48 protein-coding genes (2 of these 48 only partly in view) are annotated in these 57,671 nt (G+C 66.1%); 19 read left to right on the top strand and 29 right to left on the bottom strand.

Translation table 11 applies throughout. The annotated features are described in order from the left end of the window. On the bottom strand, positions 1-197 hold the 5' end (the start) of the coding sequence (locus AB0L82_RS09850; RefSeq protein WP_364633406.1) for an SDR family oxidoreductase. 607 nt of this gene lie to the left of the window's left edge; only the first 197 of its 804 coding nucleotides appear in the window; the start codon lies at positions 195-197; its stop codon lies beyond the left edge, outside the window. Between the two features lie 128 nt (positions 198-325). On the opposite strand from AB0L82_RS09850, the gene AB0L82_RS09845 reads away from it, so the two are divergent. Further along, entirely contained in the window at positions 326-1,168 is an 843-nt protein-coding gene (locus AB0L82_RS09845; RefSeq protein WP_364633404.1) for a Sir2 family NAD-dependent protein deacetylase, read from the top strand. On the opposite strand, the gene AB0L82_RS09840 is transcribed toward AB0L82_RS09845, so the two are convergent. Continuing rightward, complete coding sequence (locus AB0L82_RS09840; RefSeq protein ID WP_364633402.1) at positions 1,165-1,752, bottom strand: TetR family transcriptional regulator; 588 nt, start codon at positions 1,750-1,752, stop codon at positions 1,165-1,167. The genes AB0L82_RS09845 and AB0L82_RS09840 overlap by 4 nt on opposite strands. Positions 1,753-1,860: 108 nt before the next feature. Here AB0L82_RS09840 and ilvD point away from each other — a divergent pair, with 108 nt between their 5' ends. Both ilvD and AB0L82_RS09830 read left to right on the top strand, forming a co-directional pair. Continuing rightward, positions 1,861-3,729, top strand: coding sequence for a dihydroxy-acid dehydratase (gene ilvD / locus AB0L82_RS09835; protein WP_364633400.1), 1,869 nt, complete (start codon positions 1,861-1,863; stop codon positions 3,727-3,729). A gap of 85 nt (positions 3,730-3,814) precedes the next feature. Next, entirely contained in the window at positions 3,815-5,329 is a 1,515-nt protein-coding gene (locus tag AB0L82_RS09830) for a DUF222 domain-containing protein (protein ID WP_364633398.1), read from the top strand. A gap of 162 nt (positions 5,330-5,491) precedes the next feature. Here AB0L82_RS09830 and AB0L82_RS09825 read toward each other — a convergent pair whose 3' ends face one another. From AB0L82_RS09825 to AB0L82_RS09750, 16 genes are all read right to left on the bottom strand, one after another. Beyond that, complete coding sequence (locus AB0L82_RS09825; protein WP_364635941.1) at positions 5,492-6,718, bottom strand: acetyl-CoA acetyltransferase; 1,227 nt, start codon at positions 6,716-6,718, stop codon at positions 5,492-5,494. Between the two features lie 25 nt (positions 6,719-6,743). Next, a complete protein-coding gene (locus tag AB0L82_RS09820) occupies positions 6,744-8,489 on the bottom strand; it encodes a class I adenylate-forming enzyme family protein (RefSeq protein WP_364633396.1) in 1,746 nt (581 codons plus the stop codon). Between the two features lie 28 nt (positions 8,490-8,517). Continuing rightward, positions 8,518-9,702 (bottom strand): acetyl-CoA C-acyltransferase, encoded by a 1,185-nt coding sequence (locus tag AB0L82_RS09815; RefSeq protein ID WP_364633394.1) that lies wholly within the window; start codon positions 9,700-9,702, stop codon positions 8,518-8,520. A gap of 152 nt (positions 9,703-9,854) precedes the next feature. After that, positions 9,855-10,841, bottom strand: coding sequence for an LLM class F420-dependent oxidoreductase (locus tag AB0L82_RS09810; RefSeq protein ID WP_364633392.1), 987 nt, complete (start codon positions 10,839-10,841; stop codon positions 9,855-9,857). Positions 10,842-10,855: 14 nt separating this feature from the next. Further along, positions 10,856-12,316 carry a carotenoid oxygenase family protein gene (locus AB0L82_RS09805; protein WP_364633390.1) on the bottom strand — a complete coding sequence of 487 codons (1,461 nt, stop codon included), beginning with the start codon at positions 12,314-12,316 and terminating at the stop codon, positions 10,856-10,858. Between the two features lie 105 nt (positions 12,317-12,421). Next, on the bottom strand, positions 12,422-13,306 hold the full coding sequence (locus AB0L82_RS09800; protein ID WP_364633388.1) for a winged helix-turn-helix transcriptional regulator: 885 nt from the start codon (positions 13,304-13,306) through the stop codon (positions 12,422-12,424). 18 nt (positions 13,307-13,324) lie between these two features. Further along, on the bottom strand, positions 13,325-15,268 hold the full coding sequence (locus AB0L82_RS09795) for an MFS transporter (protein ID WP_364633386.1): 1,944 nt from the start codon (positions 15,266-15,268) through the stop codon (positions 13,325-13,327). Between the two features lie 130 nt (positions 15,269-15,398). After that, positions 15,399-16,874 (bottom strand): hypothetical protein, encoded by a 1,476-nt coding sequence (locus AB0L82_RS09790; protein ID WP_364633384.1) that lies wholly within the window; start codon positions 16,872-16,874, stop codon positions 15,399-15,401. A 181-nt stretch (positions 16,875-17,055) separates the two neighbouring features. After that, on the bottom strand, positions 17,056-18,897 hold the full coding sequence (gene iolD, locus AB0L82_RS09785; protein WP_364633382.1) for a 3D-(3,5/4)-trihydroxycyclohexane-1,2-dione acylhydrolase (decyclizing): 1,842 nt from the start codon (positions 18,895-18,897) through the stop codon (positions 17,056-17,058). Further along, positions 18,894-19,784, bottom strand: a complete 891-nt coding sequence (gene iolB, locus AB0L82_RS09780; RefSeq protein WP_364633380.1) for a 5-deoxy-glucuronate isomerase — start codon at positions 19,782-19,784, stop codon at positions 18,894-18,896. Before iolB ends, iolD begins: the two co-directional genes overlap by 4 nt. Continuing rightward, on the bottom strand, positions 19,781-20,674 hold the full coding sequence (locus AB0L82_RS09775) for an aldolase (RefSeq protein WP_364633378.1): 894 nt from the start codon (positions 20,672-20,674) through the stop codon (positions 19,781-19,783). The genes iolB and AB0L82_RS09775 overlap by 4 nt, the downstream gene beginning before the upstream one ends. Continuing rightward, positions 20,665-21,603 (bottom strand): 5-dehydro-2-deoxygluconokinase, encoded by a 939-nt coding sequence (gene iolC / locus AB0L82_RS09770; RefSeq protein ID WP_364633376.1) that lies wholly within the window; start codon positions 21,601-21,603, stop codon positions 20,665-20,667. The genes AB0L82_RS09775 and iolC overlap by 10 nt, the downstream gene beginning before the upstream one ends. Then, positions 21,600-22,391 carry an ATP-binding cassette domain-containing protein gene (locus AB0L82_RS09765; protein WP_364633374.1) on the bottom strand — a complete coding sequence of 264 codons (792 nt, stop codon included), beginning with the start codon at positions 22,389-22,391 and terminating at the stop codon, positions 21,600-21,602. Before AB0L82_RS09765 ends, iolC begins: the two co-directional genes overlap by 4 nt. Further along, a complete protein-coding gene (locus tag AB0L82_RS09760; protein WP_364633372.1) occupies positions 22,388-23,431 on the bottom strand; it encodes an ABC transporter permease in 1,044 nt (347 codons plus the stop codon). Before AB0L82_RS09760 ends, AB0L82_RS09765 begins: the two co-directional genes overlap by 4 nt. 19 nt (positions 23,432-23,450) lie before the next feature. Further along, positions 23,451-24,467 (bottom strand): sugar ABC transporter substrate-binding protein, encoded by a 1,017-nt coding sequence (locus AB0L82_RS09755; RefSeq protein WP_364633370.1) that lies wholly within the window; start codon positions 24,465-24,467, stop codon positions 23,451-23,453. A gap of 17 nt (positions 24,468-24,484) precedes the next feature. Then, entirely contained in the window at positions 24,485-25,375 is an 891-nt protein-coding gene (locus AB0L82_RS09750; protein ID WP_364633369.1) for a TIM barrel protein, read from the bottom strand. A gap of 235 nt (positions 25,376-25,610) precedes the next feature. Here AB0L82_RS09750 and AB0L82_RS09745 point away from each other — a divergent pair, with 235 nt between their 5' ends. Genes AB0L82_RS09745 through AB0L82_RS09735 form a run of 3 tightly spaced genes read left to right on the top strand, consistent with a single transcriptional unit; the run spans position 25,611 to position 28,082 of the window. Continuing rightward, on the top strand, positions 25,611-26,615 hold the full coding sequence (locus AB0L82_RS09745; protein ID WP_364633367.1) for a LacI family DNA-binding transcriptional regulator: 1,005 nt from the start codon (positions 25,611-25,613) through the stop codon (positions 26,613-26,615). Positions 26,616-26,647: 32 nt separating this feature from the next. After that, a complete protein-coding gene (locus AB0L82_RS09740; RefSeq protein WP_364633365.1) occupies positions 26,648-27,658 on the top strand; it encodes a Gfo/Idh/MocA family oxidoreductase in 1,011 nt (336 codons plus the stop codon). Positions 27,659-27,680: 22 nt separating this feature from the next. After that, positions 27,681-28,082, top strand: a complete 402-nt coding sequence (locus AB0L82_RS09735; protein ID WP_364633363.1) for a VOC family protein — start codon at positions 27,681-27,683, stop codon at positions 28,080-28,082. 73 nt (positions 28,083-28,155) lie between these two features. On the opposite strand, the gene AB0L82_RS09730 is transcribed toward AB0L82_RS09735, so the two are convergent. The 5 genes from AB0L82_RS09730 to AB0L82_RS09710 are packed head-to-tail and all read right to left on the bottom strand — an operon-like array spanning position 28,156 to position 35,604. Then, positions 28,156-28,584, bottom strand: a complete 429-nt coding sequence (locus tag AB0L82_RS09730; protein ID WP_364633361.1) for a hypothetical protein — start codon at positions 28,582-28,584, stop codon at positions 28,156-28,158. A 23-nt stretch (positions 28,585-28,607) separates the two neighbouring features. Then, positions 28,608-34,085 (bottom strand): DUF6531 domain-containing protein, encoded by a 5,478-nt coding sequence (locus tag AB0L82_RS09725; RefSeq protein WP_364633359.1) that lies wholly within the window; start codon positions 34,083-34,085, stop codon positions 28,608-28,610. 27 nt (positions 34,086-34,112) lie between these two features. Then, a complete protein-coding gene (locus AB0L82_RS09720; RefSeq protein WP_364633357.1) occupies positions 34,113-34,622 on the bottom strand; it encodes a YbaB/EbfC family nucleoid-associated protein in 510 nt (169 codons plus the stop codon). After that, complete coding sequence (locus tag AB0L82_RS09715) at positions 34,622-34,933, bottom strand: hypothetical protein (protein ID WP_364633355.1); 312 nt, start codon at positions 34,931-34,933, stop codon at positions 34,622-34,624. The genes AB0L82_RS09720 and AB0L82_RS09715 overlap by 1 nt, the downstream gene beginning before the upstream one ends. Positions 34,934-34,986: 53 nt before the next feature. Beyond that, positions 34,987-35,604 (bottom strand): LysE/ArgO family amino acid transporter, encoded by a 618-nt coding sequence (locus AB0L82_RS09710; RefSeq protein ID WP_364633353.1) that lies wholly within the window; start codon positions 35,602-35,604, stop codon positions 34,987-34,989. A gap of 72 nt (positions 35,605-35,676) precedes the next feature. On the opposite strand from AB0L82_RS09710, the gene AB0L82_RS09705 reads away from it, so the two are divergent. The 4 genes from AB0L82_RS09705 (at position 35,677) to AB0L82_RS09690 (ending at position 39,009) form a co-directional block, all read left to right on the top strand. After that, positions 35,677-36,555 carry a LysR family transcriptional regulator ArgP gene (locus tag AB0L82_RS09705; protein WP_364633351.1) on the top strand — a complete coding sequence of 293 codons (879 nt, stop codon included), beginning with the start codon at positions 35,677-35,679 and terminating at the stop codon, positions 36,553-36,555. 70 nt (positions 36,556-36,625) lie between these two features. After that, entirely contained in the window at positions 36,626-37,711 is a 1,086-nt protein-coding gene (locus tag AB0L82_RS09700) for an S-(hydroxymethyl)mycothiol dehydrogenase (RefSeq protein ID WP_364633349.1), read from the top strand. Beyond that, the gene (locus AB0L82_RS09695) at positions 37,711-38,337 is read left to right on the top strand and encodes an MBL fold metallo-hydrolase (RefSeq protein ID WP_364633347.1); all 627 of its coding nucleotides are present in this window, start codon (positions 37,711-37,713) and stop codon (positions 38,335-38,337) included. The genes AB0L82_RS09700 and AB0L82_RS09695 overlap by 1 nt, the downstream gene beginning before the upstream one ends. Positions 38,338-38,469: 132 nt before the next feature. Next, positions 38,470-39,009 (top strand): DUF4333 domain-containing protein, encoded by a 540-nt coding sequence (locus AB0L82_RS09690; protein ID WP_364633342.1) that lies wholly within the window; start codon positions 38,470-38,472, stop codon positions 39,007-39,009. A gap of 10 nt (positions 39,010-39,019) precedes the next feature. Here the strand turns inward: AB0L82_RS09690 and AB0L82_RS09685 are convergent, their stop codons facing one another. Continuing rightward, a complete protein-coding gene (locus tag AB0L82_RS09685; protein WP_364633341.1) occupies positions 39,020-40,111 on the bottom strand; it encodes a glutamate--cysteine ligase in 1,092 nt (363 codons plus the stop codon). Positions 40,112-40,214: 103 nt separating this feature from the next. On the opposite strand from AB0L82_RS09685, the gene AB0L82_RS09680 reads away from it, so the two are divergent. The 6 genes from AB0L82_RS09680 (at position 40,215) to AB0L82_RS09655 (ending at position 48,978) form a co-directional block, all read left to right on the top strand. After that, positions 40,215-40,559 carry a TfoX/Sxy family protein gene (locus AB0L82_RS09680; protein WP_364633339.1) on the top strand — a complete coding sequence of 115 codons (345 nt, stop codon included), beginning with the start codon at positions 40,215-40,217 and terminating at the stop codon, positions 40,557-40,559. Positions 40,560-40,700: 141 nt separating this feature from the next. Further along, complete coding sequence (locus AB0L82_RS09675) at positions 40,701-41,489, top strand: amino acid-binding protein (protein ID WP_364633337.1); 789 nt, start codon at positions 40,701-40,703, stop codon at positions 41,487-41,489. 173 nt (positions 41,490-41,662) lie between these two features. Next, a complete protein-coding gene (locus tag AB0L82_RS09670) occupies positions 41,663-43,102 on the top strand; it encodes an AarF/ABC1/UbiB kinase family protein (protein WP_364633335.1) in 1,440 nt (479 codons plus the stop codon). A gap of 86 nt (positions 43,103-43,188) precedes the next feature. After that, positions 43,189-44,805, top strand: a complete 1,617-nt coding sequence (locus AB0L82_RS09665; RefSeq protein ID WP_364633333.1) for an NAD(P)/FAD-dependent oxidoreductase — start codon at positions 43,189-43,191, stop codon at positions 44,803-44,805. 28 nt (positions 44,806-44,833) lie between these two features. Further along, positions 44,834-47,407, top strand: a complete 2,574-nt coding sequence (locus tag AB0L82_RS09660; protein ID WP_364633331.1) for an SDR family NAD(P)-dependent oxidoreductase — start codon at positions 44,834-44,836, stop codon at positions 47,405-47,407. Then, on the top strand, positions 47,404-48,978 hold the full coding sequence (locus tag AB0L82_RS09655; protein WP_364633329.1) for an NAD(P)/FAD-dependent oxidoreductase: 1,575 nt from the start codon (positions 47,404-47,406) through the stop codon (positions 48,976-48,978). Before AB0L82_RS09660 ends, AB0L82_RS09655 begins: the two co-directional genes overlap by 4 nt. A 13-nt stretch (positions 48,979-48,991) precedes the next feature. Here the strand turns inward: AB0L82_RS09655 and AB0L82_RS09650 are convergent, their stop codons facing one another. From AB0L82_RS09650 to AB0L82_RS09640, 3 genes are all read right to left on the bottom strand, one after another. Beyond that, positions 48,992-50,332, bottom strand: a complete 1,341-nt coding sequence (locus AB0L82_RS09650; protein ID WP_364633327.1) for an AarF/ABC1/UbiB kinase family protein — start codon at positions 50,330-50,332, stop codon at positions 48,992-48,994. Between the two features lie 78 nt (positions 50,333-50,410). Then, complete coding sequence (locus tag AB0L82_RS09645) at positions 50,411-51,382, bottom strand: endonuclease/exonuclease/phosphatase family protein (RefSeq protein WP_364633325.1); 972 nt, start codon at positions 51,380-51,382, stop codon at positions 50,411-50,413. Between the two features lie 14 nt (positions 51,383-51,396). Beyond that, complete coding sequence (locus AB0L82_RS09640; protein ID WP_364633323.1) at positions 51,397-53,346, bottom strand: glycoside hydrolase; 1,950 nt, start codon at positions 53,344-53,346, stop codon at positions 51,397-51,399. 76 nt (positions 53,347-53,422) lie between these two features. Here AB0L82_RS09640 and AB0L82_RS09635 point away from each other — a divergent pair, with 76 nt between their 5' ends. Together AB0L82_RS09635 and AB0L82_RS09630 are read left to right on the top strand one after the other, a co-directional pair. Then, positions 53,423-54,085: a response regulator transcription factor gene (locus AB0L82_RS09635; RefSeq protein ID WP_364633321.1), complete on the top strand. Its 663-nt coding sequence runs from the start codon at positions 53,423-53,425 to the stop codon at positions 54,083-54,085. Further along, positions 54,082-55,458 (top strand): HAMP domain-containing sensor histidine kinase, encoded by a 1,377-nt coding sequence (locus AB0L82_RS09630; RefSeq protein WP_364633319.1) that lies wholly within the window; start codon positions 54,082-54,084, stop codon positions 55,456-55,458. Before AB0L82_RS09635 ends, AB0L82_RS09630 begins: the two co-directional genes overlap by 4 nt. Here the strand turns inward: AB0L82_RS09630 and AB0L82_RS09625 are convergent. Both AB0L82_RS09625 and AB0L82_RS09620 read right to left on the bottom strand, forming a co-directional pair. Beyond that, positions 55,448-56,014, bottom strand: a complete 567-nt coding sequence (locus AB0L82_RS09625) for a DUF6817 domain-containing protein (protein WP_364633317.1) — start codon at positions 56,012-56,014, stop codon at positions 55,448-55,450. The genes AB0L82_RS09630 and AB0L82_RS09625 overlap by 11 nt on opposite strands. A 103-nt stretch (positions 56,015-56,117) precedes the next feature. Further along, positions 56,118-56,981 (bottom strand): AraC family transcriptional regulator ligand-binding domain-containing protein, encoded by an 864-nt coding sequence (locus AB0L82_RS09620; protein ID WP_364633315.1) that lies wholly within the window; start codon positions 56,979-56,981, stop codon positions 56,118-56,120. A gap of 380 nt (positions 56,982-57,361) precedes the next feature. Here AB0L82_RS09620 and AB0L82_RS09615 point away from each other — a divergent pair, with 380 nt between their 5' ends. Continuing rightward, positions 57,362-57,671 carry the start of an SDR family oxidoreductase gene (locus AB0L82_RS09615; protein WP_364633313.1) on the top strand. It continues 506 nt past the right edge of the window, so 310 of the gene's 816 nt are visible here — the first part of the coding sequence; its start codon is at positions 57,362-57,364; the stop codon falls past the right edge of the window.

Raw genomic sequence — 57,671 nt, 5'->3', positions numbered from 1 at the left:
GTGTCGACGCCCGCGACCGCCGCCGCGACGCCTTCGCCGGTCTGGAGATCGCCCGCCACGTATTCGATACCGTCCGTTCCGGTGCGGGCGGTGCGGCTCAGCACCCGCACCCGGACGCCCGCGCGCATCAGCAGCAGCGGGGTGACCAGCTTGCCCAGGGTGCCCGTACCACCGGTGACCAGAACCGTCTTCGTCATGACAACTCCTTCGTAGTCGTTCCGCGCCGCCCGTGGTGACGCCCATACCGATACGACGAAGCAGCCCGGGGCGGTGTGACACGGTGTGACCGGGCGCACGGCGGCCCTGGCCTCGTAGGCTGGTCGGCATGTCGGATACCTCGATCGAGCAGCTGTGCGATCTGCTCACCGGCCGCCGGGTCGCGGTGCTGACCGGTGCGGGCGTCTCCACCGACAGCGGTATTCCGGACTATCGCGGCCCCGATTCCCCGCCCCGCAATCCCATGACCTATCAGCAGTTCACCGGGGATCCCGTTTTCCGGCAACGGTATTGGGCACGCAATCACGTCGGCTGGCGGTTCATGGACGCGGCCCGCCCCAATCTCGGACATCGCGCGCTGGCGCGACTGGAACGCGCCGGAATCGTGCGCGGGGTGATCACCCAGAACGTGGATCTGCTGCACACCAAGGCCGGACAGCGCGCGGTCATCGACCTGCACGGGGTGTACGCACGGGTGCGCTGCCTGAACTGTTCCGCACTGCTGTCCCGCATGCGCCTGGCCGAATTGCTGGAGGAGGCCAATCCCGGCTTCGCCGAAACCCTCCCGCTCACCGGTCTGGAGGTCGCACCCGACGCCGACGCCGTGGTCGCCGACACCAGCGGCTTCCGCATGGTCGACTGCGCGGTATGCGGCGGCATGTTGAAACCGGACATCGTCTATTTCGGCGAATCCGTCCCGGCACCCCGGGTGGCCCAAGCCTTCTCGATGGTCGAGGACGCCGAGGTGCTCCTGGTCGCCGGATCATCACTGACCGTCATGTCCGGTCTCCGATTCGCCCGCCGCGCCGCCAAATCCGGCCGCGATGTGGTGATCGTGAACCGCGGCGAAACCCGCGCCGACGACCTGGCCAAGCTGAAGATCGAGGAGAGTTGCTCGACGGTGCTCGGCGCACTGGCGGACCGGCTCACGGCCGTTCCCGTACGGCGCTAGTCGCGAATCTCCAGTCGGCGCACCAGGTTCACCAGGCCCGCGCGCAGCGCCTCGGGGTCCTCGGCATCCGCCCCCAGCACCATGCGCACCACCTGCGGCACCGCGAACCACCACGCGGCGAGCGCGGCCACGGCGTACATGAGATATCCGGCCGGCACATCATCGGTGAGTTTGCCCTCGCGCTGGGCGGCGGCGACGGAGGCCACCTTCTCCGCGTAGTGCGAGGCGCGCGCGGATTCGGCGGGTAGCTCACCGCCCTGGGTCTGGAGTCCTTCCCAGTGCAGCAGGCGCAGGAACTGCGGATGGGTGCGGTGGTAGTCGAAGACGTGCCCCGCGTATTCGGCGAGGTCCCCGGCCTTATCGGCGGCCAGCGGGCTGGCGGCCGCGAGCTGTGCCAATTGATCGGTGAGCACGGCCTCGAAGAGCCCCTGCTTATCGCCGAAGTACTGGTAGATGCGCTCTTTGTTGATGCAGGCGCGGGCCGCGATGGCCGCCACCCGAGCGCCGTCCGGCCCGCGCTCGGCGAATTCGTACACGGCGGCCTCCAACAGCCGCCGCTTGGTTCCCTCGGTATCCCACGCCATGCCTGATATCCAACCATTTCCGCGATCTCCAACCGCACGGTTGCAGTTCGACCCTCCGATGTGCAAGACTCCAACCATACGGTTGCAGTTTCTGAAGGAGGTGGCATCGTGCCGAATCTGCGTTCACGCACGGTCACGCACGGCCGGAATATGGCGGGAGCCCGCGCGCTCATGCGAGCCAGCGGAGTCCCCTCCGCGGATATCGGCCGCAAGCCGGTCATCGCGATCGCCAATAGCTTCACCGAGTTCGTCCCCGGCCACACCCACCTCCAGCCCGTAGGACGCATCGTCTCCGAGGCGGTCAGCGCAGCCGGAGGAATCCCGCGCGAGTTCAACACCATCGCCGTCGACGACGGCATCGCCATGGGCCACGGCGGCATGCTGTACTCGCTGCCGTCCCGCGACCTGATCGCGGACTCGATCGAATACATGGTGAACGCGCACTGTGCCGACGCGCTCGTGTGCATCTCGAACTGCGACAAGATCACCCCCGGCATGCTCATGGCCGCCATGCGCCTGAACATCCCGACCGTCTTCGTCTCCGGCGGCCCGATGGAGGGCGGCAAAGCCGTCCTGGTCGACGGCACGGTCCGCAGCCGCCTGGACCTGATCGTCACCATGTCCGAGGCGGTGTCCCCCCTCGTCTCGGACGAGGACATGGCGCTGATCGAGGAAAACGCCTGTCCCACTTGCGGTTCCTGCGCGGGCATGTTCACCGCGAACTCGATGAACTGCCTCACCGAGGCCCTGGGGCTGGCACTGCCCGGAAACGGCACCGTCCTCGCGACCCACACCGCGCGGCGCGCCCTGTACGAAGCCGCCGGACACACCGTCATGGACATCACCCGGCGGTACTACGACGAAGACGATGACCGCGTGCTGCCCCGAAACCTGGCTTCGCACCGGGCATTCGACAATGCGGTGGCATTGGACCTGGCAATGGGCGGGTCCACCAACACCGTGCTGCATCTGCTGGCCGCCGCACAGGAGGCCGGACTGGACTACGGCCTCACCGACATCGAGAAGATGTCGTTGCAGGTGCCCTGCCTGTGCAAGGTCGCACCCAACGGGGACTACCTGATGGAGGATGTGCACCGGGCGGGCGGCATCCCCGCGATCCTCGGCGAACTGGACCGTGCCGGGTTGCTGCACCGCGATGTGATCGCGGTGCACTCGAATTCGCTGGACGACTGGCTCGGCGCATGGGATGTGCGCGGCGGCAAGGCTTCCCCCGAGGCGATGGAAATGTTCTACGCCGCGCCGGGCGGAAAGCGTTCCGCGACCGCATTCTCACAGTCGGAGCGCTGGGACTCCCTCGACACCGACGCCGCCGAAGGCTGCATTCGCGATCGCGCCCACGCCTATTCGCGCGACGGCGGACTGGCGGTGCTGCGCGGAAACCTCTCCCCCGATGGGGCAGTGGTGAAATCCGCCGGGGTGGCCGAACACATGCACACCTTCACCGGCCCCGCTGTCGTGGCGGAGTCCCAAGAAGACGCGGTCGACGCCATCCTGTCCGGACGCTTGCAGCCGGGCGACGTGCTCGTCATCCGATACGAGGGACCGCGCGGCGGACCGGGAATGCAGGAAATGCTCTATCCCACTTCGTATCTCAAGGGTCGCGGGTTGGCGGGCAAATGCGCCGTGATCACCGACGGGCGATTCTCCGGCGGATCCTCGGGGCTCTCCATCGGTCACATCTCACCCGAGGCGGCATCGGGTGGCGTTATCGCGCTGGTTCGGAACGGGGATGAAGTCACCATCGATATCCCCTCGCGGACAATGTCACTGCATGTCGGCGATGACGAGCTCGATGCGCGGCGAGGGGAGCTGGAAAGCCGTGGCGGGTATCGACCGGTCGCGCGGACGCGCGAGGTTTCGGTGGCCTTGCGCACCTATGCGTTGATGGCGACGTCGGCCGATCGTGGAGCAGTGCGGGATACGGCCCGGCTCGAAGCATTGGAAGGAATGCGCTAAAGATGAAAGGGAGATATTCTGAATAGCTTTGTATCACAATACAATTACGCTTTCAGAACCCACCCTTCCCGAGTAGAATAGAGGAATGAACGCGGGGGAGAAAATCGCAATCGCGGACAGTGTGAACACACTGTCCGCGGCGGTGGACTCCCTCGCCTCACTGCCGCTTATTCCGGTATCAGACAACGACATCGTCGAATTGATGCAGCAGATCGAAACCGCCACCCGCAAACTCGACGCGCTCAAACTCGACCTGGTCGTGCAGACCTGCTCCCGGTCACTGCCCAAGCGCGCAGGAGCGGGTTCCGTGGCGCTGTTTCTGCAAGACACACTGCGGATTTCGCACGGGGACGCGCTGAATCGCTGGCATTGCGCCGAGCAGGCTGCGATCTGGCCGCGCGTGGGCGATGCCGCCGAGATTCCCGCCGCACCCGTCATGCCCAATACCGCGCTCGCGCAAGAAGAAGGCGTGATCGGACTCGACCACGTCCGGGTTATCCGACAGGTCATGGACCGGCTGCCGAGCAAGGTATCTGTCGAAGACCGCGCTCTCGCCGAGGAACACCTGGCTCGCCACGCGCGGGCGTTGAATCCGAACCAACTGCCCAAGATCGGTGACCGGATCCTCGGACACCTCGATCCCGATGGCACCCTGACCAATGATGCAGACCGTGCACGTTTGCGCAGTATGCGGTTGAGCCCACAGGGTTTCGACTTGATGTCCACCATGACCGTGGTGTTGACCCCAGAAGCCCGCGCCGCGATGGATGCAGTGCTGGCCAAGCTCGCACGGCCCGGTCTGTGCAACCCGGCCGACCCCGAAAGCCCGTTCGTGGTCGATGAGAACCTCGACCCCGAGGTTGTGAAGGCTGCGGCCGAACGGGATACGCGCACGACCGTGCAGCGTCAGCACGATGCGCTGTTCGCGCTCCTGCATCCCGACTTCCACCCCGCACACCTCGGCTCACACCGGGGGCTCCCGGTGACCACGATCCTGACCATGTCCATCACCGATGTGGAACGCGCCGCCGGAGTCGCGACCACCGCCACCGGTGGGACGGTGCCGGTCGCGGTCGCGTTGGAAATGGCTGCCCGCAAGAGCAAGACGTTCTCTGTCGTGACCGACGGCAACGCGATGCCTTTGCACATCGGGGAAGCCCGCCTGGCGAACCCGGCACAGCGGATGGCGTTGATTGCCACCGAACGGGGTTGCACACGCCCCGGCTGCACCGCACCCGCGAGCATGGCGGCCGTGCATCACGTGACCGAGTACGCCAAAGGCGGCCCGACCGACATCGAGAACCTCACGCTGGCGTGCGATCACTGCCACGCCCTGGTCAATGACACCCCGACCGGGTGGACCACGATCAAGCTCGGTAAGGATTCGCCCTTCGCGGGACGCACGGCGTGGATCGCGCCCGCGCACATCGACCCGACCCGCACACCGAAGGTGAACCATCTCCATCACCCCGACGAGTTGATGGCCACCGCCCCGGCAGCACAACCGTTGCCCGCACGCCCCTCTCGGGCCTGTGTGCCGACGCGGATGCGTCAGCGACCCTGGGTATTGCCTCGCCCGGCGTGCCCAGCCCGGCAATAGCTTCCACCACTTGCCTCCACCGTCAGGACCCCCCTGCCGGTCCTACAGGCATGTCCCGCACGGCCTCCGCCAAGTCCGTACGGCTCCATGCCGGTATCTCGAGGCCCTTCGGGCCTTCTTTTCTTTTTGTCCAGGCGTCTTTTGTCCTTTTATCTTTTGTTCTTAAACCCCCCAAGCCTCGACAACAAACCCAGCCACGGTAGTGGCACTCCCCCCAATATTCAACGTAGCGATCCTCCGAGCCCCATCAACCTGATAGTCCCCCGCCTGATCAGTCACCTGCTTATAGGCATCAAACAACATCCGAGCCCCAGTAGCCCCCACCGGATGCCCGATCCCGATGAGCCCACCTCCGGGATTGACCGGAAGACTTCCGCCCCTACCGATCTCCCCCGACTCGATCGCCTTCCAACTCTCCCCCGGCGACGTGATCCCGAGATGATCGATCGCCATGTACTCGGACATCGAGAAACAGTCATGCACCTCCACCGCATCCACATCGGTGATATCGGCCAGCCCAGCCCGCCCGAGCGCATCCAGCATCGTCTGCCGCACATGCGGGAACACATACGGTTCCGCCACCGCGACCTCGAACTTCTGCGCAAGCGACAGCCCAGCCGTCCGATGCCCCCACCCGGTGATCACCGCATGCTTCGTAGCCCGTAAATCCCTGTGCTGCTCCAGGAATCGATCGGAGACGAGGATCAACGCCGCCGCCCCGTCGGTCATCTGACTGCAATCCTGACGCCGCAACGCCCCCGCAACCGTCGGATTCGCGGTGTCATCGGCGGTGAAACTATCCGGGGTGTATGACCATTCACGAGTCTGCGCCAGCGGATTCAACCGCGCATTGGCGATATTCAACTCGCTGATGGCGTGCAGATGCGCCGGATCCAATCCGTATCGCCGATCATATTCTTCGGCGACAGCGGCGAACATGGTGGGCCACACCAGATCCGTGTCCTGGGCTTCATGCCCCTTCCAAGCAGCCGCACCCATGTACGCGGCAGCCTGATTACCAGGGACGGTCTTCTCCAACTCGGCACCGATGACCAGGGCACAGTCGTACCGCCCGGATTCCAGGTCCGACATCGCGGCCAGCACCGCCATACTGCCGGAGGCGCAAGCGGCTTCGTGACGGCTCGCCGGAATCCCCCAGAGCTCCGGAAGCACGGTGGCGGGCATACCGCCCAACTGCCCCTGCCCCGTGAAGAGCTGCCCGAATGCGTTGCCGACGTGGATGACTTCGATATCCGCGGGATCGATCCCCGTCTCGGCCAACGTCGCTTCGGTCACCGAACGAACGAGCACGTCGAACCCGAGTCCGGCGCGATGCCAATTGACGGCGAAATCGGTTTGGCTGCCGCCGAGAATATGGACGGACACTATGACTCCTGGATTGTGGTGTACCGGTTCAGAGTTGGTCGCGGAGCTCGCGGCGGAGCAGCTTGCCGACGGGATTGCGCGGCAGCGATGCCACGACCTCCAGGCGTTCGGGCAGCTTGAACGAGGCGACCTCGCGGGAGCGCAGGTGCGCGACCAGATCGTCGAGCGTGACGGTGGCCCCGGGCGCCGGAACCACGAAGGCGCAACACTTCTCGCCGAGAACCTCATCCGGATAGCCGACGATCGCCACATCGGTGATGCCGGGATGATCCGACAGCAACCCTTCGATCTCCGCAGGGGCGATATTCATCCCGCCGCGAATGATGATCTCCTTCACCCGATCGACGAAGCGCAGGTAGCGTCCGTCCGGCCCACAGAGTTCGAAAACGTCTCCGCTGCACAGATATCCCTCGTCATCGAAGGGTTCAGTGCTCGCGGTTCCGGGCAGATATCCGCCGAATACCGCCGGGCCACGCAGACGAAGTTCACCTCGCCCACCCAGCTCGGTCACGGTCTCGCCGGTGACGACGTCGACGAGTTTCACGGCGGTGCGCGCCGCCAGCCGGGTGGACCATTCCACACCGGGCGCACCGTAGTGCGGTAAATGCTGCGCGCGCACAGTCGGATCCGGGATATCGGCCGGTGCGCCGAGCAGGCTCACGCCCTCATTGGATCCGAAGAAATTGAGCACGTGAATGCCCAGTTCCTCCTGCCAGCGCCGCACCACCGGCGGCGGCAGTGGCGCACCACCGGACCCCACGGTGCGCAATGACGACAGATCGGCGTGCGCGCGCAGGCTCTCGTTCTGCAACAGCATGGTCAACAGCGCGGGCGGCATACTGGTGTGCGTCACCCGATGTTCGGCGATCTGACCGAAGAATACCGGCAGATCCAGCGGATGATGCTGCACCAGATGCCCGCCCGCCAGCAGCCAGGGCAGGAACGCACCGGCGAAGCCCGCCATATTCACCATCGGAAATGGGTTGAGCACCACCGACTCCGGGGTGATTCCCAGACCGTCCTGAACACCCTGCGCCACCGCCAGCCAATCTCCGTGGCAGCGCGGGATGCCCTTGGGCGCCGCTTCGGTGCCGCTGGTCCAGCACACCGTGATGCGGTCGTTGACGGTGACCTGCAGTGCGGTTTCATAGTCCCGGAAGCGATCGCGCGACTGGGAATCAGCCGAATCACCCAGCGCTACAGCCTTATCCGGAACCGCAGGGCCGAACGCGAACACCGCCGCATTACCGTCCGCGACGGACAGCGCCTCCTCCGCGAGCTCGCGGCCGGACAGTGTTCCGGCGGTGATGATCGCATCGGCCGCCGTCGCCGCGACGATGCCGGATATCTCATGCCGTCGATAGGACGCGGGCATGGGTGTGGCGACCGCACCCAATCGCCACAGCGCCAGATAGGTGGCGGTGAGCGCGATGGAATTGGGCAGCAGTACGGCGACGGTGTCACCCTGGCGGATGCCCTGTGCGAAAAGCACTGCCGCGATGTCGACTACGTGATCATCGAGCCCCCGCCAGGTCAGACTGCGCGGCACAGCGCCGGTCAGCTCCGCGAGATTGGCCGGATCGGTCAGCGCGGGCGCATCCGGGGCTTCGGCGACGCGACGGCGGAAGACCGCGGGAATCGTCTCGTTCTCCCACCAGCCCTGTTCCAGGTAGTCGCGCACCGTGTCGTCCGGATGACACTGGCGCACCGGATGTCTGGTCCCGGTTGTCCGACGCGCGCCGGTCAGCGGTGCGGGAGCGGGTGATTCAGCCATGAAGTTCCCTAGTACTCGTAGTTCTTGCTCATGACAGTCGCCGCAGTACGACCGCGGACCCCAGCCCGAGCGCTGCGGGGATGGTCACCAGCGCGTATTCGCCGTCGCACCGATTCAGGGCGTCGAGGGCCTGAGCGATGAGGATGCCGCCGGTCGCGCCGAGCGGATGCCCGACGGCGACAGCGCCACCCGATGGATTGACCCGCGCCGGATCAAGATTCAGCTCGCGTGTCAGCACCAGCGGTGTGACAGCGAAGGATTCGTTCACCTCGACAACATCGAGGTCTCCGGCGGTAATACCCGCCCGCTCCAACGCCACCCGCGCAGCGGTCACGGGAGCGGTGAGCAGTGGTGAGCGCACCGCCGTCTGAGCGGTACCGACAATGGCGGCCAACGGTTTTCGCCCAAGAGTCCGCTCCGCCGCCGCATTGCCGATCAGCACCGCGGACGCGCCATCCGCGAGCTGCGGCGCGGTGGCGATGGTGTGCAATCCGACGACGGGACGCGGAGCATCCGGCAGTCGGCGCGCCACCCGCTCCCACGACGGGTCATCCCCGAACAACGCGGGCAGCTCGGCAAACGCTTCGACCGACGCATCCGCGCGAGCCCCTTCATCGGCGTCCAGCACCACCGTTCCGCCCTTGCGAGCCGGTATCACCGCTGACGAAACCTCCGCGCCGAGAGCCCTCCGATGCGATTGCACCGCATAGGAATCCAGCTCCGGTCGAGTGATCCCGTACGCGCCCGCCGTCAGATCCGCCGAGACCCCGATGGTGACGAACCCGGTCCGCTCCCCGAGGTCATTGTCCAGCGCGATGGCGGGCCGATCCGAAAGCATCGGCACCCGCGACATCGACTCCACCCCACCGGCGACAACAAGGTCCGCGTACCCGGCCGCCACCCGAGCCGCCCCGGCCTCCACAGCATCGAGCCCCGAACAACACAGCCGCGAAACCACCCCGCCCGGAACCGAATCCGGCCACCCCGCCCACAACGCGGCGGCCCGAGCGATATCCCCGCCCTGCTCTCCCGTCGCGGTACTGACCCCGATCACGATGTCGCCCACTGTCTCCGCCGGACACCCTCGCTCGCCCAGCGCTGAAAGCAGTTGCCCCAGAAGCTCGTACGGCGGCAACTCCGCCAGCGCCCCACCGCTGCGTCGCACCCTGCCCCGAGGCAACCGCACCGCGTCATAAATGAATGCTTCACCCACCGCAGCTCTCCCCGATCTCATTCGAATTCCAATGCTCGGCGGCTCGCCCCGTCGCGCATGATCCGTCCCCGCGATGGATTCCAGGCACGGCGACCCGATGGTCTGCGATCGATGTCCGCACCGGCCCACCCGAGGCGGCACGGATCCGCGCGTCAGCCATGCTCGATCCTCGCGAGGGTCTCGAGGGTGTGGTGCGCGGCCGGATCCTCCGCGGTGGACACCGGAACGATGACCACCTCGTCGGCCCCGGCGTCCCGGTACGCGGTGAGCCGGTTCGCGAGTGTGCCGGAGTCGCCGAACATCCCCACGGTGGCGGGCAATTCGTCGGGTACGGCTGCCAGTACCTCGCGCGGATGAGCACCGCTGTGTGCCAGCCGCACCACCTCCCCGAAGCCCGCCTCCGCGAACATGGCGTCATACCCGGGCGCGCGCAGATAGCCGACCACCCCGCGCCGAAGCGTATGCAGCATGTCGGGCGTCGGGTCCCCGGCCGCTGTCACCCACACCGATACGTTCGGGGTGGCGCGCCCGGCCTCAGCAGCGAATTCCCTTATGCGCGTATCGCATCGGGCAACCTGCGCAGGTGTCACCAGATTGAGGACTACACGATCGGCAGTGCGCGCCGCAGCCGCCAGCGCACGATCACCGAAGGCCGCCACGATCAGTTCCGGCCCGCCCGGAGCGGGCAATCGCAGCCGGTAGCCGCGGATACGTTCGATCTCGCCGTCGAAGTCGCCCTTCTCGCCGTCGAGCAACTGCCGCACGATGCGAGCCGACTCTTCCAAATGCACAGCGGTGCGGCGTCTTTCACGGCCGTGCCAGTCCTTCACCACGACCGTGCTCGAGGTGCCGAGGGCGATACTGACGGCCCGGCCGGTGAGGGCGGCGACACTGGCCACTCCGATGGCGATGGTCGCCGGAGTCCGAATATCGACCGCGAGCGGTCCAATGCACAGTGGGATTCGGCCTGGCGCTTGGCCGACCGCCGTGGCGAGGGCGAAGGCGTCGAAGGTCGCCATTTCGCCGAGCCAGAGGCGGTCGTAGCCGAGTTTGTCGGCGGCTTCGGCCACCAGTAGAGCGTCCATGGGGTCGCGGTCCTGCCAGTACGGCAGGCTCACGCTCAATCGTGGATCGGGCACGGGCGCAGACCTTTTCAGGCGATCGGCTGGGAAGCGGCGCGCATGCGATCACCACTGACCCAGGTGGCGTGGAAGCCGAGGGGTACGCGGGTGGGGATGCCCAACCGGCAGATCGGCCCCTTGCTCAGGTCGGCGGCATGGTAGATCCACACTTCGGACAGTCCGGTGTGATTGTTGTGGGCGAACATGGTCAGGTAGGCGTCGTCCTCGGATTGCGCGCCGGGGCGCGGCACCACGGTGAGTTCGCTGCCGTACATGCCGTCGCCGAAGGGCGCGGTTTCCTTTGTGCCGGTAAGCAAGTCGTATTTGATCACCGCGTCGAAGATCATGGTGCGATCCACCGACAGGCGCATCTGATACGAGTACCGCCCGCGCTGTCCGGTGATCCCCTGATCGATGGCCGGGAATTCGGTGTTCACATCATCCAGGGGCGTTTCGGTGGTGACGCCGGTGCGGAGGTTGAACCGGTACCGATGCAGTTTGGCCTCGGGCCGCAGGTACGCGAGCAACTGCGCCAGCGGATGCGCGCGATCGGACACCGGACTGGGTTCGGTGACCCGGCAGACGATGAGCACGATCTCATCGCCTTCCTCCCACGAGTTGACCGTGTGATAGATGTACCCGGGCGCGGCCTCGAACCATTTCGCTTCCGCCCCAACGCCATAGCGCGGCAGCACCGCGAAGCGGCTCGGCAGCTCGCGATCGAAGAAGATCTTGAATCGCCCGGCAGCGGCCGCGCGCGGATCGTTGTAGAGCGGCAGATCCATCAGAATGGAGTAGTTCTCGGTGATCGCCATATCGTGCGGCAGCCGCGGCCCGGGCAGTTCCAGCCCGGTGAAATGGGTGACCTTGCCGGTCGGATCGGCGACGCCGTAGCGCAGGTACGGGGCATTGATGCCGTAGTCGAAGAACAGGAATTCCTCGGTGCGCTCATCGACCTTGGCATGCGCCGAAACCTCGCCCGGCAGTGTGCCGTTGAAGTCGTCGACCCCGCGCGTCTCCAAGCTCACCGGATCGATCGAGTACGGCTTGCCCGCGCGATACCAGAGCGCGAGCAGATTCCCGTGGTGGTAGATGACATCGGTATTGGCCGAATTGCGTTCGCGGCGATCCCCGGCGGGATTCCCGTCCCAGGGCTCGATCACCCCGCGCCACAGCGCGGTTCCGGCCGAGCGCTCGGCATCGAATTCGGCGGTGCGAATGTACCGGTTGCGGTACGTGGCCCGGCCGTTCTCGAAGTGCACGGCGTGCAGCATGCCGTCCCCGTCGAACCAGTGATACCGGCCCAGCGGCGCGAACTGCGGGTTGGGGCCGTTGCGCACATACACCCCGTCGAGGTCGACGGGCAGTTCACCGGCCAGCACCGTGAGGTCGGTGGCGGTGATCTCGTCGGACTGCGCGGCGTACGGACCTTCCAGGTACGGATTGGTCAACGCCTCGGCGGCGGGAGCGATGAGTTCTTCATTGAGCGGCATGAGCGGCGCCTCCAGCAGCCGGGCTCGAACGGCCCGGCACATTTCACTACAGTTAATGAAGTGATACGCGTCTCAACGAGAGCTGTCAAGGCCCGGCGGCCGCCGTCAGCCCTGCGAAACCCGGCCGGCAGCCGCTTCGAATCGCACGTCGGTCCGGACCAATTCGGCCTCGCAACCACGGCAGCGCAGTGCCGGAATCAATACCGCACCGCACTCCCGATGGTGAATTCGCAGACCCGGCTCGGGCTCCGGATGCGCCTGATCGGCCCAGGCCAGCAGAAAAGCGAACACCCCGAACAGCGCCCGCCCGCGCGGGGTCAGCCGATACTCGCGCGCATCGGTTTCCGGTCGATGCAGGACGCCCGCCTCGACCAGGCGGGTCAATCGTTCGGTCAGCGTGGTCGGCGACATATGCAGTGCCGCACGGAATTCCGAGAAACGGCGCACCCCCGCGAGCGCGAGCCCGGTGACCGCGGCGCTCCAGCGATCGCCGATCGCCTCCATGATCTCGTCGAAGCGCGCATCGTCACCGGCGGGCGCGGCCGCGCGCGCCGAACGCCTGCGACCGGAGGTGATGTGCCACAGCGCATCCCGATCCAATTCGACATCGGTGTCATGCGGCGTCACGGTGCGCCCGCAGCTCTTGCACATGACCACCGGCGGCCCGCGATGCCCGCATTCGGTGTGCACGAACTCCGGTAGCAGCGCCCATTCGGCTGTCCACTCCCGTTGCCAGGACCATACGCACACCAGGATCTGCCAGGTGCCGAGCCCCAATTCGGTGAGCCGGTACTCCCCCCGATCCCGGTACAGCACCCCGGCATCGACGAGCGCCGCCAGTCGTGCGGTGAGCACGGCGGGCGGCGCGTTCGTCCTGTCACTCCAGTGATTGAACCGCCGGGCGTGCTCGACGAAGGCCAGACGCAGGATGGTGAGCGTCAGGCGGTCGCCGAGCAGGTCGAAAGTGGCGGCCACGGAGTTGGTTTGCACTTCAATAACTGTACTGGATTACCGTACGGATAGTGTTTCCAGCTCACGGGACACGGCCTCATCGTGCGCGGCCGCCGCTTCCGCAGCCTTCTTCGGGCTCCAGAAACCGGACATGAAGAAGACGAACGGCAGGAACGCGATCTGTGCGATCAGGCAGATCCACCACCAGGTCCGCCACTGCTTGGGCGAATCGATCGCCGCCTGCTGGGCATCCTTGGCATGGTCGGACAGGAAGGTCAGATCGTCGGCCGGAATAGCGCTGACCGCCTTGAGTTCATTACTGGCCGTGGTCAATTGCGGACCAACCTGCGAGGCGACGGCGAGATCGTTCACCGGAACCTTCTGTGCCGCTTGGATTCTGGCGATGGCCTGATCCGGCGGAATATTGAACTTCTGCGCGACCTGGCTGACCGCGGTGGCGGCACTGGCCTGGTCGGCCGGATTGATCAGCATCTTGGTCAGCACGGCCGGGTCGATGGCCTGGAGGGTGGCCAACTCCTGCGGATACTTGGCGTTGAGCGCGACCGTGGTCTGCACATCGGCCGCCGAAGCGCCGGTCAGTTTCACCAATGCGGTCACCTGTGCGGCAGCGTCATTCGGATTGGCTCCCAGCTGAGCCATGGTGTCCGTGCCGACCTTCTGAATGGTTGCCAGCTCATTATGGTATTTGGCCGAAATCGTTTGCAGCCGTGGACCGTAATTCACCAGTGTGCCCGCCGCCGTCACCGCCAGCAGCAACCCGAGCAGTACGAAGGTGACGACCGTGCGCAGAATGCCGCCCCATACCGCGAGCCCCGCGACCGTCGCCGCCGGATTCCGGTTCTCCACCGTCTCGGTGTAGCAGGCCATCCAGGTGGCGTAGCAGATACCGCTGCCCACCGCGATCAGACTGAGCACCGCGGCGAAGGTGTAGTAATCGGTACCGGGTTTATCGGTATAGCCGAGGAATATGAATACCCCGATGATGCTGATGACGGCACCGAAGAGCATGAACGGTTTCCGGACCTTCAAATAGTCCGAGATGATACCGGTCAGCACCAGCGATAGCGCATTGGCGATCCAATACCAGTTGCCCATCGCATTGGCCTGCTGTGCGGTGAACCCGAAGTTCGTCGCCATGTACACCGGCAGGAACGACACGATGGTGTAGAAGAACGCCAGGAATATCGAGATGGCGAAGGCCGATCCGACGATATTGAAGCGCATCATCTGTTTCCACTGATCGCGCTCGAGGCTCTCCACATCCAGGCCGCGGGCGCGCGCCTCGATGAGCGCCTTATCGCGCATGGACACCATGATCTGATCGCGCAGCGCCGGGCTGAGTTCGCGCAATCCGACCACACCGAGGATGGAGATGACCACGCAGATGGCCCCGCACAGCCGGTAGTGGAACTGCCAATCCGGATGCGCGGACAGCGTCTGGGTGGAGATCTCGGTGGTCACCAGCGCGCCGAGCACGGGTCCGAGCGTCCAGAAGCCCATGGCCGAGGCACGGCCCAGCTGCGGTGAGAAGTCGCGCACCAGGGCCGGGGTGGCCACCAGCACCGCGCCTTCCACGATGCCGATCACGCAGTAGACGATCAGGTACGCCTCTTTGGTGGTGCAGGCGGGTACCGCGACCAGGGTGAGTACCGAGCAGATGACCGTGCCGTAGGCGACGATATTGGCTCGCCCCCACCTGTCCAGCAGTCCGGCGATGACCGAGGCGACCGCGCCGAACGCCGCACCGGCGATGAAGATGCCGACGAAATACGCGAACGACAGGTGGAAATAGGCGATGAGCTCATTGCCCACCGCGCCCGAGACGAAGAGCTGGTAGTAGAGGGCGACCGAGACGATCACCACCAGGAAGAGATACCAGGACCGGGTACGGTTGTCCGGGTAGTGCGGAATCTTGCGCTGCCACAGCCCGGTCAACAGCGTCGGTGCTATCGGACCGGGGGCGGTCGAAGTCGAACTCATGATCGAAATGCCTTTCTGACCACGGCATTTCGTGTGACCGGAAGACCCATCAAGATGCGCCACGAGCTGCCGAGGTGATCACAGGGTAACGGCCACAAGTGATCGGCATCACTGTTATAGAAATACGTGTTTATTCGGTCCCGGAGCGGAAGTAGAGGGTGTTGGACCCGTGTTCGGCCAGCGGTCCGGCTTCGGCGGCCTGGCGGATACCGCTGCCGGGCAGGCTGGTGAGTTTGGTGAACATGGTGGTGTTGCCGAACGCGGACCGCACCTGGGTTTCGGAGGCGTAATCCGCGCCGTATTCGGCGAGTGCCTTGAAATCCAAGGGGGCGAGCGGCTTTTCGAGTGGAATCTGCCCCGCCGGGAGACCGAGCGCGGCGTACTGGATGGCGGAACCGCCCTCATACCAGCACAATTCGTAGGACATGTTCTCGGTGGTGGTGACGCTGACCACCGGCCATTCCTGGGAAAGCCGCAGGGCCAGTGGATGTTTCCCGACGGGGGCGATCTCCCAGTTCAGGCTCTTCACCGAAACCCAGTGCTCGGAAACCTTTTCGATGAGTACGACATCCTCACCGAGGCGTTCGGCGCGATTGGCCTCGGGGTCCGGTGTGCTCCAATGCTTTTCATCAACGCCGAGATACGCGGTGCTGGGCACGGCCTGCGCCCCGTCGGCCGAATACGCCGCGAGAATGGCGGCGCGCACCAGGGTGACGGCATTGCGCGAGGAACACCGCACGCCGAGCGCGCCGAACGAGGTGCTGATCTCCATCGGCTTGGACGGCTGATCCGGCATGGCGCCGGCGGCGAGCGGTTTGAGGCCGATCAGCGCGAGCTGCCAGTTGACCTCTTCGATGGTCGCCAGGTCACCGGAGGTTTGGTACAGGATCTGCTGCTGGGTCAGATATCCGGCGCGCTCCAGCGTGGCGACCTCGAGCTTGCGCAGCGCGGTGACGGTCTTGCTGGTGAACCCGATGTCCTCGACCCGGATCTCCCGCAGCCGCTGCGCCATGGCCGGTGAGGTGACCGCGGCATAGCGTTCGCGATACATGGCGATCGCCGGTTTGCGCTGACGCCCCACCATCAGGGTGCGCAGCAGGGTATTGAGACTGGAGAGATAGCGCGCGGCCTGTTCCGGATCGGCGGAGAAGAGCTGGGCGCGAATGGCGACCGCGTCCGAACTGGCCGCGACCGCGGCATTGGGATCCAGGCGCAGCAGCCACACACCGCATTTGGCGAGCGCGTCGGCGCAGACGGCGGCGGCATTGGGATAGTTGTGCGCCACCTGCCGATACGCATTGCACGCATTGCGAATGGTGGAGGTCGCCAGCTCACGGTGGCCGATGGTGCGGGCGGCCTCCTCGAATAGTCGCAGCGCGTCCTGTACCTGCCCCGCGAAGACGGCGTTCACATGTCCGGCGGTGAGCCAGCGCAGCCGCAGCAGTACGGCCTCCTGCGCGGGTTCGAGTGCCGAGGCGGACAGATCACGCTGTGCCGGATCGCTTTTGGTGGCAATGAGGCCGCGGGCCAATTCGCACAGGGTGGTGGCTAGGGCCAGTTCGGCTTCGGGCGAACGGTCGCGGGCGGCCGCTCTATCCGTAGCCACCTGGCGCTCAATGGCGCTGAGATCCATTGCGACCTTCAAACTCCCGCATCAACCGTGCGCGTGCGATCTCCTTGCCGACCGCCCTGCGCGTTTGCGCCGAGTCTGCCATAGATTGCCCGCGCGGGTCACGCGAGTGCCGGTATGACCGGATTGCTCGGGTGCGCCGCGCGCGGGGTCCGGATCAGTGGGCGCGGGTATAGCGGAGTTGGCCCGGTTTCTCCTGCTCATAGGCGGCACGACCCGAGAGATGCTCTGGCACACCGACTTCCCACCACGCCCCGGATTCGGTCCACGACGACGGCTGGGTGTGCACCACGAGCACGGCCGGACGCTTCTCCGCGACGGCGGTGGCCCGGGCGCGGGCGTACGCATCGCGGAATTCCGCGGGTTCGCCCGCGGTGAACACCGCACAGCCCAGCGCGCGAGCGTGCGCGGCGAAATCGACGCGCGGCGGCATATCGTGATTGCTGCGGCAATCGGCATAGAAGTTATTGAACGGCTCCGCGCCCTGCCCTTCCTGCAGCCGCGCGATCACCGCGTAGCCGTCGTTATCGCACACCACCGCCACCAGCGGATGACCCGCGAACGCCGCGGAGAACAGTTCGGAATTGAGCATCAGATAGGAGCCGTCGCCGAGCATGGTGGTGACCAGGCCGCGATGCGCGATGGCAGCGCCCCACGCGCCCGACAGTTCGTATCCCATACAGGAGAAACCGTATTCGACATCCATGGTGGGTGCGCCGCCGGTGGCGCGCCAGCCACCGATGAGTTCGCCGGGAAGGCCACCGGACGCCGTCATCACGTAATCATCGGGCCCGCTGAGGTCATTGACCATGCCGACGATCTGGGCATAGGTGGGCGCGCCGAGCGCGGGCGTGCGGAGTTTGTCGATATGGGCGTCCCATTCCGCGCGCACCGTCGCGGCGCGGGCGGTCCAGGCCGGATCGACGTGCCACTCCCCTGTTTCGAGCGCGAGTTCGGCCAGTGCGGCATCCGCGTCACCGACCACGGCGAGCGCACCGTGTTTGACGGCATCGAAGCGCGCGGCATTGATATGGATGAGTCGCACATCGTCGGCGAAGACGGTCCAGGAGGCGGTGGTGAAATCCTGGAGACGGGTGCCGACGGCCAGGACGACATCGGCTTCGGCGGCGAGGGTATTCGCCGAGGCCGCACCGGTAATACCCAGCGGGCCCGCGTAGAGCGGATGATCGTGCGGAACCAGTGTCCGTCCGGCGGTGGTCTCGGTGATCGGAATACCGTGCCGCTCAGCGAATTTCACGGCGCTGTCGGCCGCACCCGAGTAACGGACGCCGCCGCCGAGTATCAACAGCGGACGTTGCGCGGCCACCAGCCGGGCGGCCGCCTCCGAGACGCTGCGCCGATCCGGGCGCGGGCGCGGGATGCGATGCAGCATCGGTTCGAACAGCGCGTCCGGAAAATCGTAGGTCTCCACCTGAACGTCCTGCGGCAGCGCGAGCGTCACCGGTCCCGTCTCTGCCGGATCGGTCAGCACCCGCGCCACCTGCGGCAGCGTCGCGATCAGCTGCTCGGGGCGGGTGATGCGATCGAAATACCTGCTCACCGAACGGAACGCGTCATTCACGGTGACGGTGGGATCACCGAAGTTCTCGACCTGCTGGAGCACCGGATCGGGTGCGCGGCTGGTGAAGGTGTCACCCGGGAGCAGCAGTAGCGGCAGCCGATTGGCATGTGCCACACCGGCGGCGGTAACCATATTCAGAGCGCCCGGTCCGATGGACGAGGTGGCGATGCCGACCTGACGCCGATGCGTCGCCTTGGCCAAACCAACGGCGGCCAGTGCCATGCCCTGTTCGGTATGCCCGCGCCACACCGGGATATCGTCGCGGCGTTCCTGAAGCGCGGTGCCCAGCCCGAGTACATTGCCGTGCCCGAAGATGGCGAAAACATGTGGGAACAGTGGCACTTCGGTGCCGTCGAGCAGTTCCGAGCGCTGGGCGACCAGCCAGGCCACCAGGGCTTGTGCGGTCGTGAGTCTCATTCGCGGCGTCCTTCGTGCGAGGTGACCGGGCAGCGCGGGTCCAATGGTTCATCGGCCCAATGCGATCGGACCCAGGAGTAGTCCGGGTCGTCGCAGAAGGACATGGACCGGTCGAGGGCGGGACCTGCCAGGACATTGAGGTAGTACATGGCGTAGCCGGGGGCGGCGATGCACGGGCCGTGGTAGCCGTGCGGGACCAGGAAGACATCACCGTCGCGGACCGCGACATTCTCGTCGAGGGCGCCATCGGCGGTGTAGGTGCGGTGCATGCCGAAACCCCTCGGCGAGGGCGTGATTCCGTCGCGGTCGGCAATGCGGAAGTAGTAGATCTCCTCGTTGACGACCTCGCAGTCGCTCGCCTCGTCATGTTTGTGCGGCGGATAGGAGGACCAATTGCCGCCGGGGGTGATGAGTTCACAGGCATTGAGTTTGTCGGCGTGGTCCCATATTCCGGGGACGCCGAAGCCGGTGACTTGACGAGTCGCGACGCCCGCCCCGCGTACCTCCACCGGAACCTTGTCCGCCGGACCGTATTTGGGTTCGAGGCGGCGGGTGCAGCGCGCCATGGGCAGCGCGACCTCGATGCCGTGCGTCGTCGTCAGCTCGACCTCGGCATCGCGCGGGACATAGGCGAAATCGGTGACGCGGGTGAAAACCGTTTCCCGGCCTTCCAGTTCGAAGGTGAGACCGTCCACCCGGACGGTGCAGGATCCGGACAGGGGCAGGATGAACGCTTCGAACTCACCCGTGTGCACGGTGCGCGATTCGCCCGCCTCCAGGCGGAGTACGCGCAGCCCGGTGTAGGTCCAGCCCACGTCATCCGGCGTCAGCGCGACGGGATCGTTTCTGTCACCGAGGGTTCCGGCGCGGTGGTGCAGCTTGCTCATGACGCGGCCTCGAGCACCCTCGCGGCGGCATCCACCGCGCCCGCCACATCGCCATCGGGCGGATAGAGCAGGCTGCGGCCGACGACCAGGCCGCGCACCACATCGTGGGTGAGGGCCGAACCCCATGACGCCAGGTCCGCCGCCGGATCACCCGAGGGCGCGCCACCCAGCACCAGTACGGGCAGCGTGGTGGCATCGAGCGCCGAAATATCCTGCGGCGCGGGTATTTTGAGCCAGGTGTAGGCCGAGGTGACACCCAGGCCGGAAGCGATGGTGATAGCGCGTTGCAGCGAGGCGGCATCGCGATGCATGACCAGCGACCCGGACGGATCACGCCCGTACGGCAGCGGTTCCACCATGGCCATGAGTCCGTGCTCGGCGAGCTCGGAGACCGCCCGGGCGCAGGCTTCCAGCGTCGGAATGGTGCCCGCGTCCGAATCCACCATGCGCAACAGCATCTTTCCGCCGTCGAGGCGGTATTTCACCAGGGATTCGGCGTCGTATCCGGTGAAGCGGTCGTCGATCTCCCAGTCCGCTCCGGCGAGGCCGCCGCGGTTCATGGAGCCGATGACGATCTTGTCGTGCACGGCCTCGAGCAGCAGCAGCTCCTCGACGATGTCCGGGGAGCCGAGCACGCCGTCGACGGCGGGATTGTCGAGCGCGATGAGCAACCGCTCCAGCAGGGTGCGACGGTCCGCCATGGCGGTGTTGTCCGCACCGACGCCGAGCGCGCCGCGGGCCGGATGGTCGGCGGCGACCAGGAACAGGGTTCCCTTGTCCGACAGCAGGTTCGGGCGGCGAATGCGGTCGGCGTAGGCGCGCTGCACCGCTTCGGGTTCGGTGGCTCGGGCCCGCAGCAGCCGGTACCAGCGGTCATCGGTCAGGTGCACAGTAACTCCTCGATCTCGGCCTCGGTCGGCATGGCGTCGGCGCAGGCCAGGCGGGAGGCGACCAGCGCCCCGGCGGCATTGGCGAAGGTGCCCAGGCGGTGTGGATCCCAGCCCGCGAGCAGGCCGTGGATGAGCGCGCCGCCGAACCCGTCGCCCGCGCCGAGACCGCAGACGACCTCGACTCGGCAGGGCGGGACGGTCCAGCGTTCGGATTCGGTGGCGACCAGGACGCCTTCGGCGCCGCGTTTGATCACGGCCAGGCGGACGCCCCGGGCGAGCAGCCGGTCGGCGGCCTGGTCCGGATCGGCGGTGCCGACGGCGACCTGGACCTCGGTTCTATTGCCCACCACCACATTCACGTGATCGACCATCCAGCCGATCTCCGCGCGGGCGGTGTCGACATCGGGCCAGAACATGGGGCGGTAGTCCAGGTCCAGGACGGTGTGGCCGCGCCGGTCGCGGCGCTCCAGCATGGCGCGCTGGGTGGTGCGGCCGGGTTCGGCGCTGACGCCGGTTCCGGTGACCCACAGCAGGGGTACGGAATCGATTACATCCCAGGGGATCTCAGTGTCGACCAGGGTGAGGTCCGGTGCGATGGGCGCGCGATAGAACAGCAGCGGCGGATCGGCGGGCGGGTTCAGCTCGCAGAACACCACCGGTGTCTGGAGATTCGGCGCGGTGCCGACATAGCGGTTCTCGACGCCGAAGTCCGATAGCGCGTCTCGCACGAAATCGCCGAAGCCGTCCGGGCCGACCTTGGTGAGCAGCGCCGTGCGACGACCCAGCCGGGCGGCCGCCACCGCGACATTGGTGGCGGTGCCGCCCAGGAATTTGGCGAAGGTCTGCACCTTGGCCAGCGGCACCCCGCTCTGTTCGGGGTACAGGTCGACCCCGACCCGGCCGACGGTCAGCACTTCCAGTTCGGTCATTCCGACACCACTCGCCGCAATTCGTGTTGCAGCGCTTCGAGTTCCGCGCCGCCGGACATCTGTCGGGTCAATTCGGAGAGGTCGATCTCGGACTTCTCATAGGAGCCGAGCTGGCCACCGCGCTGCAACAGCAGGAAGCGGTCGCCGACCGGGTAGGCGTGATGCGGATTGTGGGTGATGAGTACAACGCCCAACCCGCGGTCGCGCGCCTGCACGACATAGCGGAGCACGATGCCCGCCTGCTTCACACCCAGTGCGGCCGTTGGCTCATCGAGAATCAACACCTTCGCGCCGTAATGCACCGCGCGGGCGATGGCCACGCATTGGCGCTGGCCGCCGGACAGCGTACCGACCGGCTGTTCGAGATCGCGGATCTCGATTCCCATGTCCTCCAAGGCTTTACGGGTGATGTCCTGAGACTGCCGTCGGTCCAGCAGCTGGATCGGACCCAGCTTCTTGGTGGGTTCGGAGCCGAGCACGAAATTGCGCCAGACGCTCATGAGCGGAACCACGGCCAGATCCTGGTACACGGTGGCGATGCCGAGATCCAAAGCCGCACGCGGGGAGGACAATCGGGTCGGCTTGGCTTCGATGCGGAGTTCGCCGGTGTCGTGCTGATGCACGCCCGCCAGAATCTTGATCAGGGTGGATTTACCCGCGCCATTGTCGCCCAGCACGCAGGTGACCTCGCCGGGATTGACCACCATGGTCACATCGTGCAGCGCCACCACGCCGCCGTAACTCTTTCCGATATCGACGGTTTCGATGAGGGGTGCCTGCGAAGTCATCGGCGTACCCTTTCCGCTCGCTTCTTGAACTCGTTGTTGACCAGTACGGCCGAGAGCAGCAGCACGCCGAGGAAGAGCATGAACCAGTCGCTGTTCCAGCCCGCGAAGACGATGCCCTGCCGCGCCATACCGAAGGTGAGCGCGCCCAGCGCCGCACCGACCACCGAACCGAAGCCGCCGGTGAGCAGGCAGCCGCCGACCACCGCCGCGATGATGTACTGGAACTCCAGTCCCACACCCTGATTGGCCTGCACGCTGGAGAAGCGCAGCAGATTGCACGCGCCCACCACCCAGCCCGCGAAGGCCGTGGTCATGAAGAGGATGATCTTGGTGCGGGCGGCCGGGACGCCGACCGCGCGGGCGCTGGGCAGTGCACCGCCCACCGCGAAGATCCAATTGCCGAATCTGGTGCGCATCAACACTATTGCCGCGATCGCGGTCAGCACGATCCACCAGACCACCGAGGCTTGAATGTGCGCGTCGCCGATATCGGTGGTGGAGGCGAAGACCCAGCCCGCGGACTGATAGCCGTCGGCCCCGCGAATGCCCGAGACCTGCACGGTGCCGGTAACCCACCGGGTCACACCGAGATTCAGGCCCTGCAACGCCAGGAAGGTGCCCAGGGTGACGATGAAGCTCGGCAGGCCGGTGCGCATCACCACCCAGCCGTTCAGCGCGCCGACCGCGAGGGCGAAGACCAGCGAGACCGCGAGGGCCAGCCAGATATTCCAGCCCGCGTTCACCGCGAGCAGCGCGGTCACCAGTGCGGTGGACGCCGTCATCACACCGGCCGAGAGGTCGAACTCCCCGCCGATCATGAGCAGTGCGACCGCCACCGCCATGATGCCGAGCGTGGACGCGTCGTCCAGCCAGTTGGAGACGCCCAGTGCGCTCAGGAATTTATCGGTGATGATCGAGAAGAACAGGAACACCACCAGCGCGCCGATCAGCGCACCCAGTTCGGGCCGCACCACCAGGCGCTGCACCAGCGATGACCGCAGACTCGTTGTCGGCTCGGAAGCCGTTGTGGCAACACTCATGTCATTCACTCCCGGCCCTCTACCGCGTGCCCTGGGCGACGAGCCCGGCGACGACATCGACATTGCTCTTGTCCACGAACGCCGGACCGGTCTGCACCGGATGGCCGCCGCCGACGCCATTGAGATTCGAGCGGTACAGCTTCAACATGACCACCGGCAGATAGCCCTGTTCGTACTGCTGCTGATCGACCGCGAAGAGCAGCGATCCGGCCCGAATCGCGCCCACCACATCGTCATTGAGATCGAAGGTGGCGATGGCGGCCTTGGACTTGGATTCGCGGACCGCGTCCACCGCGCGGGCCGCGATCTGCGAATTCAGCGTCAGCACCGCGTCGATGGAGGAATCCGCTTCCAGCGCACCGCGAATGCGGGCCTGGGCATCGGTGGGATTATTGATGTCGACCTGGAGGGTGACGGCGGTGCCGAAGCCCTGGGTCGCGCCCGCGCAGCGTTCATTCGCGCCGATATTCCCGGCCTCGTGAATCACGCAGAGCATCTTCTGTTTTCCGGCATCGTGCAGGCGTTTGCCGGCGGCCTCACCGGCCTGGCGCTCACTCTGGCCGACATGGCCGATCGCGCCGTAGGCGACGCTCTTGTCCTCACCGGAGTTGATGGTCACCACGGGAATGCCCGAGGACACCGCCTTCTCGATGGAGGTGCGCAGCGCGTCCGGGTTCGCCATGGAGACGACCAGCCCGTCCACGCCCTGTGCGACGGCATTGTCGATGAGCTTGGCCTGCTGACTCGGATCGCCCGAGGAGTTGTATTCCACGCGCACCCCGAGCTGATCGCCCGCGGCCTCCGCGCCGTTCTTGACCACATTCCAGAACGCGTCACCGGGGGAACCGTGCGTGACGACCGCGACGGAATTCAGTTTGCCGACGGCGACGGGGGCCTGGGCGGGTGCGGTCTGATCGGTGCCCGGGCCGCTGCACGCGGCGAGTACGGCGGCGGCCGCGATCCAGGGCGATAGTCGCCGCCAGCGCTTGGAAGCGGAGTGTTTCGCGCCCGGAGGGGCCGCTACTGGGGACTTCATTGTCATCACATAACCCACTAAATCCGGGTGGAGGCCTGTTCAGCCCCGATTTCGGCCAGGTGTCGCAGACTTACTTCGGTATCTCGGTCGGGACCGACGGCGGTGTCGCCGGGATTGAGGGCGGTGTCCTGTTCGAGCACGAACCAGCCGGTGTATCCGGCCGCGCGGACCGCGTGCACCAGCGCGGCGATATCGACATCGCCCCGACCGAGCGGTACATACATGCCTTCGCGCACGGCCCGGCTGTATTCCATTCGGCCGCTGCGGACTTCATCGGCGATGGCCAGCCGGACGTCCTTGAGGTGGATGTGCCCGATGCGGTTCGGATACTGCCGGGCCAGGGCCACGGGATCGGTGCCGCCGATGGCCAGGTGGCCGGTATCCAGGCACAGGTCCAGATCGGAATCGGCGAGGAAGCGCCGGACCTCGGCTTCGGTCTCGACGTGGGTGCCCACATGCGGGTGCAGGGTGGTGCGCAGGCCGTGTTCGGCGGCGATATCGGCGATGCTCGCCGCGGTGTCGATGAGCGTGCGCCATTCGTGATCGGTGAGGGGAACGCGGGCGTCGTAGCCGTCTTCGCCGGTGGCGGCGGCCAGCACCAGCACTTCCGCGCCGGTCGCGGCGAAGAGGGCGGCGGTTTCGCGGGCGGTGGCCAGGGCGGCGCTCGGTTCTCGATGCAGGGCCAGGGCCAGGAATCCGCCGACGGGGGTGAGTCCGTGCGCGGCCAGTTTCGCGCGCAGTTCGGCTGGGGCGGTGGGCAGATAGCCCGGCGGGCCCAACTCGGTGGCGGTCAGCCCGAGGGCCGCCATGGCGGGCAGCACGGTGTCCGCGTCCAGGACATAGCCCCAGGCGGGGACTTCGCATACGCCCCAGGAGATGGGCGCGGCGGCAATACGCAATTCGGTCATCGGCACTTCCCAGACCTGTCGGTAGCCAACGTGTGAAACGCTTCCTCTATTGGAGCGCTCCAACAATGTAACCCCGATCACAAGCGTGTCAAGAGCTCGGGTGTGACCGAAAAGTGGTGCATGACCATGCAATACGGCTCCAACCTGGGGCGTTGTGCAGGAATCCAAATGTCCGAAACATGTCGTTAGAGCGCTCTATTGCCGACAATCGCCCGGACCGGTACCGTCGTGCAGCATGACCCGACCGACCATGGAAGACGTCGCCGCCCGAGCGGGCGTTTCCCGCGCACTGGTCTCACTGGTCATGCGCAACTCCCCCAAGGTGAGTGAGCATCGCCGCGCCGCGGTGCTGGCGGCGGCCGATGAACTCGGCTACGAACCGCATCTGATGGCTCGCTCGCTGGCGAGCCGGACCTCGAACATCGTCGGGGTCATGGTGTCCGATCTGCGCAATGCGTTCTTCGCCGATGTGGTGGAGGGGATGGACGAGGCTGCGCAGGAAGAGGGCCTCGAACTCATCCTGAATACCGGGCGGCGCAGCGCTTCCCGGGAAAGCACGGCGCTGGCAAGCCTGCTCGCCTTCCGGCCGGGCGGGATCATTCTGCTGTCACCGGTATTGCCCGCCGCGTCCATTCGTGATGCGGCGCAACGGTGTCCGGTGGTGCTGGTATCGCGCGGGTCGAACTTCGCCGAAGTGGACACGGTCAATGACGATGGCGAGGTGGGCGCCGCGCTGGCGGTGGATCACCTTGTCGCACTGGGTCATCGGCGCATCGTGCACCTGGACGGCGGGGCGGCCTTCGCGGCCGGGCCACGACGCAAGGGGTACACCGCCGCCATGGTCCGGCATGGCTTGGAGCCGATGGTCATTGCCAGCGAGCACACCGATGAGGCCGGTGCGGCGGCGGTGCGCAGTCTTCTGAACCTGCTCTCTCCCAGCAACTTTCCCACCGCGCTGGTCTGCGGTAACGACTTCAACGCGGTCGGTGCCATGTCCGCGCTCGCCGAGGCGGGACTGCGCGTCCCCGAGGACGTCTCGGTGGTCGGCTACGACAACACCTCCCTGGCCGCGCTCCAGCACGTCGCTCTCACCACCATCGATCAGCCGCGCAACAGCATCGGCCGCCTCGCGGTGCGCGCACTCACCGAACGCATGCAGGACGGCCGCACCGATCCGGTGCGCCAGCATCTCGAGCCGTCCCTCGTGGTCCGCTCGACCACCGCCAAGCCCCGCGACTGAGCTGGGCCACAACCGATTTCGAAGGAGCAACCATGTCCACGATCAGACTGGGCCTCGCAGGCACCGGCCGCATCGGCAGCTCCCACGCCGAAACCCTCACCACCCTGCCGGGGGTGGATTCGGTCATCGTCGCCGACGCCGATGCGGACCGGGCCCGCGCCACCGCCGATAAACTCGATATCGACTTCGCCCCCGATATCGACGCGCTGCTGGCCGCCGATCTCACCGGTTTGATCATCACCACCGCCACCGATTCGCATCCGGAGCTCATCACCGCCGCCGTGGATCGCGGCATCCCCGTCTTCTGCGAAAAGCCCATTGCCGCAGACATTCTCGGCACGCTCGCGGTAGTCGAACGAGTCGCATCCTCCGATGTCCCGGTCCAGATCGGTTTCCAACGCCGCTTCGACGCCGGTTACCGAGCCGCCCGCGCGGCGGTAACCTCCGGCGACCTCGGCTGGGTTCACACCCTGCGCGCCACCACCCTCGACCCCGCACCCCCGCCCGCTGATTACATCCCCCGCTCCGGTGGCGTCTTCCGCGATTGCGGCGTCCACGATTTCGACATCATCCGCTGGGTCACCGGCCGCGAAGTCACCGAGGTCTACGCCACCGGCGCGAACCGAGGCGAACAATTCTTCGCCGACGCGGGCGATGTGGACACCGCGGCGGTAATCCTGCGCCTCGATGACGGCGCACTGGCCACGGTCTCCTTGAGCCGCTACAACGGCGCGGGCTACGACGTCCGCCTCGAAGTCCTGGGCTCCAAAGGCAATGCGATAGTCGGCCTCGACGACCGCGCACCCCTGCATTCGGTGGAACCCGGCTACCCCGCCTCCGGCGTCCCCGCCTACCCCGGCTTCATGGACCGCTTCCACCCCGCCTACGTAGAGGAGCTGGCCACCTTCCTGGAGGTCGCCACCGCCCAGCGCCCCAGCCCTTGCACCCCCGCCGAAGCCCTGGAAGCCTTCTATATCGCAGAAGCCTGCGAACAATCCCGCCGCGAAGGCCGCCCCATCCGCCTCACGGAAGTCCGCCACTAACACCCGAAAAGGTGAAGCCGAAATGGATTGGATCCTCGAAGTAGTCCCCGTTCCCGTCTCGAACCTGGACCGCGCCAAAGACTTCTACTCCACCCAGGTCGGCTTCACCCTGGACCTGGACATCCAAATCTCCCCCGACACCCGCATAATCCAACTAACCCCACCCGGCTCCACCTGCTCCATCCACCTCTCCACCGGCCCGATGCCCCCCGGCTCGGTATCAGGCCTACAACTGGTCGTCACCGACCTGGACGCCGCCCAAACCGAACTATCCAACCGCGGCGTCCCCGTCACCGAGATAATGCATTTCGACCAGGGCACCCGCCTCCCTGGCCGAGGCGACCCCTGGAACAACTTCATCTTCTTCGACGACCCCGACGGCAACTCCTGGGTAATCCAAGAACGCCCCGCCACCCCCGACTAACCCTCAAAATCCCCGTGTGATCACTTGAAGTACGGGAGCTTCAGCCCGGCTGATGACATCTTCGTGGTTTCCGTCATGCTTCGCGGATTTGGCTCATGAAATCGATCGCTTCGATGAGGGTGAATTGCAGTGATTGACTGGTGGATCCGATGCTGGCACGCGATTCTTCCGGGGAAACGTCGTACGCCGATTTCAGCGTGGCTTCGAATTCTTTCCAAGCCTCATATATTCTCCGGATGTATTGCTCCACGTGAGAAGTCAGGGTTACGAATGCCTTGGCGTCCATACGCTGTTGACCACCCGATGCCAGCCAGATGTTGAGATTCGAGTACTCGGTTATATAGCGGCCGACCAACGCGTTGTTCTCATTATGCAGGAGATTGCAGGAGAGCAGTAATATTGCGAGATTGTGCGCGGTTGGTACGTCATACTTCTTCAGCTCATCGGGAATCTTCCAGCTCGGGAGATCTTCCACCCAACTCCAGTCGTATTCGGAGGTCATGGACTCAACCCTTCGAAGAGATATCAGAGATGCACATTATAATATCTGATCAGCCATTTGATCGCTTCCGACGTCGGTTCCACCGGAATGTCCTTGATCCCCCCGGCACGTAGCACTTGTGCACAATACGTGATGCAGCTCTGCCGATCGAGATCATACATCGGATATCTACCGCGACCGGTCACATCCATCATGACTTCAGCATAGGAGAGCGCGATTCCCGGTTCCGGCAATGGAATATGAATGTGCATGGTCAATGGCGAGAGAATACCGGAATCGAAGGCCGCGATTCCACTCGATGGGGATTGCGGGCTTCCCCACTGTTCGGTTCGCAGGAGTTCACCATCCGCCGTGCGAACGGAAACCAACGCGTGCAGTCCACCCCCTTCATGCTTCGGATCGAGGTGGACGACGGCTTCGCCCGGGAGGGGATCGTGCCGCGGCCGTTCGCTGTCGGTCGGGTAAAGACCCAGTGGGTCTATCCAGCCGGTTGGGTTGTGCGGGTAGATATTCGGGTTCGGTGACGGGGCCAGGCCGAGTGGGTCGGAGGTCAGGTAGCGGCCGGTGGCGGGGTCGTAGACGCGGTGCAGGTTGTAATGGAGGCCGGTCTCCGGGTCGTGGATTTGGCCGGGGAACCGGAGCGGTGTGGTCGCGATGCCCTGCCAGGTAGTTTCGCCCCAGAGGGTGGAGGTCGCTGTGGCGAGCGGGGTTCCGGTGGTCGGGTCGAGGAGGTCGGTGGGAGTGCCGACTTGATCGGTGATGATCGCGTGGCAGGTGGTGTCGAATCCGTGGCGGGCGGAGGTTTGGGTGACTGGGGCGCGGGAGCCGGGTTCGTAGTGCCAGCGGGTGGTTTCGGTGGCGGTGGTCTGTTCGACCAGGTAGGTGTCGTCCCAGGTGTAGTCGGTGCGGGACAGGACGGTGCCGTCGGGGGTGCGGTGTTGTTTGGTGCGGCGACGGCCCGCGGCGTCGTAGGTGTAGTGCCAGTGGTGGCCGTCGGGGGTGGTGACCTCGGTTAGTTGGTCGAAGGCGTTGTAGATGTAGTGCCAGATGGCCGGCTTGCGGGATGGGCGGGATCGGGTTTTGCGGATCAGGCGACCGGCGGGGTCGTAGTGATAACGGGTGCGGCCGTTCCGGATCAGTAGGTTGTTGCGGTATTCACGAGCCGGAGTCGAGTCACCCTGTGCGGTAGTCGAATTCGCGTGGGAGGCGCGGGTGATATTGCTCAGCTGGTCGTAGCTGTACGACTCGGTCGCGGGGCCGTCGGCGATGGCGCCGATGCGGCCGATCGCGTCCAGCGAGAATTCACGCAGCCGCTCGGGGGTGTCGAGGCGGGCGGTGGTTTGTGCGGACAGGTAGCCGTCGGGGCGGTAGGAGTAGCTGTCGCGCCGGATCATTCGAGGATCGGGGCGGGTGGGCTCCAGGCCGAGGTTCAGGAGCGGACGGGGATCGGCGGTTACCTCTCGAGCGATGAGGCGGCCCATGTCGGACAGGGTGCGCTGGACCGTGATCGTTCCGATTTGCCAGCCGGTGGGTCGGCCCACCGCATCGTGGGTGAAGGTGATGTCGTGACTGTCGGTCGATAGACCTCGCACCTGTCCGATGACATCCCGTTCCCAGGCGGTCCGCGCGCCGGTCGGTGTGGTGCGGCCGATTTGACGGCCGTGCTCATCGTACTCGAAACGCATCGGAGCCTGATCGTCGAGCTGCTGCGAAACCAGCTGTCCGACTAAGGAATACGAGAACTCAAGGCTATGGATCGGATCTCGATCGACACCAGACCGGGCAGCGAGGACTCGGCCCGCGACATCGTGACGATAGCTGAGCCATTCGCCGGTATCCGCCGTAATCGCGGTGACTCGGCCGAGGATATCTCGGGCGTGAGTGCGGGTGATGCCGGTTGCCGGGGTGACCGTGGCGACGCGACCGGCGGCATCGTGGGTGTAGCGGGTGGTCGCGCCGGTGTAGTCGGTTTCGGCGGTCAGGCGGCCCGCGCGGTCGTATTCGTAAGTCCAGGTTTGGGAAAGGGGGTTGGTTACCGCCCTCACTCGGCGTTCGGTGTCCCAGGTGTAGCGGGTGGTGGAGCCGTCCGGATCGGTACGCGAGGCCAGGAGATCGAAGGGGCCGTAGGTGTGGTGGGTGGTGCCGTTGGCGCGGTTGGTGTGGGTGCGGAGGTTGCCTTCACCGTCCCATGTCCAGGATTCGGAATGCCCGTCAGGATCGATGCGGCGCAACGGTTTTCCATCGGCCGCCCATTCGTAGTGGGTGATTTCGCCGAGGGGGCCGGTCAGGCGCGTGACGCGACCGAGGCCGTCGCGTTCGATGCGGGTGACTGAACCGAGCGGGTCGGTGACGACAACCGGCAGTCCGGCTCGATCGACTTCGATCACGGTCCGCGCACCCGTGGACGAGACCACCCCCGCCGCCGCGCCATTGGGGTGGTACGAGTATTCGGTCCGCGATCCCGCCGCGTCGACCATCGCGATCAGATCGCCTGCGGCACTCCACTCTTGACGCCGGACGGTGTCGTCGACGTCGACAATCGTCGTCGGCCGGTTCGCGCCCAGGTATTCAATGCTGACGGTCGCGCCGTCGGGGCGCGTGAGCCCGGTGAGGTCGCCCAGATCGCTATAGCGGTAGTGGCTCTCGGCACCGTCGGGGGCGAGTACGCGTATCGGCTTACGGTCCGGGTTGTAGTCGAAATAGGTTGTGCCACCCTCGGGATCGGTGAGCTCGCGCAGGCGCAGGTCGCGGTCGAACCCGTGGCGGGTGATCCCGGACCGCGAATCGGTGATGATGGTCTGGAATCCGGATCGCGAGGTCTCGTATTCGAAGTCGCAGTCGAGGATCCCGGCGGTACCGCGCTGCTGGATGACCCGGCCCGCCGAGTCGTAGATATTGCGCATCATGGTGCCGTTGGAATCGGTCCACGAGGTGATACGGGCTCGATCATCGTAGGTGAAGCGGGTCGTCGCGCCGATGCCCGTGGTTATCGCGGTCAGATTGCCTGCGCTGTAAGCGAATTCGCGAACTCGGGTATCGGACTCGTCTGCGGACGCGACGGTCAACGCGGTGACCCGGCCCGCGGCGGTATCGACCAACACCCGGTAACCACCGGAGTGAGTGACTTCGGTTGGCGCGCCATCGGAGTCGTAGTGGAAGCTGACCCGATTGTGGTGGCGATCGCTGATCGCCGAGATGGCGTAGTTGCCCAGCGCCACGTCCAAGCCATTGAGTATCGGGTCGGGGTCGAAGTGCCAGAGCAGCTCTCGACGCGGGTCCCGCACGCGATAACCGCCGGACTCCGAGCGCGTGAGGGTCAAGCGCTGACCACCGGTTATCGGCTCGACCGGCACCTCCGCATCCGCGTGCGGATACGCGAGCATGAGGCCGTCTTCGGCCAGGAAGGTGACCCCGTCCGCATCGACGACGATGCGCATATCGAGAGTGGCCGACCAGGACGGTCCGAACCAGCGCCCGAACCGATAGCTGGAGCGATGTCTTCGCCGCAGCACCAGAGCCAATACGCCGGGCAGACTGAGATCCGTGTGCGGAAGCAGGAATTCACCGGTCGCGATATCCACCGGATCCGGCGATTCCTCCACCTGCCCAGGAGTCCGATCGACCTCACTCCCCTTGTGCACCGTCTCCTGATGAACCCCACGATCGGCATTCGCCAGCTCGGGCAGACTCGGGTTCTCCCGCTGCGGCGCGCCATGATCCGCCGCGCCATCGGAGCCCGCGGAATGCGTATCGGGTGAGGGCACCGATTCGGGAGGATTCCCCGGCCCCGGTTCGGTCCGCTTGGACGGCGCGGACTCCGCAGTGGTGCGATCTGTCGTTCCCGCCGGCTCGCTCGCCCCAGCCCGATCTGCGGCCCCGGCCCGATCTGTGGTCGCGGCACGGTCGGCGGGCGCGGGCTTTTCATGTTGTGCGGCAGAGATATTCGAGGCATGTTCGCCGCCGGGAGTGGCAGTGGGCACATTGGCGCGGGCAGGGGTTCGGTCAACGGGTGCGGGTTGGGTGCCGACTGGGGCGTCGCGCGGTGTGGAGGTAGCGGGGCCGGGGATTCGGTCGGTGGACGGCGCGAGGCGGGCCGCGTTATCGACGGGAGCCGAGGCCGGAGATCGGTCCGCGGGGGTCTGTCGATTGCCGTCGGGGGTGTCGGCGCGGGCCACCGAATCCGGCACCGCCGCACGGGTTTCAGGGGTGCTGGCGTGGATTTCTGGCCCGCCCGCACGAGTTTCCGGCGAACCGGACCGGGATTCGGTCGGCGGCACGGAAACATCAGCACGTGAACGTGGTCCGCCGTCGCTGACCTGAGCCGGCCCGGGCTCCCCGCGCACACCGTTCGACTGGGTTGGATGGGGATCCCCTTTCGGAGCGCCCGGCGCACCCTCACCAGTCAGCCCGCCCGGCGTACCCTCGCTGGTCAGGGCAGCCGGTTTGACAGTATCCACGCTGGGGACGACGGATGGTTCGACGCCCTCGGGTTTGGCGGAGGGATGCGGCGAGGTGCCTTCCGGAAGGCTCTTGGCACCAGCGGGTTTCGCGGCGGAGCGGACCCCGTGGGCCGCGCCCATGCCGAATCCGGCAGCCAGCATCGCAGGGTTGAGAGTGGTGTTGACCTTGCTCCAGTCGAGACCACCGTGGGTGAGCTGGTCCCCCACTTGCCACGCGATATCTGTGCCGTACATACCGAAACCGCCTGCGAGACCAGATAATCCGCCGCCGAGAAAGCCCCGGGTGGCCGGGGACAGCGGCGTATGGCCCAGCATCCTGGTGAGTCCCGGCGCGGCACCCTTGGCGACCGCCCCACCCGCACCCCATTCGAGCGCGGTGCGCGCGGCCTGCGCCGGATCGATGTGGTCGCGATGATCGGCGAGCACCTGATACGACTGAATGCCGAGATCCATTGCCAGACCCATGGATCCGGTCTTGACGCCGGTGATCGCGATATCCTTCAAATACACCTTGACCGCATTGCGCAGCCCCGCCTTGGCCATCTGCGCCGCGAGCTGCCGCGCCCCCTGTTCCGCCGCCAACGCGATGGCCTCGCGCCCGACTGCCGCCGCCGCGGGCACCGCCGCAGAACCCCACGGCCACGCCGCGATCAGCGCGTAGATGCTGTACGCGGTGATGGCCGCGAAACCAGCCTCCATGATCTTGGTGTACTCGATCTCGGTCCCCGCTTCACGAGTCCGAGTGCCTAACTCTTCGAGCCCCTTGACCAGGCTGTCCAGCGATTCATCGCCGCCACCGAAGAGTTTGGCGAATTCGGCGAGCGCCTGCTCCGATCCCTCCCCCACGTAATACTTCCGCGCGGAGTCGGTGGCGGCCTTGGCATCGGGGATCAGCGCCTCGAGATCCTTGGCGACATCCTTCCAGGCATCGCCGAGGGACCACATCTCGTCTTCGTCACCGTCGGGATAGGCCATCCCGAAGTTGAGCAGCGTGAGGATCCAGTGCGGAATCCACTCCCAAGCCGACGTAATCCCCGACACCCGTCGACCCCCCAGACCCCGCCTCGATCACCAGTGTCCGCGATCGGCCAGGGTCGGTGGTGCGTCAGGATCCTCGGTTTCGACATCGGTGAAGACCATGGCGGGCGGTAGCTCATCGTCCTCGTCGACGCGCGCGCCCGGCGGGGCCATCGAGACCGGCGGCGGGGTGGGCAGCATGTCGTGCACATCCGGAATGCCGGGTATGAACTCCGACAGTCGCGGAATGCGGGCATTGTCCTGCTGTAGCCCGGCGAGCACCTCGGCGGTCTTGCGCTGCACCTCGACCGCGGCGGCCTGCGTCGCCACGACCACTTCGCGGGCGAGCTCGGCCGGACTCAATTCGTCGATGGAATCGGCGAATTTGAGATCGACCAGCACCCCGTGGGCATTGACCGTCGCGGTGACGCGCTGATTGGCCGCGGTGCCGGTGGCGGTCAGCTTGGCCTGCTCCTGTTGCGCCCGGGCGATCGATTCCATGCCGGTCTTGACCGACTCCACCAGATCGGCCAGGCGCGCCCGCGCCATCTCGTTCGACATCAGCGGAAGGACTCGGTATTGCCGTCCTCGGTCGCCTGCAGACTATCCGCGGCGTCGGTCAACCCCTTGCCGTACGCGTTCAGCAGCGTCACCTTGGAGGCCAGCACGGCGTCGAGATTCTCCCGCGACGCCTTGTAGCCGTTATCGCCGCCATTGAACTGGGTGCCGAAATCGTCACCGCCCCAGGCTCCGTCGTATGCCGCGGCCTCACCGGAGATCTTCGCCTTGAGCGCCTCGATCCGCGTGGCCACCGCCTCCAGCGCACCGCCAACGGACCGCAGTTGGCCGATCTCAACCTCTACCTTGCCCACCGTCGAACCCCCTTAAGACTCCCGGTGATCATCGCATACCGGGGCGGGGGCGGTCAGCTCACCACCAATCCGATTGCGAGACCGGTCATTACGAGCGCGATCACCGAATCCAGGATCTGCCAGGCCCGCGGCTTGGCGAACACCGGCGCCAGCAGTCGCGCACCGAATCCGAGGGTGATGAACCAGATAATGCTGCCGGTGATCGCACCCGCGGTGAGGAACCAGCGATCGGGTGTGGCATAGGTGCTCGCGAACGAGCCGAGCAGCACCATGGTGTCGAGATACGCGTGCGGATTGAGCCAGGTGACCGCGAGACAGGTGGCGATGGCCGCGCCCAATGCGATCGGCGCGCCCCCGCCCGCGGTCAGCGCGGTCGCGGAGAACGCGCGCTTGGCGGCCAGGAACGCGTACCCGAGCAGAAATGCCGCACCTGCGAACTTTGCGATGGTCATGATCATCGGCGCGGCGTTCATCACCGCGCCGAATCCGGTGACACCCGCGGTCATCAGCACCACATCGGATCCCGCGCACACCGCGACCACCGGCAGCACATGCTCGCGACGGATCCCCTGACGCAACACGAAGGCATTTTGCGCGCCGATCGCCACAATGAGCGAGAGTCCGAAGCCGAGTCCTGAAATGGCCGCCAGGGCCGCCGATGATCCGTTCACTCTTTCGAAGCTATGCGGGCGTCCAGCTCCAGGCCAGCTAATGTTTCTGATGGACGATTAGAATCGCTTAATATGGATCTGCAACTGGATCAGCTTCGCGCGCTCGACGCCGTGCTCACCGAGGGCACCTTCGAGGCGGCCGCGCGCCGGCTCACGGTCACACCGTCGGCTATCAGCCAGCGCATCAAGGCCCTCGAAGACGCGGCCGGGCGGATTCTGGTGCAGCGCACCAAACCCGTGCAGCCCACCGAATCCGGCCTCACGGTGTGGCGGCTGGCCAAACAGATCCAGTTGCTCACCAGCGATACCGCGCAGGAACTCGGGGATGCGGAGCAGCCCGCGGCGAAACCGGTGAATATCCCCATCGCCGTCAACGCCGATTCGCTGCAGAGCTGGGTCATGCCCGCACTCGGCCGGGCCGCGCGGGGCGTGAACTTCGAAATCCATCGCGAGGACGAGGAACACACCACCCGGCTGCTGCGCGACGGCACCGTGATGGCCGCCATCACCTCGACCGCGGCACCGGTACAGGGCTGCATTGTGCGGCGGCTGGGCGCGATGCGATATCGCCCGCTGGCCGCACCGGATTTCGTGCGCACCTGGTTTCCGGACGGCCCGACCGCGAAAGCCTTCGCGCAGGCCCCGGTAATCCTGTTCGACCGCAAGGACGATCTGCAATTCCGATTGATGCGCCGGTACACCCGCAAGCCCGCCGACCCGCCCCGGCACTACATTCCCTCCTCGGCGGGGTTCGCCGACGCACTGCGGCTTGGCCTGGGCTGGGGCATGATGCCGGACCTGCAAACCCGCCCGGATGATCAGCTCGTCCCACTGGATGGCACGGTATACATCGATGTCCCGCTGTACTGGCAGCAGTGGCGGCTGGACTCACCCGCACTCGGTATGGTCGCCGCTACCATTGCCGAAGCCGCTGCCGCGGTACTGCTTTGAAGATGTTGTGCGCCGAATGGACTCGGCTGTCATAGTCGGAAGAGATTTGCATTGTAGAGAAAGGCATTACGTGTCCCAAGTTGTGCGCGGCGTGATCGCACGCTCGAAGAATGCCCCCGTGGAAGTCACCGACATCGTCATCCCCGATCCCGGTCCGGGCGAAGCGGTGGTCCAGGTGCAGGCGTGCGGGGTGTGCCACACCGATCTGCACTATCGGGAGGGCGGCATCAATGACGAATTCCCATTCCTGCTCGGCCATGAGGCCGCCGGCATCGTGGAATCGGTGGGCGAGGGCGTCACCGATGTGCAGCCGGGCGATTTCGTCATCCTGAACTGGCGCGCGGTCTGCGGTAATTGCCGTGCGTGTCGTAAGGGCAAGCCGTGGTACTGCTTCTCGACTCATAATGCGGCGCAGCCGATGACGCTGACCGACGGCACCCCGCTCACCCCCGCGCTGGGCATCGGCGCGTTCGCGGAGAAGACCCTGGTCCACGCGGGGCAGTGCACCAAGGTGGATCCGACCGCCTCACCGGTCGCGGCGGGCCTGCTGGGCTGCGGCGTGATGGCCGGACTGGGCGCGGCCATCAATACCGGCAATGTCAGCCGCGGTGACAGTGTGGCCGTAATCGGTTGCGGTGGTGTGGGTAATGCCGCCATCGCCGGTGCGAAACTGGCGGGCGCGACCACCGTCATCGCCGTCGATATCGATGAGCGCAAATTGGAGTGGGCAAAGGGTTTCGGCGCCACCCACACCGTGAACGCGTCCAAAGAGGATGCGGTGGAACGGGTTCAGGAACTCACCGACAGTTTCGGCGCGGATGTGGTGATCGACGCGGTCGGCCGCCCGGAAACCTGGAAGCAGGCGTTCTACGCGCGCGATCTGGCGGGCACCGTGGTGCTGGTCGGCGTGCCGACCCCGGATATGAAGCTGGAGATGCCGCTCATCGACTTCTTCTCCCGCGGTGGCGCTTTGAAGTCCTCCTGGTACGGCGATTGCCTGCCCTCGCGCGATTTCCCGTATCTGATCGAGCTGTACAAGCAGGGCCGTTTCGATCTGGATGCCTTTGTCACCGAAACGATTTCGCTGACCGATATCGAGGCGGCCTTCACCAAGATGCACGACGGTGAGGTCCTGCGCTCGGTGGTGGTGTTCTGATGGCGCATATCGACCACGCCACCACCTCGGGCACATTCAGCCTGGACGGTGAGACCTTCGACGTCGAGAACAATGTCTGGGTCGTCGGTGATGACCTGGAATGCGTGATCATCGATGCGCCGCACAGTGTTCCGGCCATTCTGGATGTGGTGGGCACCCGCAAGGTGCGCGCCATTCTGGCCACACACGCGCATGACGATCACATTCGGGTCGCCCCGGAATTGGCCGCCGCCACCGGTGCGCCGGTACTGCTGCATCCGGCGGATCTGGTGCTGTGGCGGCTCACCCATCCGGACATCGAACCCGATGGCGAACTCGCCGATGAGCAGATCATCGCGGTCGGCGGCACCGAACTGCACGTACTGCACACCCCGGGGCACGCACCGGGCGCGGTCTGCTTCCATTCGCCCGATCTGGGCGCGGTGTTCACCGGTGACACGCTGTTCCACGGCGGTCCGGGCGCGACCGGCCGGTCGTACTCCGATTACGGCACCATCGTGGCCTCCATCGCGGATCGGCTGTTGAATCTGCCGCCGGAGACGCTGGTGCACACCGGACATGGTGAATCCACCACGATCGGCGCCGAGGCCCCGCAGCTCGAGGAGTGGCGTCAGCGCGTCGGCTGATCAAGATCAGGGCAAACTTTCAGTACGAAACGGGCACGATCGGGACCGGACGCGCCGGAACCGGTCGTGCTTCACATTCTTTACAGGCGAAACCGCCCTTAACACCCATCACGCGGTCGGATAATTCCGGCCATGCGTAGATTAGCTGCAGTAATAGCCACCGCCTCTATCCCGCTGTTCATGATCAGCTGTTCGTCGGGACCCGGTTCGGTGAGCAAGAGCGATGTGGAGACCAAGATGGGCGGTCTCTTTCACGACAAGTCCCATGAGGACGCCAAATCGGTTGTGTGCGACGGGGATCTGAAGGCCGAGGTGGACGCCACCCAGAGCTGTACGATCACCTCCGCCGACAGTCAGACCTGGAAGACCACGGCCAAGGTCACCAAGGTCGACGGCGATACCGCCAACTACGACATCGAGATCCTCGACAAATTCGTCAGCCCGGACGATATCGCCACCAATGTCGCCAAGCTCTACTCCGATCAGGTCGGGACCGCGCCCAAGTCCAGCACCTGCAACGGCCTGTTGCGCGGCGCCACCGGTGCAAACGTTCGCTGTGTGGTCACCGAGGCCGACGGCACGCGCTGGGGTGTCACGGTGACGACCACCAATGTCGAGGGCGATACGGTCAACTACAACATGGTTCGGGACGATCAGCCGATGGCCTCATAGCCGCGGCCGATCAGCGACAGCTGTACAGGGTCGCCTCGGCCAATTCGTCTATCACGTCGGCCAATTCGCCCCGGGCGCGGAATGCGTCCAACTGCCTGCGGGCCCCATTGCCGCGGGACAGCAGACCGGTCAGCGCATCGGTGACGAAGCCCAGGTCACCGAGCTCGATCAGGGCGGGTTCGATGAGATCGATGAGTTTGGCCAGCAGATCCTGAACCGGGAGGGTGCGACCGTCCGACGGGTCAACCGCCGGACCGTCCATACCGCCGTGCGCCGCACGCCAATATGCCGCGCGCAGTGTGGGTTCCGCGACCACCGCCGCACCGTTACCGCGCTGGGCGGTGATGACCGCGGCACGCACCAGGGTGGCGATCAGCGCGGATTCCTCCACGGTGGCGGGCACATCGCTGACCCGCACCTCCACCGTCGGGAACGTAACCGACGGGCGCACATCCCAATACACCATCTTGCGATCCAGGATCACCCCGAGCGCGAGCATATCCTCGACCGCGGTGTCGAATTCGCCCACCGAGCCGAAGTGCGGCGGCGGTCCGGCACTGGGCCAGCGCCGCCACAGGATGTTTCGCCAACTGGCATAACCGGTTTCGTCCCCGCGATAGATGGCGGAGTTGGCCGTCAGCGCCAAAAACAAAGGGAGCCAAGGGCGCAGGAAATTGCTGACGTGCAGCGCGACCTCGCGGTCGGGTACCGCGACGTGTACATGGCAGCCGCACAGCCCCTGCTCCTGCGCCAGTCTGCCGAAGCTGTCGGCGATTCGGCGATAGCGCGGGGTGGCGGTGATGCCGAGCGGTTCATCGGGGATGGTGGGCGGTACGGCGACGGCGAGCAGAATCGCGTCGTTCTTCTCCGCGCAGACCGCGGCGCCGCGCCGCAGTTCACGCAATTCCTGGAGAAGTTCGGACGAATTCGAGTGCACGCGGGTGCTGGTCTCCACCTGGCACCGCATGATCTCCAGTTGCATTTCGATACCGGAATCGGCCGCGGTCCGGGCGACGTCGGCATTTCTGCCGACCGGCGCACCGGTGCGCGGATCCACGAGGAGAAACTCCTCTTCGACACCGACAGTCGGCAGGGTGTCCACCTGTCCTGTGTACCTCAATAACCCGGCCCTGACACCTGCCGGAATGGTCTCTTTGTCCGCATTTCCGCGCGAAGCTGTCGGTGACCGGGAGCACAATGCGGATATGGCATATGACGAGAAACTTGCCGACCGCATTCGGGACGCGCTCGGTCCCGCCCTGCCCGACGCGGTCGAGCGGAAGATGTTCGGCGGGCTCGCGTTCCTGATCGGTGGCAATATGGCGATCGCGGCCAGCGGTAAGGGCGGGCTGCTGGTCCGGGTGTCGCCGGAGAACTACACCGATCTGCTGGTCCCCGGTTCGGTGGAGACCATGATCATGGGCGGGAATGAGACCCGGGGCTGGCTGCGGGTGACGGCGGAGACGGTCGAGGACGATGACGCGCTCACCGAATGGGTGGAACGCGCGATCGCGTACGCCGGATCACTACCGGTGAAAACCGGCAAATAATGTGCGGTGCGGCACACGTCCGGAACGGTGTGCTGGGCCTCACTGAATTCACCGGTGGCGCAAGGGTTTTCCCCGGGTGACGTCACCGCCTCTTTACACCGGGGCACAGTGCGGAAATCTCCGCACCGCACCCTGGTGAATATGAGGCAATCCGAAGTGCATGCGCTGGCCTGCGAAGTGTGCGGTCGCCTGCCCCATCCCCGTCGCACCCGGCTCACGCTCGCCAAGCTGGCCGCGGTCTTCCCCGTCGAATTGGCGCTGCACGCGCTCGTGCTGCACCTCGAGATTCCCTACCTCGCCGCGGTCGCCATATTGACCGTCACCACCACCATTCTCGTCATCTGGGTGGTGGAGCCCGGAGCCATGCGTTACCTCGCCCGCTGGCTGCACGGGCCCGAACTCAGCCGTCGCCACCGGCTGGACAGCGCCGAACGGCTGTGGCGAATCCGCGTGCGGCTGGACAACAAGCCCGGCCGTCTGGAATTGCTTGCCAAACAGCTCGCCGATCGGCACGCCAATATCCTCACCGTGCACGTGCACCACCTGGAGGACGGCGTCCTGGACGAACTGGTGGTATCGACCCCCGCCGATGTCGGCCCACCCCGTCTCACCACTGCCATCAACCGCGCGGGCGGCACCGCCGTCGGCATCTGGCCCGCCTCGGCCCTGACCCTGGTGGACGGCCAGACCCGCGCCCTGGGCCTGGCCGCGCGGGTGGCCAACGACCCGGACGAGCTACCGCTGGTGATCGCGGAATTGCTGGGCGCGCAATATGTTTCGACGGTCGATCCGGAATTCGCCCCGCACGGAACGATTCTGGAGATCGCACCCATGACCTTCGTCCGCCCCGAAGACCCCTTCACCCCCGCGGAAATCGCCCGCGCACACCGGCTGGCGGATCTGGCCCAGCTCGCCGTCCGCCAAGACTGAATCATCGACGCACTCACAATCTCCCCGCACCCTCCGCAACGGTTTTGCGGACTCGGATTCTCGTCTCAGTATTCGAGATTCGGCGCGCGCATCCGGGCAATCCGGACCGCCTGGTTTCACACCGTGGCACACTGCCCCTGGCGCATCGTCAATAGGCGCGAGGGGTGAACGGAATGATGGTTCGACGCGCTGGGGACGCGGACGGCGGCGCAAATCCGCCCGCGCGCAGGGCGGTTCGCAATGCGAAGCTGGCGGCATTGCCGATCGCTTTCGCGGGACGCCGCGCCGCGGGTGTGGGCAAACGGGCGCTGGGGCGTCCGGCGAGTGAGGTCAATGCCGAGATTCAGCGGCGTACGGCGCAGCATTTCTTCGAGGTGCTGGGCGAACTCAAGGGCGTGGCAGCCAAACTCGGCCAGGTGCTCGCGCTGTATGAGTTCGGGCTCTCACCGGAACTGGCGGAACCGTATCGAATCGCGTTGAGCCGCCTGCAGGACGCGACCCCGCCCATGCTCCCGCGCACCGTGCACGCGGTGCTGGCCGAATCGCTCGGACCGGACTGGCGCGAGAATTTCCGGTCCTTCGAGGATCGGCGCGCGGCGTCGGCCACCATCGGCCAGGTGCATCGCGCGGTATGGCACGACGGGCGGACCGTCGCGGTCAAGGTCATGTATCCCGGTGCGCGCGAAGCCATTCACAGCGATGTAGAGCAATTGCGGCGCATGACCGGGCTGGCCTCGATCATCGTGCCCAATGCCGATATCCGGGCGCTGACCGAACAGCTCGCCGAATGCGTCACCGCCGAACTGGATTTCGCGGCCGAGGCGGAACAGCAGCAGGTCTTCGCGAACGCTTTCGCCGACGATCCGGAATTCTGCGTACCGCGCGTGGTGGCGCAGCACGGCGATGTGCTGATCAGCGAATGGCTGGACGGCATTCCCCTCACCCGGCTGATAAGCGGTGGCGCGCAGGCGGAACGGGATCGGGTGGGCATGCTGGCGCTGCGTTTCGTGCTGTCGGCTCCGGAGCGTTCCGGACTGCTGTACTGCGATCCGCATCCGGGCAATTTCCGGGTACTGCCCGATGGCCGCCTGGGCGTGGTCGATTTCGGCGCATGCGTACCGTGGCCGCCGCCGGAGTTCCCGATCCTGGTGCACGATATCGGCGATGCGCTGTTCAACGGTGGTCCGGCCGAGCTCGAAGCCGCGATTCGGCGGCACGGATTCGCCGCCGCCGGAACCACCGTCGATATGCGGGCCCTCTCCGAACAGCTGCTCCCCTATACGGATCTGCTGCGGCACGACATCTTTCGCGCGGACAGCACCTGGTTGCGCCGCCGCGTCCGAGCGGGCATGAGCCCGCGCCTGAGCAATGTCAATCGCCAGCTCACCATGCCCGCGTTCTACACCCCGTTCGCGCGCTCCATCCTGACTCTGCTCGGCCTGGTCTGCCAGCTCGGCACCACCGGGCCGCTGCGGGATGAAATGCTGCGCTGGTCACCGGAATTGGCGCAGGTGATAGCGCGTCATCGCGTCCGCACCGAGGGGTCGTCGGATCTGACCGCGGCCCGCATGCGCCGGGCCGCCGCGGCGGATAGGGATGCGGCGGCGGGGTAATCGGCTCGGCACCGCGACAGCCCTTGATCACTGTCCCAGACAGCTCTAGTCTGGAGTGATACGCCCGCCTTCGGAAGGCTGACATCGTGGTCGCAGCATCGCACGGAAAGCCGACGCCGAATATTTCGGCACCGGACCATCAGGTCGTCGTAATCGGCGCGGGACCGGGCGGTATCGCCGCCGGGGTCAAGCTGAAGCAGGCCGGAATCGATGACTTCGTCATGCTCGAGCGGGCCGATGAGGTCGGCGGCAGCTGGAACGAGAATCACTATCCCGGACTGGAAGTCGATATCCCCTCGATCGCCTATCAGTACTCGTTCGCCCGAAACCCCGACTGGAGCAGGCTTTTCGCCCCCGGCGCGGAGGTCAAGCGCTACCACATGGAGGTCGCCAGGCGCTTCGGGTTGTACCCGCACCTGCGGTTCGGCGTCAATGTACTGAGCGAGGAGTGGGACGAGCAGCGGCATTGCTGGAAGCTGCATATCGATGGCGGGCAGGTGATTACCGCTCGTTTCGTGGTGAGCGCGGTGGGCGCGTTCATCACCCCCAAGACGGACCCGGGCATTGCGGGATTGGCGGACTACCGGGGCAAACTGCAACGCCCCTCGGATTGGGACGACGATTACGACCTCGCGGGTAAGCGGGTCGCGATAATCGGCACCGGAGCGAGTTCGGTGCAGATCACGCCCTCCATAGCCGGACAGGTGGGCAGTCTGGCGGTATTCCAGCGCACCCCGGTGTGGTGTGTGCCCAAGCCCAATCCCAGGATTCCACGAGCCGTACAACTCGTATTGCGCACGCCCGGACTGCAAGCCGCGACACACGGCGCGGTACTGGTGGCCGTCGATGTGCTGTTGCGGGCCATGTCGAACGCTCCCATGTCGGTGGTGCGGCCGACCATGCGCACGGTCGATGCCACCGCCATCGCGGGCTATCGCGGACTGTTGCGAATCATGGTGCGCGATCCGCGGACTCGTGCCGGGCTGACCCCGAATTACGGCCCGATCGCCAAACGACCCACGGCCAATACCGGCTATCTGCTCAGTTTCAATCGCGACAATGTGGAGCTGGTGACCACCCCCATCGAGCGTTTCACCGAGCGCGGTATTCGCACCTCCGACGGCGTCGAGCGCGAATTCGACATGATCGTGCTGGCCACCGGATATCACGTGTTCTCCGATCCGGAGACCTACACCCCGGGCATGGTGGTCGGGCGCGACGGGATGGATCTGGGCAAGTTCTACACCGAGCACGGTTTGCAGGCGTACGAGAGTGTTTCGCTGCCGAGCCTGCCGAATCGGTGGACGCTGGTCGGCCCGTATTCGTGGTCTGGCAGCGGCTGGCACGCCTTCGTGGAGATGACGGCCGACCATGCGGTGCGGGCGATTTCGGAGGCGCGGCGGCGCGGGGCCACGTTCGTCGCCATTCGGCAGGAGGTGCACGACGCCTACCACCGGGATATCTACCGGCACGGCGAGGCCATGCGCTTCTATCTGGCCGAACTCAACGCTCATGTGCCGACCTACTATCGCAATTCGCAAGGCGACAGCACATACATCCGGCCGTCCGGATTCTTCCGGGCCCGGCGCGGCCATCGGCGATTCCCGTTCTCGGACTATGAATTCGACGTGTGGCGGCCGCAACCGACCGCCGCCGTCACCACGCCGAAACGGACACGGCGCAAGACCCAGAATCCGGCCTGACCGGAATGCTCACCGAGGAAGTTGAGCCATGATCGAACTGCCGAAGTCGGTCCGAATCGCTTTGGGCGCTGCCAGTTACGGCATCAGCGACCGGCGGCTGGAACCCGCGGTCACCGGCAAGATCATTCTGGTGACCGGCGCGTCGTCGGGGGTCGGCCGGGCCACCGCCGTGCGGCTGGCCGCCAATGGCGCGACAGTGCTGGCGGTGGCCCGCCGCGCGCAGTTGCTGCAGGAGCTACGGGCGGAGGTATCCGGTTGTCCCGGAACGGTGTACCCGTATCCCGCCGATCTCAGCGATACCGATGAGTGCGCGGCGCTGATCGACCGGGTGCTCGCCGATCACGGCCGGGTCGATGTGCTGGTGAACAATGCCGGGAAATCCATTCGGCGCTGGCTGTCCGACTCACTGGACCGCTGGGACAATTTCGACGATACCGCCAGGATCAACTACCTGGGACCGGTCCGCCTGGTACTGAGCCTGCTGCCGTCCATGCGAGCACGGCACGCGGGGCATATCGTCAATGTCAGCACCGCCGGGGTGCATGCCCCGGCTGTCGGCTGGACCGCGTATATCGCCACCAAGGCGGCCTTCAACGCCTGGATGCGCGGGGCCGCACCGGAATTGCGCGCGGACGGGATCACCAGTACGGCGGTGCATCTGCAATTGGTGCGCTCGGACATGCTCGGCCCGTTCCGGATGTACCGGTACACCCCGAGCATGTCGCCCGAGGAAGCGGCGGGCATGGTGTGCCGGGCGATCGTGGACCGGCCCTTGGCGATTCGGCCCTGGTGGGAACGCGCGGGCACACCGGTGTTGTACGCCCTGGACAGTTCGCACACCGCGCAGCGCGCCATGGCGCTCTATGCCAAGGCGGGCAACTGGAACAATCGCCCGACGGATTGGGCCGGGCCGATCGGGCGGGTGGAGCGGGCGGTCAATCTGTTCGATGACGCGGTGACCATCGCGGGCTGGGCTCCCGCCGCAGGTGCGTTCGATCTGGTTCCACCGCAGCGTATTCCGCACCTGGCGCTGGCATTGCGCGAAGGGGTCGGGCTCGCGACGGTGCTCGCGAGCTTCGCGGCGCGATTTCCGGATCGGCCCGCGATCATCGATGACAGCGGATCGGTGACCGCCGCCGAACTACATCGGCGGGTGCGGCGACTGGCCTCTGCCCTGCGCGGCCGCTGGAATATGCGGCGCGGCAATCGAATCGGGGTGCTGTGCCGCAATCACAGCGGATTCGCGGTGGCCGCCTTCGCGGCCGCGCGTCTCTCGGCTGATCTCGTCCCGCTCAACTACGGCTTCGCCGGACCGCAGATCGGCGAGGTGCTGGCGCGCGAGCGGGTGGATCTGCTGCTCTACGATGCCGAATTCCACGGCGAGATAGTGAAATCAGGGTACGAGGGGCACCGGGTGGTGGTGCGCGGCGCGGCGGGCGGGCTGCCCACCGTCGAGGAGCTCATCGCCGCGGGTGGGCCGCCCATTCGGGAACCCGCCTACGGCGGTGCGGTGGTGCTGCTCACCGGCGGTACCACCGGCGTCCCCAAGGGTGCGCCGAGACAGGCCGGGGTGCGCGAGGTACTGCCCGTGCTGGCGGGGCTGAATCCGCGCATGATGATGGCGCTGGCTGATCTCGCGGAGCTGAAACCTATTCCGCGACTCGGTGATCCGATCGTCATCGCCCCGCCGCTGCATCACGCCTACGGTTTCGGCGCGCTGCTGGTGGCCTTCCTGACCGGCTCCACCGTCATCGTGCACGAGCGTTTCGATCCCGCGCAGACGCTCGCCGATATCGAACGGCACAGCGTCCGCATCGCCTGCCTGGTGCCGACCATGCTGAAGCGAATCATGGATCTGCCGAACGATATTCGGCACAACTACAACGCCGCGAGCCTGCAGATGGTGACCTGCGGGGCCGCTCCCCTGCCGCCGTGGCTGGCGCTCGCCTTCATGGACGAGTTCGGTGAGGTGCTCTTCAACGGTTACGGATCCACCGAATCGGGTGCGGGCGCCCTGGCGACGCCCGCGGATCTGCGGGCCGCACCGGGCACGGTCGGCAAACCGCCGACGGGGCTGGTCGATATCCGCATCGTCGACGATCGCGATCGAGAGCTGCCTGCCGGGGTCACCGGCCGGATCATCAATCGCAATCCGGCCATGTTCCGCGGGTACAGCGACGGCCGGAGCCGGGACATGGTCGGAAAGTACATGGACACCGGCGATCTCGGGCATATCGACGCACAGGGCCGGTTGTTCATCGACGGCCGTTCGGACGACATGATCGTCTCCGGCGGAGAGAACGTCTTCCCGCAGGAGGTCGAGACCGCGCTGCTCGCGCATGCGGCGGTGGCCGATGCCGGGGCCGTCGGCGCGGCCGATCCCGATTACGGGCAGCGATTGGTGGCGGCCGTGGTGCTCAAAGACGGTGCGGAGGCCACCGCCGATGATCTGAAACAGCATGTCAAAACCACGCTCGCCACCTTCAAGGTGCCACGGGACATCGTTTTCGTGGCCGAACTACCGCGCACCACCGCGGGCAAACTGCGGCGGCAGCAGCTGCCGGAGGTCATCGCGCAGCAGCACACGAGGAATCGGTCATGAACTCCAGCAATGGTTCTCCCGTCACCCCGGCCCACGAGGTCGTCATTATCGGCGCGGGGCTCGGCGGTATCGGCGCGGGCGTGGCGCTGCGCCGGGCCGGTATCGAGGATTTCGTCATCGTGGACAAGTGGCCGAAGGTGGGCGGCACCTGGCTGGCCAATACCTATCCCGGTGTGGCCGTCGATGTTCCATCGCCGGTCTATAACTTCAGCTTCCAGCAGCGCTCTCGGTGGTCGCGATTCTTCGCCCCCGGGAGCGAATTACAGCGCTACGCCGAGGAAGTGGTGGACAAGCAGGGCCTGCGAGACAAACTGCTGCTCGGATCCGGTGCGAGCAAAGGTGTTTTCGATGAGGCGAACGATCTGTGGCGGATCACCCTGGACAACGGCTCGGTGCTCACCGCGCGCTTCGTGATCGGCGCGGTCGGCGGGCTGGAGCAGCCGCACAATCCCGATATCCCCGGCCTGGCAGATTACACCGGCAAGATCATGCACAGTTCGCGCTGGGATCACGACTACGACTATCGCGGTAAGCGGGTCGCGGTGATCGGCACCGGGGCCAGCGCGCTGCAGCTGATTCCCGAACTGGCCAAGGTTGTTTCGCGGCTCACGGTCTATCAGCGCCGGGCCATCTGGATCGCGCCCAAACCGGACTTCGCCATGGGACCGGTGCTCAATTCCGTGCTGAACTTCCCACCGCTCCAGCAGACGGTGCGGTTCGTGGGCAATGTCGGCGTGAACGCCGGTCTCGGTGCGGGTTTGGCGGTGTCGAACTATCCGAGGGTGACCTCGGTCGGATTGACGGTCGGTGAAACCGCGCTCAAGAGTTACCTTTTCGCCCAGGTGCGGGATCCCGAGCTGCGGCGCAAGCTCACCCCCGATTACCGGCTCGGCTGCAAGCGGCCCTCGGTGTCCAACAGCTACTTCCGCACCTTCACCAAACCGCACGTCGATCTGGTGACCGATGCCATCGAACGATTCACCCCCACCGGCATAGTGAGCGCCGACGGAGTGGAACGCGATGTCGATATGGTGGTGCTGGCCACCGGATTCAAGGTGATGGAGAAGGGCTACACACCGCCCTACCCCATCTACGGCCGGGACGGCCTCGAGCTCGGCGAATTCTGGGATGCCAATAGATTCCAGGCGTATCAGGGCGTTTCGGTGCCGAAGTTCCCGAACGCGTTCCTCATCGTGGGGCCGTACGCCTACGCGCCGGGCTCCTACATTCCGCTCATCGAGGCCACCTCGGCACACGCCGCGCGCGTCATCGGCGAGGCGCGCCGCCGCCGGGCCACCTGCGTGGAGGTGCGCCAGGATCCGCACGACCGCTATTTCGCCCGAATGGACAGGCGCGCCAAACGCACCCACCTGTTCTCCCAGGGATGCGTCACCTCGAACACCTACTACATCAACTATCAGGGTGACGGCGCGGCCTTCCGGCCCTCCACCCAGCTCGAAATGTATTGGGAGAATCGGCACTTCCCGCTGGAGGACTACCTGTTCACCGCTCGGCCGCCCGCCCTCGCCCGGGCGAACGGCCGCCGCACCAAGGCCGGATCAGCGCGATGATCCGGGGTGACGCTCAGGAGGCCGCCTCCTGAGCGTCACCGAAACCCGGCACCCACCGTTCGGCCAGGGATAGGAACGGCCCCTCGGCGTCGAGCTGGGCGCAGATGCCGACCACGCCGCCCAGCACCCGGCCGAACATGGCGTATTCGGGTTGGTCGGCGGGGGCTTTCATGGCGCGGGCGTTGGTCAGGGAGATATTCGCCGGGTCCAGGGCGCGGGCGACCTCTTCCTGGAGCATGGTGCGGGTGATATGCACTGTGCCGCCGTTGATCTGGGCAACCAGCGGGACGATGCGACGCTCCAGCGGGGCCATTTCCACGTTTGCGCCGGGCTTGATGAAACCCTCTTCGCGCAGCACCGCCTCCATGGCGATGTAGTCACCGTCCAGGGCGGTGCGGGCCAAACGGCCTACGGCGCGGGGTATTCCGCGCGGGGTGTGCGCGCAGGCGCCGAAATCGATGATGCCGAGGCTGTTCTCGGGGCGCAGCTGGAAATTGCCCGGATGCGGATCGCTGTGCAGCAGGCCCACGCGCGACGGTGAGCACAGCGCGAACTCGGCGAGCAGCATTCCGGCCCGATCGCGTTCGGCGCGTTCGCCATTGGCGATGATGCGGGCCAGCGGCACGCCGGTCATCCACTCCGACACCAGCACCTTGGGTGCGGCCGCGACCACGCGCGGTATGAAGAATTGCGGATCGCCGGTGAACGCCTTGGCGAAGCGGCGCTGATAAGCGGCCTCGATCCGATAGTCGAGTTCGTCTTCGGTGCGGGCCAGGAATTCCTCGATGAGCTGGCGGGCATTGGTGCCCGCGAGCAGGGTGTTGAACGCGCCCGAAACCATATGCAGCATCTTCAGATCCGCGCGCAGCGATTCCTCGGCCTCGGGATACTGCACCTTCACCGCGACCTCGCGGCCGTCATGCCAGATTGCCCGATGCACCTGCCCGATACTGGCGGCGGCGATCGGCTCATCGTCGAATCGCGCGAAACGCCTGCGCCAGCCCGTGCCCAACTGCATATCGAGCATGCGATGCGTATCGGCCACCGGCATGGGCGGCGCCTCCTGCTGCAATCGCACCAGCGCCTCGCGGAAATGATCCGCGAACCGCGGCGGCACCCCGGCCTCGGCCACGCTCAGCGCCTGCCCGAGCTTCATCGCACCGCCCTTGAGCTCCCCGAGCACCGCGAACACCTGATCGGCCGCATTGTCGAGCATCTCATCGGTCACGCCGCCGCGTTCGGCGCCCGCGAACAGGTTCCGCCCGGTGGCCGCCACCTGCTGCGCCATCAGCGTCGCGGGAATGCTCGCGACCTTCGCCATGCGGGTGATGCCTTTACGCCTGAGTCCGGCCACGGTGCCGATCCTTTCGTGCGGATTACCCCGTCTCAGACAGTGTAGGCGCGATTCCGGGCGCGGTCGATCACACGCAGGTCACCGCGTTCGCTCCGGCTGGACCTCTGCCGAGATGGCCCGATGGTCCGGGCCGGGGACACGCAGCACCGAGGTGTTCGTGACACCCATCCCGCGCACCAGAATGTGATCAAGGCGAGCGATCGGGAACGAGGCGGGCCAGGTGAAGGCCGCGCCGGAGTGGACGTCGCGGAAACCGGGGGCGAACCCCGCCCAGCGCTGGTCGGTGGTCGCGGTATTGAAATCACCCGCTACGACAATATGTTCGGCGTCATCGGCGGCTAGTTCCCGCGACAGCAGGGTCAGGCCGTCATCCCGGGCGGTGATCGCACCGGGCCGAATCGACGGCAGGTGCACGACATACACCACGAGATCGCCTGCGGGAGTGGCGATGTGGGTTCGCAGTCCACGATGCCATTCGACGCCGACATCGACCGGGGTCGTATCGGAGATCGGATACCGGCTCCACAGTCCGACGGTGCCCAACTCGGTGCGGTAGGCGTAGGTGTCGTCCAGCACGCGCACGACCGCTTCCCGATTGGTGCCGCCGAGCTCCTGCACGGCCAGAATATCCGCCTCGGCGGCGACCAGGGCGCGAGCGCTGGCCCCCGGAGACGCGTTGGCGGCGAACAGGTTCTGCGACACCACCCGCAACGGGGTCGCGGCCGGACCCGGGCGAACAGCCGGACCCGGAGCCCACCACGAACCGAAGAGATAGGCCCAGGCCAGGAGCGGTGCCAGCATCGCCACCGCACCGGCCGGACAGCGGCACAGCACCGCGGTGACCGCCAGGACCGGAACGAGCGTGCCCAGCCAGGGCGCGGCGATATCCACTGCCACACCCAGACCCCCGGCCTCGGGAATCCAGGTGTGGCCGAGCATGATCACGGTGAGTAGCGCTGCCGCACCGAGGAATACGACCGATCGTCCGCGACCACGCGGGCTACCGGCGACTCCCGCATCCGATGCCGCAACGGGCCCGGACCCTGCCATCGCGCGAGACTCCCTCATGGGGCCGGGCACAATCGTCGCGGGGTCTTGTCGGTCTCCAGTTGAGCATCCGCGCATCCGCCGGGGAGGCCCCGGTAGTCCGTGGTGCCGAAGTTGGCGGTGACCGTCAGGGTGCCATTGCCGAAGACCGTGCGCTGGACCTGATGGTCGTCGGTGAGCCAGCGGAAGTCGGTCATGGGCCGGGTGGCCGCGGCCTCGTGCAGCGGAGCGAACAACTGTTGCAGGCGGGCGATTTCGGAGCCGTGGGCGGTGAGGGTGGCGCGGTCGAGAGCAAAGTTCAAAGGGGTGTTGTTGAGGATGGCGGTGAGAGCGCGCATGGTTTGTTGTTGGGGCAGTTTGTAATACGAGAGTTCCCAGCGGTCCGTGTTCACGAGGGAGTCGTGCAGGACGGTTTCGTAGAGCGGTATGCGGTACGCGGGGTCGAACATGGCTCGGACCAGAGGTTCGGGGAGGTCGACCGGTTTGAAGAACATATTCGGCGCGTTATCGGGGTAGTACGCGCCCCAGACGTCGCGGTTGCGCTGGAACTTCCAGAGGCCGTCCGAAATCGGGTTCTGGGCGCCGTGATCGAACGCCAGCACCGGTGCGGCCCAGGCTCCGGCGGCCTCGGAGCCCAGGACCTGGCCGCGATCCTCCAGCCAGCGCATGCGCTCCAGGCGATTGGCCCGATCCTGTGCCTGGTTCATCGGGTGGGCGGCGGTGTGGTCGTCGAAGAACTCGCCCGCGGCGTCGACGTCGAGGAAGTAGGTGTTCGCACCATTGGCGGACATGTCGGCGTAGCGATCCCGATACAGCGTCGGATCCTGTTTCAGCGCTTGTGAACTCACGTAGCAACCGCGCCCGCCGAAGCCTTTCTCGGGAGTTCCGTCGGCATCGTGGACACAACCGTCCGGCCATACCGTGCCCGGCCAGCGGGAGCCTGGATTGTCGGCGGTGGCGGGGTCCTGGGCGTTGTCCCACGAATCGTAGGGTCCGGCAAGGTATCCGGCGGCCTTGGCGGCATCGACGGCCTGACCGGTCATGGGGTGGTCGTCGGCGTCATAGCCGAGCCACATTCGGGTCAGACCCAGATCGCGCATCTGACGAATCGCCTCCGGATCACGACCGTCGCCCCACAGGTAGGCGTGGAATGCGCCCAGCAGTTTCGCGGTCTCCGGATTGCGCGCGATCTTATCCTTCAGTGTGACGAATTCGCCTGTGCCGATGAGCTGTTCGCGATAGTCCCTGGCTGCGGCGACCGGTGAGCCATCGGTGAGCGCGAAGTTGACGGTGTAGTCCCGGCTGCCCGCGCGTTCATCGAAATCGTGTGTGGCCCGCGCCCGCAGCGCGCCGTTCTCGGATGTCACGGTGAGGCTGCTGCCGATATCGGTGGGCACGGAATAGCTCACGCCATGACTTCCCAGGGTGTAACCCCAGAACGGCATGGTCAAGCCGGCGGTGAGCGACAGCGGTTCGCCGACCAGGCCGGTGTCGGGTCCATTCCAGAACCGGTCGCGCACGGGCAGATTCAAGCCCTCGCCGCGCGGAAGTTGCAGGGCGGCCGCCGTACCGTCACCGCCGGTGACGGGCCAGGTGAGCCGCGCATCGCGATTGCCGCGCAGCGTGACACGTAAACGGCCGTCGACGGCGGTCGCGGTAACCGCGAGCGCCCTGTCCGGATAGGTCCAGTGCGCCTCGCCGCCCTCGAGCTGAATCGGCCCGGGTGCGCCGAGCGGATCACCCGCCGGGGCGGACAGTTCGAATCGCTGCCCATCGGCCAGCGCGCTGACCGCCAGCGACGTGGTGTCGACCTCGGCCGACCCACCCGAAATCGGGATAACCACTTGATTGCCACTAACCCGAGGTGCCACCGGGGCGAGCTCATGCCCGCAGGCGGTGAGCCCACCGGCGACCAGGCTCAACAGCGCGATCACGGCGGGTGCCCGATGCGATCTCCGAAGTCTCATGGGCCTCACCCTCACGCCCGCAGATGAGAGTCCGATGAGAAAGGCGCAGGTGAGGATATTACGTATAGTCCGATACGTGCGGGTCCTGGTGGTCGACGATGAAGCCTCGGTACGGGAGGCGCTGGTGCGCGCCCTGGACAGCGAGGGGTACGAGACGCATGCGGCTGCCGATGGCGGCGCCGGACTGGAACAGATTGCCCGCTGGCAGCCCGAGGTGGTGGTGCTGGATGTGCTCATGCCGTTCATGGACGGTCTGACCGCCTGCCGCACACTGCGCGGGCGCGGCGATCGCACCCCAATTCTCATGCTCACCGCCCGGGACGCGGTCGCCGATCGAATCGAGGGCCTGGACGCGGGTGCCGATGACTACCTGGTGAAGCCCTTCGATCTCGACGAATTGCTGGCGCGGGTGCGGGCACTGGTGCGGCGCACCTATCCCGAGGACGGTGTTCTGCTGGCGACCGGTGATCTGGTCATGGACACCGGCGCGCACACCGTCAAACGCGGCACGCGCGAAATCGAGCTCAGCCGGACGGAATTCGCGCTGTTGGAGGTGCTGCTGCGCAATGCCGGACAGGCCCTGACCCGGGAGACGCTCATCGATCGCGTCTGGGGACATCAGTCCTCGAATTCACTGGAGGTCTACATTCGCTATCTGCGGCGCAAAATCGAAGCGCCGGAAGAACTTCCGCTGATCCACACCGTGCGCGGGGTCGGCTATCGACTGGGTGCGGCGTGAGGCGGCTCGGACTGCGCGGCCGGATCGCCGTATTCTTCGTGCTCGCAATGGCTTCCGCGCTGGCGGCGATGGGCGCGGCGGCTTACGTGGTGGTCGGGCATCAGCTCAACAGTGAGCTGGATCTGGGGTTGCGCCGCCAAGCTACCCGAATCGTGCGGCAGTTCCCGGTCGAACCGGAGGTGGCCGCCATGTCCGGCTCCTGCGAATATCTGGCCGCGCCGAGCTGCGTGCAGGTGGTGGCGGCCAACGGCACCGTCGAATCCGAACATGTGCCCGGGCATACGCTGCCCGTGGATGCCGAAACCCGTGCGGTGGCAGCGGGTTCGGCCGATGGCGGGTTCACCGATATCACCCTGGGCGGCTATGCCATGCGCATGTACACCGCACCGTTGCGGCCCGGCAGCGCGGTGCAGGTGGCGCAGCGTTCGGATACGGTCGATATCGGCTTGCGCCGCGTCGGCCTCGCGCTGCTCATCGCGGCTGCCGCGGGCACACTGCTCGCGGCAGCTGCCGGAACGGTGCTGGCCCGCCGTGCGCTGGCCCCGGTCGCCACGCTCACCGCGGCCGCCGAGCGGGTGGCGCGCACCCGAGATCCCAACCAGCACATCACCATTACCGGTCACGATGAACTGGCGCGCCTGGGCGCCAGCATCAATACCATGCTCGACGAACTCGACGCCGCCCTGCGCGGTGAACGCGATTCCCGTGCGGCACAACAGCGCTTGATCGCGGACGCCTCCCATGAGCTGCGCACCCCGCTCACCGCATTGCGCACCAATATCGATCTGCTGCGCCGCGCGGCCCGCCTGTCCCCCGCCCAACTCGATGCGACCGCAACCGCATTGCGCGTGCAATCGGAGGAACTTTCGGGTCTGGTCACCGATGTCATCGATCTGGCCCGCACCGACGATCCGGCGTCGGTCCGTGAACCGCTGGAGGATCTGCGCCTGGACACCCTGGTCGGCGAACGAGTCGAGCTGGCCCGAAGGCATTGGCCCGCAATCACCTTCGCGGCCGACCTCACACCGGTGACCATCGCGGGCGTCCCGGCCCGGCTGGCTCGCGCGGTGACCAATCTGCTCGACAATGCGGCGAAATTCAGTCCGCCGGACGGCACCGTCGCGGTCACGGTGCGCGGTCGCGAACTCATCGTCCGCGATGACGGTCCGGGCATCACCGCCGCGGACGCGGCTCATATCTTCGACCGCTTCTACCGCGCCGAAACCGCGCGCGCCACCGCCGGACACGGACTGGGCCTGGCGATCGTGGCCCAGGTCGCGGATCTGCATGCCGCCCGCATCACCGTCAGCTCGGAACCGGGCCGGGGTGCGCGCTTCACCCTGATCTTCCCGCCGGGCGATCTCAGGGATTGATCGGCGGCAGGCAGGTATGGCACGCGTGCCACGCCTTGGGCGACAGCAAATGCGCGGTCCGCCCGAAGAATCCGTGCAGCGCCGCACCGTGTTCGGCCGCCAGCTCGGAATTCTGCGTCATGACATCCAGCTCGTTCGCCGCGGTGATCTCCATGAACGCGGCCAGCGTCGCCGGATCGGGGTGCTGATCCTGCCCGGTGAACCGATCCCGGAACCGCACCGGCGAACTGTCGAGCCCCGGATAGGTCTCGCCCCGATCGCAACTGCCGTAGAAGTACACCAGCGCCTCGGCCTGCTCCCCCAGCAGATTCACCAGGGTCGCCCGCTCCCCGAGATCGAGCAGCGATTGCCCGAACCCGTCCGTGCCGTACGCCGCATGGCACAGCCCGGCCGCCTGAATATGCGAATCCGCGTCCCATTCGGCGAGCAGATCCGCCACCCGTTTCAAATGCGCCAGCAGCGTCCCGCCCGGATGCGGAATGCTCTCCGCCCCGTGCTCGGTCAGAAACCGCTCGATTCGATCCCGCTGCGGAATGGACGATCCGGATACGCTCACGATCTCCAGTATCGACGTCCGGCGGGGCATTAGTCGATGACAGATATCGTCCCGATTCACGAAGCCGCGGGTGCCGAATTCCGCGGGTCTACGCTCGCCGCACCTATACCGGTTGCGGGATAGGTGAATTGGCACGCTGGGTACGAACGCGGAATTCCTGCGGCGGGCAGCCGCGCCAGCGGCGAAAGGCCCGGATGAACGAGGCCGCCTCGGCATATCCCAGGCGGGTCGCCACCTGTTCGGTGGTCATCTCGGTGTGGCACAGCAGCTCTTCGGCGAGCATCTGCCGGACTTCGTCGAGCAGTGCGCGGAAGGAGGTGGATTCGGCGTTGAGGCGGCGCGACAGGGTGCGCGGGCTCATGAACAGTTCGGCGGCCACCGCGGCTTGATCGGGTACCGCATCGGGGTTGCGCACCAGCAGGTCTCGTACCGTCCCGGACACGCCCTCCCGAGCGTGTCTGCGGGTCAGCAGGTTTCGGCACAGTTGTTCGCGGGTGCCGCGCACCCACGCGGTGGGCTGCGGAAGTGGCAGGTCCAGGTACATGCTGTCGAAGGCGGCCTCGTTGGCGGGCGCGCCGAAGATCGGGTCGATCCCGAAGATGGCCCGGTAGCGGGAGGTATCGGCCGGACCGCCGTGCCGGAAGCTGACCCGGTGCATGGGCATGCCGACCGCGAGCAGTTCCCGGCCGAAGAGCTGGATCGCGGTCATGACCCGCTCGGTGTGGGCGGCGCGCGCGTCCTCCGGAATCTCGTGATCGTGGAAGATCAGCCGGGCCTCGCCCGCGGCTTCGGCGAAGGTCAATTGTCCAGCGGCATAGGGCGGTTCCGAATATCGCATGGCCACCTCGACCGCATCGCGCAGTGTGCGACTGCTCAGTACGGCCAGGCAGGCGGCCGGCGGTATGCCCGGCGCGGGCGCCCATAGCGTGCGTTCAGCGTTGTCGCGCAATAGATCCCACTCGAACATCTATCCGGGTCCCCATCGATTCCATCCACACTCGGCCCGGGGCGACCCGGACAGTCACACGATATGCCGAATCCGCCGTGTCTGAGTCAGTTTCCCATAAGGTTGGGACATCTCCCTATACTCCTGCGCCGCAATACCTTCCCGGCGGTCTCGTTTCGTCACGTAACAGAAATCGCGCCACCGCGATTGACACTCATCCGGTTTGCCGGATCGGTGACGACGCGAGGGAATCCGCATCATGAGCTCACACACAATCCTGATACTGCCTGTTCTGGCCCTTCCGGCCTTCGGAGTAGGAGTGTGGCTCGGTATTCGCTCGTGCGCGGGTGACGGGTATCGGCGCAGACGCCCGGACGAGGGACCCGCTAACGTTCAGGTTCATGAGCACGCATTCCAGCCGCACCGTGGTGATCACCGGCGCATCGTCCGGTATCGGTAAAGCGACCGCCGCGGCCTTCACAGCCAATGGCGACAAGGTGATCGGCACCAGCCGCAATCCGGACACGATCGCGGTGGCCGATCGGGTACCGGGGGTGGACTATCGGGCGCTCGACCTCACCGACGCCGAATCCATCGCGGCCTTCGTCACCGCGCTGGGCACGGTCGACGTGCTGATCAACAATGCCGGGGAGAGCCAGGCCGGACCGCTGGCCGAACTGCCGGCCGCGGCGATCGAGCGCCTGTTCCAGC

This window comes from Nocardia sp. NPDC052001, from assembly GCF_040680615.1.
Taxonomy (GTDB): Bacteria; Actinomycetota; Actinomycetes; order Mycobacteriales; family Mycobacteriaceae; genus Nocardia.
Note: the sequence above shows the minus strand (reverse complement) of the source record. Positions and strands in the feature narration are given on the sequence as shown.

Excerpts from the sequence above, each read along its gene's own strand:
- AB0L82_RS09845 (WP_364633404.1), top strand. The coding sequence starts at position 326 with ATGTCGGATACCTCGATCGAGCAGCTGTGCGATCTGCTCACCGGCCGC.
- AB0L82_RS09840 (WP_364633402.1), bottom strand. The coding sequence starts at position 1,752 with ATGGCGTGGGATACCGAGGGAACCAAGCGGCGGCTGTTGGAGGCCGCC.
- AB0L82_RS09830 (WP_364633398.1), top strand. The coding sequence starts at position 3,815 with ATGAACGCGGGGGAGAAAATCGCAATCGCGGACAGTGTGAACACACTG.
- AB0L82_RS09820 (WP_364633396.1), bottom strand. The coding sequence starts at position 8,489 with ATGGCTGAATCACCCGCTCCCGCACCGCTGACCGGCGCGCGTCGGACA.
- AB0L82_RS09805 (WP_364633390.1), bottom strand. The coding sequence starts at position 12,316 with ATGCCGCTCAATGAAGAACTCATCGCTCCCGCCGCCGAGGCGTTGACC.
- AB0L82_RS09795 (WP_364633386.1), bottom strand. The coding sequence starts at position 15,268 with ATGAGTTCGACTTCGACCGCCCCCGGTCCGATAGCACCGACGCTGTTG.
- iolD (WP_364633382.1), bottom strand. The coding sequence starts at position 18,897 with ATGAGACTCACGACCGCACAAGCCCTGGTGGCCTGGCTGGTCGCCCAG.
- iolB (WP_364633380.1), bottom strand. The coding sequence starts at position 19,784 with ATGAGCAAGCTGCACCACCGCGCCGGAACCCTCGGTGACAGAAACGAT.
- iolC (WP_364633376.1), bottom strand. The coding sequence starts at position 21,603 with ATGACCGAACTGGAAGTGCTGACCGTCGGCCGGGTCGGGGTCGACCTG.
- AB0L82_RS09765 (WP_364633374.1), bottom strand. The coding sequence starts at position 22,391 with ATGACTTCGCAGGCACCCCTCATCGAAACCGTCGATATCGGAAAGAGT.
- AB0L82_RS09760 (WP_364633372.1), bottom strand. The coding sequence starts at position 23,431 with ATGAGTGTTGCCACAACGGCTTCCGAGCCGACAACGAGTCTGCGGTCA.
- AB0L82_RS09755 (WP_364633370.1), bottom strand. The coding sequence starts at position 24,467 with ATGAAGTCCCCAGTAGCGGCCCCTCCGGGCGCGAAACACTCCGCTTCC.
- AB0L82_RS09750 (WP_364633369.1), bottom strand. The coding sequence starts at position 25,375 with ATGACCGAATTGCGTATTGCCGCCGCGCCCATCTCCTGGGGCGTATGC.
- AB0L82_RS09745 (WP_364633367.1), top strand. The coding sequence starts at position 25,611 with ATGACCCGACCGACCATGGAAGACGTCGCCGCCCGAGCGGGCGTTTCC.
- AB0L82_RS09740 (WP_364633365.1), top strand. The coding sequence starts at position 26,648 with ATGTCCACGATCAGACTGGGCCTCGCAGGCACCGGCCGCATCGGCAGC.
- AB0L82_RS09735 (WP_364633363.1), top strand. The coding sequence starts at position 27,681 with ATGGATTGGATCCTCGAAGTAGTCCCCGTTCCCGTCTCGAACCTGGAC.
- AB0L82_RS09730 (WP_364633361.1), bottom strand. The coding sequence starts at position 28,584 with ATGACCTCCGAATACGACTGGAGTTGGGTGGAAGATCTCCCGAGCTGG.
- AB0L82_RS09720 (WP_364633357.1), bottom strand. The coding sequence starts at position 34,622 with ATGTCGAACGAGATGGCGCGGGCGCGCCTGGCCGATCTGGTGGAGTCG.
- AB0L82_RS09705 (WP_364633351.1), top strand. The coding sequence starts at position 35,677 with ATGGATCTGCAACTGGATCAGCTTCGCGCGCTCGACGCCGTGCTCACC.
- AB0L82_RS09695 (WP_364633347.1), top strand. The coding sequence starts at position 37,711 with ATGGCGCATATCGACCACGCCACCACCTCGGGCACATTCAGCCTGGAC.
- AB0L82_RS09690 (WP_364633342.1), top strand. The coding sequence starts at position 38,470 with ATGCGTAGATTAGCTGCAGTAATAGCCACCGCCTCTATCCCGCTGTTC.
- AB0L82_RS09680 (WP_364633339.1), top strand. The coding sequence starts at position 40,215 with ATGGCATATGACGAGAAACTTGCCGACCGCATTCGGGACGCGCTCGGT.
- AB0L82_RS09675 (WP_364633337.1), top strand. The coding sequence starts at position 40,701 with ATGAGGCAATCCGAAGTGCATGCGCTGGCCTGCGAAGTGTGCGGTCGC.
- AB0L82_RS09670 (WP_364633335.1), top strand. The coding sequence starts at position 41,663 with ATGATGGTTCGACGCGCTGGGGACGCGGACGGCGGCGCAAATCCGCCC.
- AB0L82_RS09660 (WP_364633331.1), top strand. The coding sequence starts at position 44,834 with ATGATCGAACTGCCGAAGTCGGTCCGAATCGCTTTGGGCGCTGCCAGT.
- AB0L82_RS09655 (WP_364633329.1), top strand. The coding sequence starts at position 47,404 with ATGAACTCCAGCAATGGTTCTCCCGTCACCCCGGCCCACGAGGTCGTC.
- AB0L82_RS09645 (WP_364633325.1), bottom strand. The coding sequence starts at position 51,382 with ATGGCAGGGTCCGGGCCCGTTGCGGCATCGGATGCGGGAGTCGCCGGT.
- AB0L82_RS09640 (WP_364633323.1), bottom strand. The coding sequence starts at position 53,346 with ATGAGACTTCGGAGATCGCATCGGGCACCCGCCGTGATCGCGCTGTTG.
- AB0L82_RS09620 (WP_364633315.1), bottom strand. The coding sequence starts at position 56,981 with ATGTTCGAGTGGGATCTATTGCGCGACAACGCTGAACGCACGCTATGG.